Origin of the sequence: uncultured Martelella sp. (assembly GCF_963677965.2) — a bacterium.
Classification (GTDB): Bacteria; Pseudomonadota; Alphaproteobacteria; order Rhizobiales; family Rhizobiaceae; genus Martelella; species Martelella mangrovi.
Genome location: NZ_CAXXFM010000001.1, coordinates 110,135 through 162,522, shown reverse-complemented (window position 1 = coordinate 162,522; position 52,388 = coordinate 110,135). Strand labels below are relative to the sequence as shown.

70 protein-coding genes, 2 tRNA genes and 1 pseudogene (2 of these 73 running past the window's edge) are annotated in these 52,388 nt (G+C 60.8%); 47 read left to right on the top strand and 26 right to left on the bottom strand.

What is annotated here, in order from left to right:
• Positions 1-470, bottom strand: partial view of a pyrimidine 5'-nucleotidase gene (locus ACHZCU_RS00935; RefSeq protein WP_319517291.1) — the 5' portion only. Its footprint begins 268 nt before the window's first position; only the first 470 of its 738 coding nucleotides appear in the window; the start codon lies at positions 468-470; its stop codon lies beyond the left edge, outside the window.
• A 262-nt stretch (positions 471-732) separates the two neighbouring features.
• Between ACHZCU_RS00935 and ACHZCU_RS00930 the strand changes: the two genes are divergently transcribed.
• From ACHZCU_RS00930 to ACHZCU_RS00920, 3 genes are all read left to right on the top strand, one after another.
• A complete protein-coding gene (locus tag ACHZCU_RS00930) occupies positions 733-1,647 on the top strand; it encodes an EamA family transporter (RefSeq protein WP_106311676.1) in 915 nt (304 codons plus the stop codon).
• 173 nt (positions 1,648-1,820) lie between these two features.
• Positions 1,821-3,308, top strand: coding sequence for an MFS transporter (locus tag ACHZCU_RS00925; RefSeq protein ID WP_319517290.1), 1,488 nt, complete (start codon positions 1,821-1,823; stop codon positions 3,306-3,308).
• 78 nt (positions 3,309-3,386) lie between these two features.
• Complete coding sequence (locus ACHZCU_RS00920) at positions 3,387-4,889, top strand: MFS transporter (protein WP_319517289.1); 1,503 nt, start codon at positions 3,387-3,389, stop codon at positions 4,887-4,889.
• A gap of 43 nt (positions 4,890-4,932) precedes the next feature.
• On the opposite strand, the gene argB is transcribed toward ACHZCU_RS00920, so the two are convergent.
• The 5 genes from argB to rpmH form a co-directional block, all read right to left on the bottom strand.
• Entirely contained in the window at positions 4,933-5,820 is an 888-nt protein-coding gene (gene argB / locus ACHZCU_RS00915) for an acetylglutamate kinase (protein WP_106311671.1), read from the bottom strand.
• 88 nt (positions 5,821-5,908) lie between these two features.
• Positions 5,909-6,559: a ribosome biogenesis GTP-binding protein YihA/YsxC gene (yihA, locus tag ACHZCU_RS00910; RefSeq protein WP_319517288.1), complete on the bottom strand. Its 651-nt coding sequence runs from the start codon at positions 6,557-6,559 to the stop codon at positions 5,909-5,911.
• A 124-nt stretch (positions 6,560-6,683) separates the two neighbouring features.
• Entirely contained in the window at positions 6,684-8,489 is a 1,806-nt protein-coding gene (yidC, locus tag ACHZCU_RS00905; protein WP_319517287.1) for a membrane protein insertase YidC, read from the bottom strand.
• Position 8,490: 1 nt separating this feature from the next.
• Positions 8,491-8,886: a ribonuclease P protein component gene (gene rnpA, locus ACHZCU_RS00900; protein ID WP_106311653.1), complete on the bottom strand. Its 396-nt coding sequence runs from the start codon at positions 8,884-8,886 to the stop codon at positions 8,491-8,493.
• Between the two features lie 15 nt (positions 8,887-8,901).
• Positions 8,902-9,042, bottom strand: coding sequence for a 50S ribosomal protein L34 (rpmH, locus tag ACHZCU_RS00895; RefSeq protein WP_106311648.1), 141 nt, complete (start codon positions 9,040-9,042; stop codon positions 8,902-8,904).
• Positions 9,043-9,295: 253 nt separating this feature from the next.
• Here rpmH and ACHZCU_RS00890 point away from each other — a divergent pair, with 253 nt between their 5' ends.
• Positions 9,296-10,792 carry a HAMP domain-containing sensor histidine kinase gene (locus ACHZCU_RS00890; RefSeq protein WP_106311645.1) on the top strand — a complete coding sequence of 499 codons (1,497 nt, stop codon included), beginning with the start codon at positions 9,296-9,298 and terminating at the stop codon, positions 10,790-10,792.
• Positions 10,793-11,054: 262 nt separating this feature from the next.
• A tRNA-Arg gene (locus tag ACHZCU_RS00885) sits at positions 11,055-11,131 on the top strand.
• Positions 11,132-11,185: 54 nt separating this feature from the next.
• Here the strand turns inward: ACHZCU_RS00885 and ACHZCU_RS00880 are convergent.
• The 19 genes from ACHZCU_RS00880 to ACHZCU_RS00790 are packed head-to-tail and all read right to left on the bottom strand — an operon-like array spanning position 11,186 to position 20,721.
• Positions 11,186-12,253, bottom strand: a complete 1,068-nt coding sequence (locus ACHZCU_RS00880; protein WP_319517286.1) for a tyrosine-type recombinase/integrase — start codon at positions 12,251-12,253, stop codon at positions 11,186-11,188.
• Between the two features lie 8 nt (positions 12,254-12,261).
• On the bottom strand, positions 12,262-12,462 hold the full coding sequence (locus ACHZCU_RS00875; RefSeq protein WP_319517285.1) for a hypothetical protein: 201 nt from the start codon (positions 12,460-12,462) through the stop codon (positions 12,262-12,264).
• Complete coding sequence (locus ACHZCU_RS00870) at positions 12,459-13,010, bottom strand: hypothetical protein (RefSeq protein WP_319517284.1); 552 nt, start codon at positions 13,008-13,010, stop codon at positions 12,459-12,461. The genes ACHZCU_RS00875 and ACHZCU_RS00870 overlap by 4 nt, the downstream gene beginning before the upstream one ends.
• Positions 13,007-13,432, bottom strand: coding sequence for a hypothetical protein (locus tag ACHZCU_RS00865; protein ID WP_319517283.1), 426 nt, complete (start codon positions 13,430-13,432; stop codon positions 13,007-13,009). The genes ACHZCU_RS00870 and ACHZCU_RS00865 overlap by 4 nt, the downstream gene beginning before the upstream one ends.
• Positions 13,433-13,612: a hypothetical protein gene (locus ACHZCU_RS00860; protein WP_319517282.1), complete on the bottom strand. Its 180-nt coding sequence runs from the start codon at positions 13,610-13,612 to the stop codon at positions 13,433-13,435.
• Positions 13,613-14,026, bottom strand: coding sequence for an ASCH domain-containing protein (locus tag ACHZCU_RS00855; protein WP_319517281.1), 414 nt, complete (start codon positions 14,024-14,026; stop codon positions 13,613-13,615). It abuts the gene before it with no gap.
• On the bottom strand, positions 14,019-15,089 hold the full coding sequence (locus ACHZCU_RS00850; RefSeq protein WP_319517280.1) for a hypothetical protein: 1,071 nt from the start codon (positions 15,087-15,089) through the stop codon (positions 14,019-14,021). Before ACHZCU_RS00850 ends, ACHZCU_RS00855 begins: the two co-directional genes overlap by 8 nt.
• A gap of 9 nt (positions 15,090-15,098) precedes the next feature.
• The gene (locus ACHZCU_RS00845) at positions 15,099-15,341 is read right to left on the bottom strand and encodes a hypothetical protein (protein ID WP_319517279.1); all 243 of its coding nucleotides are present in this window, start codon (positions 15,339-15,341) and stop codon (positions 15,099-15,101) included.
• Positions 15,338-16,144, bottom strand: a complete 807-nt coding sequence (locus ACHZCU_RS00840) for a hypothetical protein (RefSeq protein WP_319517278.1) — start codon at positions 16,142-16,144, stop codon at positions 15,338-15,340. The genes ACHZCU_RS00845 and ACHZCU_RS00840 overlap by 4 nt, the downstream gene beginning before the upstream one ends.
• Complete coding sequence (locus tag ACHZCU_RS00835; protein ID WP_319517277.1) at positions 16,141-16,395, bottom strand: hypothetical protein; 255 nt, start codon at positions 16,393-16,395, stop codon at positions 16,141-16,143. Before ACHZCU_RS00835 ends, ACHZCU_RS00840 begins: the two co-directional genes overlap by 4 nt.
• A complete protein-coding gene (locus ACHZCU_RS00830) occupies positions 16,392-16,643 on the bottom strand; it encodes a hypothetical protein (RefSeq protein ID WP_319517276.1) in 252 nt (83 codons plus the stop codon). The genes ACHZCU_RS00835 and ACHZCU_RS00830 overlap by 4 nt, the downstream gene beginning before the upstream one ends.
• Entirely contained in the window at positions 16,640-16,960 is a 321-nt protein-coding gene (locus tag ACHZCU_RS00825; RefSeq protein ID WP_319517275.1) for a hypothetical protein, read from the bottom strand. The genes ACHZCU_RS00830 and ACHZCU_RS00825 overlap by 4 nt, the downstream gene beginning before the upstream one ends.
• Positions 16,957-18,126, bottom strand: a complete 1,170-nt coding sequence (locus ACHZCU_RS00820; protein ID WP_319517274.1) for a phage Gp37/Gp68 family protein — start codon at positions 18,124-18,126, stop codon at positions 16,957-16,959. Before ACHZCU_RS00820 ends, ACHZCU_RS00825 begins: the two co-directional genes overlap by 4 nt.
• A 4-nt stretch (positions 18,127-18,130) precedes the next feature.
• Positions 18,131-18,640 carry a hypothetical protein gene (locus ACHZCU_RS00815; protein ID WP_319517273.1) on the bottom strand — a complete coding sequence of 170 codons (510 nt, stop codon included), beginning with the start codon at positions 18,638-18,640 and terminating at the stop codon, positions 18,131-18,133.
• On the bottom strand, positions 18,637-18,858 hold the full coding sequence (locus ACHZCU_RS00810) for a hypothetical protein (protein WP_319517272.1): 222 nt from the start codon (positions 18,856-18,858) through the stop codon (positions 18,637-18,639). The genes ACHZCU_RS00815 and ACHZCU_RS00810 overlap by 4 nt, the downstream gene beginning before the upstream one ends.
• Positions 18,851-19,207, bottom strand: a complete 357-nt coding sequence (locus tag ACHZCU_RS00805) for a DUF4406 domain-containing protein (RefSeq protein ID WP_319517271.1) — start codon at positions 19,205-19,207, stop codon at positions 18,851-18,853. The genes ACHZCU_RS00810 and ACHZCU_RS00805 overlap by 8 nt, the downstream gene beginning before the upstream one ends.
• Complete coding sequence (locus ACHZCU_RS00800) at positions 19,200-19,577, bottom strand: hypothetical protein (protein WP_319517270.1); 378 nt, start codon at positions 19,575-19,577, stop codon at positions 19,200-19,202. The genes ACHZCU_RS00805 and ACHZCU_RS00800 overlap by 8 nt, the downstream gene beginning before the upstream one ends.
• Positions 19,574-20,278: a hypothetical protein gene (locus ACHZCU_RS00795; RefSeq protein ID WP_319517269.1), complete on the bottom strand. Its 705-nt coding sequence runs from the start codon at positions 20,276-20,278 to the stop codon at positions 19,574-19,576. Before ACHZCU_RS00795 ends, ACHZCU_RS00800 begins: the two co-directional genes overlap by 4 nt.
• Positions 20,275-20,721, bottom strand: a complete 447-nt coding sequence (locus ACHZCU_RS00790) for a hypothetical protein (RefSeq protein WP_319517268.1) — start codon at positions 20,719-20,721, stop codon at positions 20,275-20,277. The genes ACHZCU_RS00795 and ACHZCU_RS00790 overlap by 4 nt, the downstream gene beginning before the upstream one ends.
• Positions 20,722-20,974: 253 nt before the next feature.
• On the opposite strand from ACHZCU_RS00790, the gene ACHZCU_RS00785 reads away from it, so the two are divergent.
• Together ACHZCU_RS00785 and ACHZCU_RS00780 are read left to right on the top strand one after the other, a co-directional pair.
• The gene (locus tag ACHZCU_RS00785) at positions 20,975-21,493 is read left to right on the top strand and encodes a hypothetical protein (RefSeq protein WP_319517267.1); all 519 of its coding nucleotides are present in this window, start codon (positions 20,975-20,977) and stop codon (positions 21,491-21,493) included.
• Positions 21,494-21,517: 24 nt separating this feature from the next.
• Positions 21,518-21,727 (top strand): hypothetical protein, encoded by a 210-nt coding sequence (locus ACHZCU_RS00780; protein ID WP_319517266.1) that lies wholly within the window; start codon positions 21,518-21,520, stop codon positions 21,725-21,727.
• On the opposite strand, the gene ACHZCU_RS00775 is transcribed toward ACHZCU_RS00780, so the two are convergent.
• The gene (locus ACHZCU_RS00775; RefSeq protein WP_319517265.1) at positions 21,724-22,335 is read right to left on the bottom strand and encodes a S24 family peptidase; all 612 of its coding nucleotides are present in this window, start codon (positions 22,333-22,335) and stop codon (positions 21,724-21,726) included. The two genes, ACHZCU_RS00780 and ACHZCU_RS00775, sit on opposite strands and share 4 nt — an antisense overlap.
• A gap of 171 nt (positions 22,336-22,506) precedes the next feature.
• Here ACHZCU_RS00775 and ACHZCU_RS00770 point away from each other — a divergent pair, with 171 nt between their 5' ends.
• From ACHZCU_RS00770 to ACHZCU_RS00575, 40 genes and pseudogenes are all read left to right on the top strand, one after another.
• Positions 22,507-22,770 carry a hypothetical protein gene (locus ACHZCU_RS00770; RefSeq protein WP_319517264.1) on the top strand — a complete coding sequence of 88 codons (264 nt, stop codon included), beginning with the start codon at positions 22,507-22,509 and terminating at the stop codon, positions 22,768-22,770.
• Positions 22,767-22,952 carry a hypothetical protein gene (locus ACHZCU_RS00765; protein WP_319517263.1) on the top strand — a complete coding sequence of 62 codons (186 nt, stop codon included), beginning with the start codon at positions 22,767-22,769 and terminating at the stop codon, positions 22,950-22,952. The genes ACHZCU_RS00770 and ACHZCU_RS00765 overlap by 4 nt, the downstream gene beginning before the upstream one ends.
• A gap of 30 nt (positions 22,953-22,982) precedes the next feature.
• Positions 22,983-23,111 carry a hypothetical protein gene (locus ACHZCU_RS00760; protein ID WP_319517262.1) on the top strand — a complete coding sequence of 43 codons (129 nt, stop codon included), beginning with the start codon at positions 22,983-22,985 and terminating at the stop codon, positions 23,109-23,111.
• Positions 23,112-23,542: 431 nt separating this feature from the next.
• On the top strand, positions 23,543-24,046 hold the full coding sequence (locus tag ACHZCU_RS00755) for a phage regulatory CII family protein (RefSeq protein WP_319517261.1): 504 nt from the start codon (positions 23,543-23,545) through the stop codon (positions 24,044-24,046).
• Between the two features lie 4 nt (positions 24,047-24,050).
• Positions 24,051-24,305 carry a hypothetical protein gene (locus ACHZCU_RS00750; RefSeq protein WP_319517260.1) on the top strand — a complete coding sequence of 85 codons (255 nt, stop codon included), beginning with the start codon at positions 24,051-24,053 and terminating at the stop codon, positions 24,303-24,305.
• Positions 24,302-24,649, top strand: coding sequence for a DUF2312 domain-containing protein (locus ACHZCU_RS00745; RefSeq protein ID WP_319517259.1), 348 nt, complete (start codon positions 24,302-24,304; stop codon positions 24,647-24,649). Before ACHZCU_RS00750 ends, ACHZCU_RS00745 begins: the two co-directional genes overlap by 4 nt.
• A complete protein-coding gene (locus ACHZCU_RS00740) occupies positions 24,646-25,182 on the top strand; it encodes a GcrA family cell cycle regulator (protein ID WP_319517258.1) in 537 nt (178 codons plus the stop codon). The genes ACHZCU_RS00745 and ACHZCU_RS00740 overlap by 4 nt, the downstream gene beginning before the upstream one ends.
• Positions 25,182-26,513: pseudogene (locus ACHZCU_RS00735) on the top strand (DNA-methyltransferase); the annotation flags it as partial. The gene ACHZCU_RS00740 and the pseudogene ACHZCU_RS00735, both read left to right, overlap by 1 nt.
• Before the next feature lie 619 nt (positions 26,514-27,132).
• Positions 27,133-27,408 (top strand): hypothetical protein, encoded by a 276-nt coding sequence (locus ACHZCU_RS00730; protein ID WP_319517257.1) that lies wholly within the window; start codon positions 27,133-27,135, stop codon positions 27,406-27,408.
• 159 nt (positions 27,409-27,567) lie between these two features.
• Complete coding sequence (locus ACHZCU_RS00725; RefSeq protein ID WP_319517256.1) at positions 27,568-28,269, top strand: hypothetical protein; 702 nt, start codon at positions 27,568-27,570, stop codon at positions 28,267-28,269.
• The gene (locus ACHZCU_RS00720) at positions 28,266-29,663 is read left to right on the top strand and encodes a helix-turn-helix domain-containing protein (RefSeq protein WP_319517255.1); all 1,398 of its coding nucleotides are present in this window, start codon (positions 28,266-28,268) and stop codon (positions 29,661-29,663) included. The genes ACHZCU_RS00725 and ACHZCU_RS00720 overlap by 4 nt, the downstream gene beginning before the upstream one ends.
• Positions 29,663-30,334, top strand: a complete 672-nt coding sequence (locus tag ACHZCU_RS00715; RefSeq protein ID WP_394705997.1) for a transcription termination/antitermination NusG family protein — start codon at positions 29,663-29,665, stop codon at positions 30,332-30,334. Before ACHZCU_RS00720 ends, ACHZCU_RS00715 begins: the two co-directional genes overlap by 1 nt.
• Before the next feature lie 182 nt (positions 30,335-30,516).
• A tRNA-Met gene (locus tag ACHZCU_RS00710) sits at positions 30,517-30,593 on the top strand.
• Positions 30,594-30,819: 226 nt separating this feature from the next.
• Entirely contained in the window at positions 30,820-31,392 is a 573-nt protein-coding gene (locus ACHZCU_RS00705) for a hypothetical protein (RefSeq protein WP_319517253.1), read from the top strand.
• Between the two features lie 157 nt (positions 31,393-31,549).
• The gene (locus tag ACHZCU_RS00700; protein ID WP_319517252.1) at positions 31,550-32,164 is read left to right on the top strand and encodes a hypothetical protein; all 615 of its coding nucleotides are present in this window, start codon (positions 31,550-31,552) and stop codon (positions 32,162-32,164) included.
• Complete coding sequence (locus tag ACHZCU_RS00695) at positions 32,161-34,134, top strand: terminase gpA endonuclease subunit (RefSeq protein WP_319517251.1); 1,974 nt, start codon at positions 32,161-32,163, stop codon at positions 34,132-34,134. The genes ACHZCU_RS00700 and ACHZCU_RS00695 overlap by 4 nt, the downstream gene beginning before the upstream one ends.
• Positions 34,134-35,738: a phage portal protein gene (locus tag ACHZCU_RS00690; protein ID WP_319517250.1), complete on the top strand. Its 1,605-nt coding sequence runs from the start codon at positions 34,134-34,136 to the stop codon at positions 35,736-35,738. Before ACHZCU_RS00695 ends, ACHZCU_RS00690 begins: the two co-directional genes overlap by 1 nt.
• Positions 35,716-35,985 carry a hypothetical protein gene (locus ACHZCU_RS00685; RefSeq protein WP_394705996.1) on the top strand — a complete coding sequence of 90 codons (270 nt, stop codon included), beginning with the start codon at positions 35,716-35,718 and terminating at the stop codon, positions 35,983-35,985. Before ACHZCU_RS00690 ends, ACHZCU_RS00685 begins: the two co-directional genes overlap by 23 nt.
• 14 nt (positions 35,986-35,999) lie before the next feature.
• Positions 36,000-36,920, top strand: coding sequence for a S49 family peptidase (locus ACHZCU_RS00680; protein ID WP_319517248.1), 921 nt, complete (start codon positions 36,000-36,002; stop codon positions 36,918-36,920).
• Between the two features lie 2 nt (positions 36,921-36,922).
• Entirely contained in the window at positions 36,923-37,426 is a 504-nt protein-coding gene (locus ACHZCU_RS00675; protein WP_319517247.1) for a hypothetical protein, read from the top strand.
• An 18-nt stretch (positions 37,427-37,444) separates the two neighbouring features.
• On the top strand, positions 37,445-38,155 hold the full coding sequence (locus tag ACHZCU_RS00670; protein ID WP_319517246.1) for a head decoration protein: 711 nt from the start codon (positions 37,445-37,447) through the stop codon (positions 38,153-38,155).
• A 27-nt stretch (positions 38,156-38,182) separates the two neighbouring features.
• Positions 38,183-39,229 carry a major capsid protein gene (locus ACHZCU_RS00665; protein ID WP_319517245.1) on the top strand — a complete coding sequence of 349 codons (1,047 nt, stop codon included), beginning with the start codon at positions 38,183-38,185 and terminating at the stop codon, positions 39,227-39,229.
• A 73-nt stretch (positions 39,230-39,302) separates the two neighbouring features.
• A complete protein-coding gene (locus tag ACHZCU_RS00660) occupies positions 39,303-39,686 on the top strand; it encodes a hypothetical protein (protein WP_319517244.1) in 384 nt (127 codons plus the stop codon).
• Between the two features lie 4 nt (positions 39,687-39,690).
• The gene (locus ACHZCU_RS00655; protein ID WP_319517243.1) at positions 39,691-40,413 is read left to right on the top strand and encodes a hypothetical protein; all 723 of its coding nucleotides are present in this window, start codon (positions 39,691-39,693) and stop codon (positions 40,411-40,413) included.
• A gap of 202 nt (positions 40,414-40,615) precedes the next feature.
• Positions 40,616-40,855 carry a hypothetical protein gene (locus ACHZCU_RS00650; RefSeq protein ID WP_319517242.1) on the top strand — a complete coding sequence of 80 codons (240 nt, stop codon included), beginning with the start codon at positions 40,616-40,618 and terminating at the stop codon, positions 40,853-40,855.
• On the top strand, positions 40,855-42,345 hold the full coding sequence (locus tag ACHZCU_RS00645; protein ID WP_319517241.1) for a hypothetical protein: 1,491 nt from the start codon (positions 40,855-40,857) through the stop codon (positions 42,343-42,345). Before ACHZCU_RS00650 ends, ACHZCU_RS00645 begins: the two co-directional genes overlap by 1 nt.
• A 69-nt stretch (positions 42,346-42,414) precedes the next feature.
• Positions 42,415-42,792: a hypothetical protein gene (locus tag ACHZCU_RS00640; protein ID WP_319517240.1), complete on the top strand. Its 378-nt coding sequence runs from the start codon at positions 42,415-42,417 to the stop codon at positions 42,790-42,792.
• Positions 42,793-42,794: 2 nt separating this feature from the next.
• On the top strand, positions 42,795-43,160 hold the full coding sequence (locus ACHZCU_RS00635; RefSeq protein WP_319517239.1) for a phage tail assembly protein: 366 nt from the start codon (positions 42,795-42,797) through the stop codon (positions 43,158-43,160).
• 88 nt (positions 43,161-43,248) lie between these two features.
• Positions 43,249-45,129, top strand: coding sequence for a phage tail tape measure protein (locus ACHZCU_RS00630; RefSeq protein WP_319517238.1), 1,881 nt, complete (start codon positions 43,249-43,251; stop codon positions 45,127-45,129).
• 4 nt (positions 45,130-45,133) lie between these two features.
• A complete protein-coding gene (locus ACHZCU_RS00625) occupies positions 45,134-45,595 on the top strand; it encodes a DNA circularization N-terminal domain-containing protein (protein ID WP_319517237.1) in 462 nt (153 codons plus the stop codon).
• Positions 45,596-45,599: 4 nt separating this feature from the next.
• Complete coding sequence (locus tag ACHZCU_RS00620) at positions 45,600-46,223, top strand: hypothetical protein (RefSeq protein ID WP_319517236.1); 624 nt, start codon at positions 45,600-45,602, stop codon at positions 46,221-46,223.
• A gap of 18 nt (positions 46,224-46,241) precedes the next feature.
• Entirely contained in the window at positions 46,242-47,402 is a 1,161-nt protein-coding gene (locus ACHZCU_RS00615; RefSeq protein WP_319517235.1) for a phage baseplate assembly protein, read from the top strand.
• Positions 47,399-47,869: a phage baseplate assembly protein V gene (locus tag ACHZCU_RS00610; protein ID WP_319517234.1), complete on the top strand. Its 471-nt coding sequence runs from the start codon at positions 47,399-47,401 to the stop codon at positions 47,867-47,869. The genes ACHZCU_RS00615 and ACHZCU_RS00610 overlap by 4 nt, the downstream gene beginning before the upstream one ends.
• A gap of 159 nt (positions 47,870-48,028) precedes the next feature.
• Complete coding sequence (locus ACHZCU_RS00605; RefSeq protein ID WP_319517233.1) at positions 48,029-48,550, top strand: phage GP46 family protein; 522 nt, start codon at positions 48,029-48,031, stop codon at positions 48,548-48,550.
• Between the two features lie 37 nt (positions 48,551-48,587).
• The gene (locus tag ACHZCU_RS00600; RefSeq protein ID WP_319517232.1) at positions 48,588-49,667 is read left to right on the top strand and encodes a baseplate J/gp47 family protein; all 1,080 of its coding nucleotides are present in this window, start codon (positions 48,588-48,590) and stop codon (positions 49,665-49,667) included.
• Positions 49,657-50,484, top strand: a complete 828-nt coding sequence (locus ACHZCU_RS00595) for a putative phage tail protein (protein WP_319517231.1) — start codon at positions 49,657-49,659, stop codon at positions 50,482-50,484. The genes ACHZCU_RS00600 and ACHZCU_RS00595 overlap by 11 nt, the downstream gene beginning before the upstream one ends.
• A 3-nt stretch (positions 50,485-50,487) precedes the next feature.
• Complete coding sequence (locus ACHZCU_RS00590; protein WP_319517230.1) at positions 50,488-51,123, top strand: hypothetical protein; 636 nt, start codon at positions 50,488-50,490, stop codon at positions 51,121-51,123.
• 57 nt (positions 51,124-51,180) lie between these two features.
• Entirely contained in the window at positions 51,181-51,453 is a 273-nt protein-coding gene (locus tag ACHZCU_RS00585; RefSeq protein WP_319517229.1) for a hypothetical protein, read from the top strand.
• Between the two features lie 2 nt (positions 51,454-51,455).
• A complete protein-coding gene (locus tag ACHZCU_RS00580) occupies positions 51,456-52,193 on the top strand; it encodes a hypothetical protein (protein ID WP_319517228.1) in 738 nt (245 codons plus the stop codon).
• Positions 52,194-52,207: 14 nt separating this feature from the next.
• Positions 52,208-52,388, top strand: partial view of a hypothetical protein gene (locus ACHZCU_RS00575; RefSeq protein ID WP_319517227.1) — the 5' portion only. It continues 2,456 nt past the right edge of the window; the window shows 181 of its 2,637 coding nt (coding positions 1-181); its start codon is at positions 52,208-52,210; the stop codon falls past the right edge of the window.

The window sequence follows — 52,388 nt, the reverse complement described above, 5'->3', positions numbered from 1 at the left end:
TCGGCCTCCGGCTTGGGCGTGAACCCGGCCGCAACGATATCGAAAATATCGTCGAAATGGTCGAGAATGCCGAGCGCTTCGGCGGTCTTTTGCGCGTGCGCCACGGAACCATTGGTGAAGATGAACTTGCGCCCCGGCAAAGCCTTGATCGCCGCCCCCAGAACCGGGTTCGGCTCCAGCACCGAGTAATCGATCGCATGGGCCTTTTCGAGAAAATCATTGGGGTCGATGTCATGGTTGATCATCAGCCCCTGCAAGGTCGTGCCATGGTCACGGTAATAATCTTTTTGCACCTTGCGCGCGTCCTGCTCCGGCAGGGACAGCAATTCGGCCACATAGGCCGTCATGTTGCGGTCGACCTGCGAAAACAGATCGACCTGGTGCGGATAAAGCGTGTTGTCGAGATCGAAGACCCAGTCACGGATCGTGGTGAAATCGGACGCTTCGGGGTGTGATTTCGGCTTGGTCATGATCTGCTTATGGCAGAGCCGGCGCGCGAAGGAAACTGCTTTCCGTCAGGTCCTGCTTCCGGGGCGGGGAAGACTGTGGTAGGCATGAGCCATGAATACCGGAGCGATCAGACCTTGCCATCGTGGCGCGATCATCCTGCAGGACAGAAAGCGCCTGCCGGTTCGGTTTTTCGCGACCTTTTGCAAGACAGTCTGCGGGCGGCGTGTTTCGGGCGTGAACTGAGCCCCCTCCGTCCGTCTTCACCACGCAAGGTCTTATTCCATGGAACTCTGGATCGGCATTACCTTTGCCGCAGCCTTTCTGCAGAACATGCGCTCGACGCTTCAGAAATATCTGAAGGGGCGTATGGCCACGCTCGGCGCAACCTTTACCCGTTTCGGTTTCGGCCTGCCGTTCGCCGCGCTTTATTTCGCAATTCTGATCTTCGGTCTCGGCCGGCCGGTGCCGTCGGTCAACAACGCTTTCCTGTTCTGGGCGGTGATCGGCGCTGCCGGGCAGATTGGCGCGACCTTCCTGCTGGTCTATCTGTTTTCGTTCCGCAATTTCGTGGTCGGAACCGCCTATTCGCGCACCGAACCGGCACAGGCCGCCATTCTCGCCTTTGTCTTCTTCGGTGCTACAATCTCGTTTGCCGCCATTGCCGCCATCCTGATTTCGATTGCAGGCGTCATGCTGATTTCGCTGTCGCGTAATGATGTCGGTCCCGGCGGTCTCATTCGCGGGCTTTTGACCCGCACTGCGCTGATCGGCATTGCATCGGGCACGCTGTTCGGGCTTTCGGCGGTGGCCTATCGCGCGGCCTCGCTGTCGCTGGCGGCAAGCCTGCCGCAACCGGATGCCATCATGCAGGCTTCCTTCACGCTGGTGGTGGTCATCGCCATCCAGACGCTGGCGATGCTGGTCTGGATGCTCGCATTCGACCGTGGCGAACTGGTCAAGGTGGCCAAAGCCTGGCGCCCGGCGCTTGCCGTCGGTTTCGTCGGCGCCACGGCTTCCTTCGGCTGGTTTGTGGCGATGACGCTGCAGCAGGCGGCGATCGTCAAGGCGGTGGCGCAGGTGGAAATGCTGTTTTCCTTTGCAACATCGGTGCTGGTGTTCAAGGAAAAGATGACCGGTGCGGAGGCTATAGGCTGCACGCTTGTCGTTCTCGGCGTGCTCACGCTTCTGCTCGCCTAGATCGCCTCAGGGGGAACGGTCGGTTTCCGCCAACCCGAAAGAGCGGCAAAAATTCCTTGCGGCAGAACCCTTCCAATTCACGCTGAAACGCTCTGGTTGCGATTGACTTGCATGCCGCCAGCGGCAATTGATGGTTGCGAAGACAGCAACAGGCGACGGCAGCGGGGACATGAATGACGGAAGCTTCTGAAGTGGAGGCGGCAGCCTGGCCGGGACGCTGGCTGGCGATGTCGGTGCTGATTGCCGCATCCTTCATGAACCTGCTCGATGCCACCATCGTCAATGTCGCGCTGCCCGTCATTGGCCGGGATCTCAATGCACACAGTTCCTCGCTGGAGTGGATCGTGGCCGGCTATGTCATGGTCTTCGCACTGGCGCTGATGCCCTGCGGGCGGCTTGGCGACATCATCGGCAAGAAACGGATGTTCCTTCTCGGCGTCGGCTTCTTTACCCTGGCGTCTGCCTGTTCCGGTGCTGCGCCAAACATCGGGGCACTGGTGGTCGCGCGGCTTTGTCAGGGGCTTGGCGCTGCGATCATGGCGCCGCAGGTTCTTGCGCTGGTCCAGGACATGTTTGCCTCGAAGGAACGGTCCAGCGCATTTTCCCTGTTCGGGATCGCCAGCGGCATCGCCATTGTCTCCGGCCCGCTGATCGGCGGCTGGCTGATTGCCGTCGATCTGTTCGGGCTTGAATGGCGTTCGATCTTTTATATCAACGTGCCCGTCGGGATTGCCGCCGTGATTGCCGGCCGTATTCTCATTCCCGATATCGCGGCGAGCGAGCGGCCGATGCTGGACACGACGGGCGTCATCATCATCGCGTCGGCCTTCGTGCTGCTGATCTTTCCGCTGGTCGAAGCGCGCCGATTCGGCTGGCCGTTGTGGTGTTTTGCGATGATCGCGGCGGCTTTCCCGGTGTTTGCCGCGTTTTATTTTTTCGAGCGGCGGCGCGACAGAAATGGCCTGTCGCAACTGCTTCCGGTCTCGCTGATGCGCAATCATGCCTATGCGCTCGGCGGTTTCATCGCGCTGATGTTTTATTCGACGCCGGCCGGCCTGTTCATGACCTTTGCGATTTTCCTCCAACAGGGATTTGGCTTCACGCCGCTCGAGGCGGGGCTGAGTACCATTCCGTTTCCGCTCGGGGCGTTCCTGTCGGCCTTTACCAACAGCCGCCTTTCCGACCGGTTTCTCAAGGGGCGCATCCTTGCCGCATCGGCTGTCATGGCCGTCGGTTATCTGGCACTCTTCATTGTCGTTCAACACGCTGACCGGGACCTGGCGATCATCGACTTCGCGCTGCCGCTGTTCATCTGCGGCTTCTCTCTGGGCATGACGGCTTCGCCGCTGTTCCAGATCATCCTGTCCGATGTGCCGGCACGCGATGCCGGATCGGCCTCCGGCGCATTGCAGGCTATTCAGCAGGCCGGCAGCGCTCTCGGGATTGCCATTGCCAGCGCACTGTTCTTCTCTATGATCGCGCAACGGCAACAGGCGGGAGCTGAAATGGCGAATGCCTATGTCGCGGGGTTTTCCGCCAGCATCGGCTATATGATCCTGGCCATGGTCACGGTCTTTGTCGCGGCAATCTTCATGCCCGCGCCTGCGCTCAGGGCATCCGGCGTGAAGGCCGAACCCGGCGGCATGATGCCGGGCTTGTAGAAGAGAGCGGGTGCCGTTGACTTTTGGACGCACCTTGCCCAACTCGTGACCGCATTCAACACGCAATCGGAGACCCTATTGGCTTCCAGTTCAACGGAAACCGCGCCGGCAGGCGCAGACACCGAGCAACATCCAGGTCGCTGGACGGCGTTTGCCGTTTTGCTTTCGGCGGTGTTCATGAACATGCTGGATGTGACCATCGTCAATGTGGCTCTGCCATCGATCCAGCAAGGCCTGAATGCCTCGAATTCGGCCATCGAGTGGATCGTTGCCGGCTATGTTTTGATGTTCGCGCTGGCGCTGCTGCCCTTCGGGCGGCTCGGTGATCTTGTCGGAAAGAAAAACATGTTCATTGTCGGTGTCGGCTGCTTTACGCTCGGTTCCGCACTTTGCGGCCTGTCGCATACCACGCCGCTGTTGATCTTCGCCCGCCTGTTTCAGGGCTTTTCGGCGGCGATGATGACGCCGCAGGTGCTGGCGCTGGCCACGGTGATGTTTTCGCCGCATGAACGCGCCCGGGCCTTCAGCTATTTCGGCATGATGGCGGGGATCGCGACTGTCAGCGGACCGATCATCGGCGGTTTTCTGGTCGAGCACAGCCTGTTTGGCCTTGGCTGGCGGGCAATCTTTCTGATCAATCTGCCGATCGGGCTGTTTGCCGTGATCGCCGGTGCGAAACTGGTGCCGTCCACGCCGCGCCGCAGCGATACCCGCAATGACTATGCCGGTATTCTGCTGATCGCGGTGGCCATGTTCCTGCTGATCTTTCCGCTGGTTGAAGGCCGCACCTTCGATTGGCCGCTGTGGTGTTTTGCGATGATGGCTGCAGCGTTGCCGGTGCTTACTGCCTTCGTGTTCTGGGAGCGCCGCCAGAATGCCCGCAACAGGCCGCAGCTTCTGTCCTTCGGGCTGATGAAGACCCGCAATTTCATGGTCGGCGGCTCGATGGCGCTGTTCTTCTTTTCCACGATCCCGGGTTTCTTTCTCTGTCTGGCGATTTTCCTGCAGGTCGGATTCGGCTTCGCGCCGCTGAAATCCGGACTGACGACGATCCCGTTTTCCGTCGGCGTGTTTGCTGCCTCGCTGATCAGCGGGCGGCTCGGTCACCATTTTCTGAAAGTTCGGGTCATTCTCGGCATTGTATTGCTTGGCGTCGGCATGTTCTGGCTCAGGCTTTATGTGCTGAGCATCGGCGACGCGGTGTCGCGCTGGGCCCTGTTCATGCCGCTGATTATCTCCGGGCTTGGCCTCGGTGTCTCTATCGCATCAATCTTTCAACTGGTGCTGGCGGGTGTGCCCCAGGAGGAGGCGGGGTCTGCCTCCGGCGCGCTGCAGGCCGTCCAGCAGCTTGGCGGCGCCTTCGGCATCGCGATCATCAGCGGCATCTTCTTTGCCCGCCTCGGTGAGATGATGCAGTCGGGTGCGGCAAGCCATGCCGCCTATGTGGGCGCCTTTGCCCTGTCGCTGATCTACAACCTTGCCGCCTATGCGGTGGTGATCGTGCTGACCCTGCTTCTGTCTTCGGACCGCAGGCCCGCTCAGCCGGAAGCGACAAAGGAAAACGCCCCGCATATCGCCTGAACGGCTGCGGGGCGCTTGAAGGATGATGGCCGGTTTCGGCGGTTTACGGGACGAGCAGCGTGCCGGCGCCGCCCTTGGTCAGGATTTCCAGCAGGACGGAATGCTTGACCTTGCCGTTGAGGATGACCACGCCTTCGACACCCGCCTCGATCGCTTCGATGCAGGTTTCGACCTTGGGGATCATGCCGCCGGAAATCGTGCCGTCGAGGATCAGCTTGCGGGCTTCGGCAACCGACAGTTCCTTGACCAGTTCGCCGTTCTTGTCGAGCACGCCCGGCACGTCGGTCAGGAACAGAAGGCGGGTTGCGCGTAACGCCCCGGCAATTGCGCCTGCAAAAGTGTCGGCGTTGATATTGTAGGTGTGGCCGTCATTTCCGGGGGCGACAGGAGCGATCACCGGGATCATCTCTGATTTGGCGAGCAGATCGAGCAGCGTGGTGTCCACGGTGTCGACTTCGCCGACGAAACCGAGATCGAGGATCCGCTCGATGTTGGAATCCGGATCGATCACAGTTTTCTTGGCCTTTTCGGCAAACACCATATTGCCGTCCTTGCCGCACAGGCCGATGGCCCATTCGCCGGTCTGGTTGATCAGCGCGACGATTTCCTTGTTGATCGAACCGGCAAGCACCATTTCGACGATCTCGACGGTCGCCTCGTCGGTCACCCGAAGCCCGCCTTCGAACTTGGATTCGATGCCCATCCGCTTCAGCATGCTGCCGATCTGCGGACCGCCGCCATGGACCACGATCGGGTTTACGCCCGACTGCTTCAAAAGCGCGATGTCGCTGGCGAAGGCCTGGCCGAGTTCGGAATCGCCCATGGCGTGGCCGCCATATTTCACGACGATGGTCTTGTTCTCGTATTTCTGCATATAAGGCAGCGCCTGCACCAGCAGACGTGCCTGAACTTCGCTTTCCGACAATGACATGAATTACCCCGGGTGCTTTGGTCCTCGCGGCCTTTTAGCGCATCCGTGCGCCTTAGTGAATATTGCCGGTGGAAGTATTGCGCCTGTGTCAGCCGGCGACAGTTTCCTGGATTGCCTGTCTGAGCAGATCGAGGCCGGCATTTTTTTCCGATGAGGTTGCGATAATGCCGGGGAAGGCGGCCGGGCGTTTGCGGAGCTTTTCCGCAGTGGCGGCCAGCAGCTTCTCGATCGCCGGCGGCTTGATCTTGTCGGTTTTGGTCAGCACGATCTGATAGGAGACGGCGGCCTTGTCGAGCAGGTTCAGCACGTCCTCGTCATTCTTCTTGATGCCGTGGCGGGCATCGATCAGCACATAGACGCGTTTCAGCGTGGCGCGGCCGCGCAGATAGTCGAACACCAGCTTGGTCCACTGGTCGACCTGCTGCTTCGGGGCCTGGGCGTAGCCATAGCCCGGCATGTCGACGAGCGCCATCGGCGGCAAGTCCTCGCCCTGGCCGGAATAGCCATCGGGGACAAAATAGTTGAGTTCCTGGGTTCGGCCGGGCGTGTTGGAGGTCCGCGCCAAACCCTTCTGGGTCAGGAGCGCATTGATCAGCGACGATTTGCCGACATTGGAGCGGCCGGCAAAAGCAACCTCCGGCGGGCCTTCCGGCGGCAGAAACTTCATCGACGGTACGCCGCGAATGAAAATCCACGGGCGGGCGAACAGGGCGGCGTCTTGATCGATGGGCTGGGTCATGTCCGTTTCTTATCATAAAGAAAAAGCCCGGCAATACTGCCGGGCGGGGCACTGCCGGTTCGAAGCCGGCAATGCGGATATCCATAAGGCCGGTCCCGGAAAGGGACGGAACCGCGCCTTGCGCCTATTCCGAAGGGGCCGGTTTCTTGCGGCGGAACGTGCCCTTCAGGTTGTCGAACAGCTCGATCTTGACGCCGTGGCGCTTCATGATGATCGACTGCTGCAGGATCGAAAGCGAGTTGTTCCAGGCATAGTAGATCACCAGACCGGCCGGGAACTGCGCCAGCATGTAGGTGAAGACCACCGGCATCCAGTTGAAGATCATCGCCTGCGTCTTGTCCGGCGGCGTCGGGTTCATGCGCATCTGCAGCCACATGGTGAAGCCCATGATCAGCGGCCATGCACCGATCATCAGCATCGCCGGCGGCGACCAGGGCAAGAGGCCGAACAGGTTGAAAAGGCTGGTCGGGTCAGGCGCCGAAAGGTCCTGGATCCATCCGAAGAACGGCGCATGACGCATTTCGATGGTGACGTAGAGCACCTTGTAGAGCGAGAAGAAGATGGGGATCTGCAACAGCACCGGCCAACAGCCGGCCACCGGATTGATCTTCTCCTTCTTGTAAAGCTCCATCATCGCCTTCTGCAGGCCCATGCGGTCGTCGCCATACTGTTCCTTCAGCTCGGTCATCTTCGGCTGCATGCGCTTCATGTTGGCCATGGAGGCATACTGCTTGGAGGCGAGCGGGAAGAACAGAAGCTTGATGATGACTGTGGTGATCAGGATGGCGACACCGAAATTGCCGACATGGTGATAGATGAAGTCCATCAGCTGGAACAGCGGCTTGGTGAGGAACCACAGCCAGCCCCAGTCGATCATGCGGTCGAACAGCGGAATATTGTACTGATCCTGATACTGGGTTAGGATATTGGTGACCTTGGCGCCGGCAAACACCTTGGTCTGCAGCTCGGCGGACTGCCCGGCGGCAATCGTCAGCGGCTGATTGTCGGAGTAATCCGCCTGATAACGCTCCCGGCCGTCATTGAAGTGCGAGAAGCGGACGTCGTAGTTCATGGTGGACTGCGGAATGATCGCAGCACCCCAGTACTTGTCGGTCACGCCGAACCAGCCGCCGTTCGAATTCGCGTAAGTCTCGTTTTCGTCGGCAACATTCTTGTAGGTGTCTTCGGTGATGCCGCCGTCGGGCGTCATTACGCCGAGGAAGCCTTCATGCAGAACCCAGGCGGACGGCTCGTCAGGCAGACTGAAGCGGGTGAGGCGGCCGTAAGGATTGACGGTCACCTGCTTGTCGGAACTGTTGGTCACCGTGTCGTCCATCGTGATCATGTAGTCATCATCGATGGAAATGGTGCGGTGGAAGGTCAGGCCGGAATCATTGGTGTAGGACAGCGTAACCGGGGTCGTGGGCGTCAGCGTGTCGCCCTTTTCCAGCGTCCACACGGTCTGCGGTCCGGGAACCGTGCCGGAATTTTCGCCCTGAACGAAGCCGAGTTCGGCGAAATAGCCGTTCTCGTTGTTGGCCGGGCTGAACAGCGTGACGATCGGGCTCGTGGGGTCCACGGTGACGTGGTAGTCCTTCAGCTTGATATCGTCGATGCGGGCTCCGGCAAGGTTGATCGAGCCGGCAAGCGCGGGCGTGTCGATCTTGACCCGCGGCGCGGTTTCCTGCTGGGCGCCTGCCTGGGAGAATACGGCGTCGCCACTGGCGGTATTTGCCGTTCCGCCCGAAGCGCTGGAAGCGGCATTGTCGTTGGTCGTGGCGGTCTGTTCCTGGGCCGCCTGCTGCTGCGCTGCCTGCTCCTGTGCGGCGCGCTGCTCTTCCAGGCGCGGGCCCATATACAAGAATTGCCAGGCCAGAACGACCAGGACCGTGAGCGCGATCGCAATGATAGAATTGCGGTTATTTTCCATCTTATCTTCCTGGTGCGGACGCCTTCCGGCTCCGTCCGGTTCGAGGCGATTTTGAAATCCGTGATTCCAGCTCATCTGCGAGCGCTGCAAAGGAGGCGCCAAGCACCTCCCGACGGCCCACAACGACATAATCGCAACCGGGTTGCATTGCAAATGCGCCCTTGAGACGCACAGCCTCTTTCAACCGGCGGCGCATCCTGTTGCGCTCGACGGCGTTTCCCTGCCTTTTGGTCACAGTAAAACCGACGCGGGGCCCTGAGGAGGGATCGCGCCGGTCAAGTACTTCCAGCAGAAACAGCGGGCCCTTCCGCCGTTCGCCCTTTTGAACGGCCAGAAATTGCGGGCGGGTCTTCAGCCGCCCGACAACCGTTTCGGTTTGTTCTTCCGGCCCGGACATCAGGGCTGAAAGCCCTTAAGCCGAAAGACGCTTGCGACCGCGGGCGCGGCGGGCTGCAAGAACCTTGCGGCCGCCCTTCGTGGCCATGCGGGAGCGGAAGCCGTGACGGCGTTTGCGAACAAGCTTGGAAGGCTGATAGGTACGCTTGGTAGACATTTGTTTAAATACCGCGGTGTGCGGCCCTTCTTGATGGACTGCCGAAGCAGTTTAAGCGTGTGGATGATGTTACCGGCATTGATCCTGCCTTTCAGCAGGAAAGGGCACGGAAACTGCGCGGCTTATAAGGGAAAGCGCCGCAAATTGTCAATCATGCCGGGCGCATGCGTTTGCAAGTGCCTCAAACATGGCGGTTTTGTCTTGCGAACGATTGGTCTATGATCGTTCGACATCTTGAATTCGGAGGCAAGCGATGCGTTGGGGAAAACCCCGGGATGGGCAGAATGCGTCTGCCGGCAAGGTTGCCGTGCCCGGTTTTCTTTCAGGCCTTTCCGGGCGGATTCTGGCGCTGACCGTGGCGATCATCATGTTTGCCGAGGTGGTGTTCTTCGTCCCCTCGCTTGCCAGCATGCGGCTGAGATGGCTCGACGACCGGCTGAGCACGGCTGCAGCGGCGGCGACCGTCATTGACGGCCTGCAGCCGCAGGTTCTGCCGCGCGCGCTGCAGGACGACACGCTGATGGCGACCGGCACCAAGGCGATCGTGCTGAGGAAGGACGGAACCTCCCAGCTCCTCGCCATCGCCGACATGCCGCCGGAAATCAGCAATACCTACGATCTGACGGATGTCGGCCCAGTGGAAGCGGTCGTTGACGCCTTTGACGAGCTTCTGTTCGGCGGTGGCCGGGCGATCCGTGTTTTCGGCTATATCGGCGACAGCGATGCGATCATCGAACTTGTTATCTCCGATGATGAACTACATCAGGCGCTGTGGGGCTATGCCCGCAACATTTTCCTGCTGAGCATTCTGCTTTCGACGTTCACGGCGATGCTGATCTTTTTCCGGCTGAATTCGATGCTGGTGCGGCCGTTGCGGCGCCAGATTGCCAATATGCAGGCCTTTTCGGAAAAACCCGATCTTCCGGAGAACGTCTTCCATCCTGCCGCAACCACGGATGAGCTTGGCATCGCCGGGCGTCATCTCGCCACCATGCAGGTCGAGCTGCAGCGAACGCTGCGCCAGCAGAAACGTCTTGCCGAGCTCGGGCTGGCTGTTTCCAAGATCAACCACGACATGCGCAATATTCTGGCCTCCGCACAGCTGATGTCCGACAGGATCGCCGGCATCGACGATCCGGTGGTCGGCCGGGTGGCGCCGAAGCTGTTGCGCGCCATCGACCGCGCGGCGGCCTATTCGCGTTCGGTGCTGAGCTACGGCCAGGTTTCCGAAGCCGAGCCCAAGCGCCAGATGGTCAGTCTGTGTGATCTGATCAACGATGTGCATGATTATCTGGATCTGTCGGCGGATGTGCCCATCGAATGGATCAACCGTGTTCCCGAAGACCTGAAGGTCGATGCCGATCCCGAACAGTTCTTCCGCGTGGTCTTCAACCTGTGCCGCAACAGTGTCCAGGCGCTGACCCAGCAGGCCGGCGAGCGGCGCGATTCGCTCAACTGTCTGATCGTTTCGGCACAGCGCCACGGCAGCGTGGTTTCGCTCTCGGTCGATGATACCGGTCCCGGAATGCCGCAAAAGGCGCGTGAAAACCTGTTCGCCGCTTTCAGGGGCGGCGTGCGCAGCGGCGGAACGGGCCTTGGTCTGGCAATCGCCCGTGAACTGGTGCTGGCCCATGGCGGCACGATCGCGCTTGTGGAAAAGGCCGGGCAGGGCACGCTGTTCCGCATCGAAGTGCCCGACCGGCCCGTCGCGTTCGAAAGCTGGCGCGGCGAGACCGAGACCGGCGCCTGAGGCATCCGCACTATAGCGAAAGCGCCGTCGGGTGCACTCATCCACGATCTGCGAACCTTGCGCTACCGTCATGAAATCTATCGCTAAATGATCCACGATCACGCTTCATCCGATGTTATCCACACCGCTGGCAGAAGGCAAAATCCGGGGTGTTTCAGAAAAATGACAGGTTTTTTCCGAAATCCGCTTGCATTCCAAATCGCAAGGCTCTAGAAGCCCTCTCGCACGCCGCAGACAACTGCGGTGCTTCGCAAAAAGGCAAGCGCTCGTAGCTCAGCTGGATAGAGCACCAGACTACGAATCTGGGGGTCGGGAGTTCGAATCTTCCCGAGCGCGCCATTTCTGATATAAAAATCAATAAAAACATATACTTACGGGTTAATGTGCCCCACGTTAGAACCATGTATGGGGCACGTTGAGGCGGTGCATGGCATCGGTGGCGAGTTTCCAGCGGTCGGCGCGGCGGGTGTAGACCTCGCTTGTTTTGGCTTCCGAGTGCCCGAGGATTGCCATCAGCCCGTACTGGCTCACGCCGAGTTCCACCAGCAGTTCCGCAAGGCCTTTGCGCACGCCATGGGCCGACAGCTGCGGCAGGCCGGCGTCAACGCACCAGCGCTTGAACATGGCCGACATGCTGTCGCCGCTGGCAAACGGCTTTCCGCCGCGCCCGAGTACATAGGTTGTGCCCTCGACCTTCGCGGCGCGGGTTGCGGCTTTCAATGGCGGCAACAGTGGAATTGAGACCTCAGTCGATCCCTTTTTCAGCGGCTTCCAGCGCAAGGCTTCCACGCCCTCGATCGTGCACTCGTGCGCCCGTCCGAGAATCGTCAGATCCTCGATCCGGCAGCCCGTCCACAGCAGCACGGATAGTGCGATATGGGCCTTGCTGCCGGGCTTATGATGCGCGAAAAATACCTTGATATCGTCGAGTTTCCACGGCGTTGCGCCGCCGCCCTTTGCATAGACCTTTTCAATGCCGCGCGCCGGGTTCTGGCCGATCAGCTTACGTTTGATGGCCCAGTCATACATAACGGCGACGGCCTCGATAAAGGCGTGGGCCTGGGCCGGCGTTGCCGCCATTTTATCCTGCATGGCGATCAGCTTTTCCTGGGGGATCAGCATCACCCTGTCCGGCGTTGCGAGAAGGCGAGCCAGCAGGTTCTTCTTTTTCTTCAGCGTTTTTGTGCTGGCGGCGCCAGCCTCGACGCGCTTTTCAAGATGTTCGAGATAGAGGTTGACCAGCCATGCGATGGAACGCGGCTTTGCGTAATCCGATGCCTGGCGCAACGGTTCCGGCTTTTCGCCGCGGCGAGCGGCGAGGTATTGCCGATGGAAGTCCGCATCGTCCGGGCCGCAATGAAGGGTGATTTTGACCGTTCTGCGGCCTTCGGGACGCACGCGCCAGCGGGTCTTTCCAGATGGCAGCGTTTCGCGCATCAACCCCGGCATATGAATTTTCATGTTGGCCTCTACCATTGTTCGAGGCCTTCATCCTTTGCTGCAGGCTTTTTGTTTCCAATGCCGGCGAAATGGATTTCATATTGTCCACCGGTTATGCACAGCCTTTCCACAGCCAGACCTTCCTCGCGCGCTGCGCGCAGGGCCTTGCGCAGGGCGGCCTCGCTCGCGCGGGTCTGGCGGGGTTTTGGTGTGTTGGTGGCGTTGGTCATGTTCTGCGCCTCCATTGTTCGAAGTCCTGCACCATGGCGCGCCAGCGGGAGGCGGCAGGGGCGTTTTCGTTCAGGTCCTTGCGGCTGTTCAGCGCCAGAACGAATTTGACGCGGGTGGCGGTCTTGTCCTTGTCCGTCGGCAGTTTCAGGTCGTGGCGTTCGGCCATGAAGTGCTGGAAGGCGGTCTCGGCGCATTTCATGGCGCATTCGGCGGCATAGTCCTTTGCCGGTCTTCCGCCCTTGTTCTCGATTGCCTGGCGCAGGCGCTGCACTTCGGCGCGCTCGGCCCGCAACGCCTTGCCGGTCGCCTCCAGCATGGCAATCAGATCGGCCGAGATGTCGATATGATGCAGGATCAGTTCGCGGTTTGCCGTCGGGCAGGCATGGGGCAGGGTGCATATGCGCTCCGGCTCGCCCGGGTCCATCCCGTCGACCTCAAGGTGCATGCCGTCCGCATCCGCGAAGACGTCGCGAATCCGAACCGCGGCGGCAATCAGCGCGCGGTAGGATTCGAGGCGGTCTTGCGCGGAGGGGCGGGTGTTGGTCATGAGGCACCTGATCCTGCCAGACGCACGCGGGCCTGCGCCTGAAACTTTTTGAATGTCAGGTCTTGGTCGATACCGGAGGCATCAAGATATGCTGCATAGCGCGCCTTTCCGGCGCTTGTTGAAACCACAGTAGTGCTCATGCCCAGCCAGGTGATTTGGTAAAGGCGGTTTTGATCGCCGATTGCTTTCAGGTGATCGCGCAAAGCCTCGCGGCCAGCCCGCGTGACGTGGAAAACGTCGATGTCGTTATCGCGGCAAGATTTTTGCCAATAGGGCGAGGCGGCCATTTCGCGGGCGATATCGCCATTGGCATTTGCGGCAAAATAGTTCCGGTATGTTTCGCCCATGGGATCGACCGGGCGGCCAAGCGCGTGGTCGATGTGGTCGAAATGCTTATCCTTGAGGTAACGCTTGACCTGCATCTAAACCGCCTCCGGGTCGAATTCGTCCGGTGCGCCGCAGGCGCGGCAGTTGCGGTCCTCAAGTTCCTTTTCGAATTCGTCCCATTCGTCATCGTTGTCGAAGTGGAAATCAGGTTTCAGGCAGTCTCCGCAGAAATTGCACCAGAAGCCGTGCTCGTTTCGGGTCCACCAGATAAACATTCAGGCCTCCATCCTTTTCCGCCAGTCGAAGAACCCCAGCGCGCCCTTGACCGGCACAAATGATACGGGCTGCGGATTGCGCAGCACGAAACCGAAGCGGCCGAAGAACCACGGGCTTTCGCTTGTCGTCACGCAATCGACGATCTCGACCGTGCCGATGATGCCGCCGCGCGTGATGGTGCCGTAGCCGGGCACGATCGGCGGCTCGGCAAAGGGGCGGTGGGCATGCACATGGCGGATCGTTTCCATGGCTTCGTCGTATTCGTCGCGCGTCATGCCCTTGGCCGCATGCAGGCAGATGCGGCCGCGCAGGTTTGTGTGCCAGTTGCGGTTTTCGATATCCTTGCCCAGGTGCATGATGCAGTGGGCCCATGGCTGGCGGATCGACAGGGCGAGCTTGGGGAGGTTATCCATTGCCCCGCTCCCCGGTCGGCCATGCCTGCGGCAGTGCAGACCCGGTGGGTTTGGCAGCCTGTTTGGCGCGGATTTGCTCGACCTTTGTCCAAACGCGGGCCAGTTCGGTTTCGCCGGCGTCGTGCATGTCGAGGCCGTGGGCAAGGCAGAAGGCGGCAAGCGTCACCATCGTGCCGCCGGCCTCTTGCGGGGGGTCGCCGGGCGGTCTCGACCAGACGTAGGAGGATAGAGCGGCGATACGCTCGCGCGGGTAGCCGACGGATTGCAGCAGCTCGAGCACTTCCTCAATCAGGCGATCGCCGCGTTCCAGCCGATCGGCGCTGATCTCGGTCCCGAAGCAGGCCTGCATCCACGGATCGACCCGCTTTTGAAACGGCGACGGCCCGAAATCCTTCAGCGCAAAGCCGCGCATTTCCTGCCGGTCGTAGTCATAGGCCTCAAGGATCCATTGCGGTTCCCGGTGCCATGATGTGCTCGTGAACTTTACGCCGAGGGGGCGGATGCGGCGGATGGCGGTTTCGCCGCGCCAGTTGGTATAGGGCAGCACCAGCGGCGGCTCCGGCAGGCGGTCGAGCCTTGCCGCGCCCTCCTCGATGACCACGCGGAAGGTGGTGGTGTTGCCCCAGAACCACGCGCTGACCGTGGTCTCGAGAGGCGGGGTGAAGGCTTCGGGGTCGTTTTTCCGGCCGTCGGCGATGACCTCTTGCAGGGTGTTGCAGAGATCGTCGGCGTCATCATAAGCGAAATGGGTGGCGTCTGCCGGAAAGTCTTCCGATAGCGTGTAGCTGCCATCCTCCGCCACCTTGATCGTGCTGCTGCCATAATGGCGGTTACTGTAAAAGTCGATCAGATCGCCATGGCTGACGGCGATGCAGAAGGAGCCGGCGTCTTCGAAATCATCTTCGTGCGGCACCAGAAACCATTTGCCATCCCTGGATTTCAAAAAGGCGTTCGGGTCTGCCTGTGGCAGCGGGGTGTATTCGTCGACCCATTCCCGCGGCAGATATCGAGTGACGACCGTATCCTTGCTGTCGTCTTCCGGCGTGTTGAAAAAATTATTCATGGCGTGACCTCAATGGCATTTGACGTGGTTGTCGATTGGCATTTCGATGGCCTCAATGGCGTTTTGAACGCAGGCCAGCGGATCGTCGTTTTCGGTTTCCATGACGGGAAATTCGTCGCCGGGCTCATAGATCATCAGCGCGTAAAGCGGTTCGGCCGGCGTGCTGCGGCCCTTGCCGAAAATCCAGTAGTAGCCGTCAAGGTTTGTGTGCAGCAGCGAGACGGCCTGCTGAAGCTTTATTTCATCGCTCATACCGCTTCCTCCCTGAAATGGGCGGCAAGCTCTGGCTCGTCCGCCGCCTGCTCGGTGAACATGGCAATCGCGTCCGCAAAGCCCTCAACCTGCATCAGGACGGGGCCTTTTTTTGTGGGCGACAGCCTGTATGTGGTTTTCGGCCACTTCTGCAGCCGCAGGGCTATTTCCTTGATGAGCGGTTTCATCAGGGCAAAGATATCCGGCCCGCACGCGAAGCCTGCCCGCGCGGCAGGCTCATTTTGCAACGCCATGGCCAGATGGATGCGCCAGTTTATGATAGCGCCTTCGGTCACCTTGTAGCTTTCGCCGACGACGATGTCCTGATGGTCATGGGCGATGGAGGTTGAATAGAGCGCGGGCGTTTCGAGGGGCAATTCCTCTGGCCAGTCCGCGGCAAAGCGCGGCGGGATCATGCGCGGCGTGATGAAGGCGAAATGTTCGGCACAGAAGATATCGCCGGGCTGCATCCATTCCGGCGCTTCAAACTCATGCCGTTCGGCGCAATATCTCATCGCAATGCGCTCCCGGCGCCTGGCTGCCTCATAGGCGGCATCGGGAAACATGATCGTCATCGGCCCGGTTGCGCGGCCATCGGGGTCGTGCACCACCGCTACGCCATGGCGGCAGGCGGCCGCGATATAAACCCCGCCCGCCGGCGCCGGTTCGATAATGATATTGCCCCTGTGGGTCAGGGCGTGGGTGCAGTAGGGGTCCTGACGGCGCTGATGGCGCGAAAATTCGTGCATGGCGGCAAGCCAGCGGCTGTCAAAACGGGCAAAGGGTTTGATGTCGTCGCTCATAGCAATCTGTCCTGTCTTGTGATGTCGCCGGCGCGGCGGCGGGCGCATGCGGGGCAATAGTGCTGCCAGCTGCCCGCGGTGCGGCGGATGATCCAGCCGCACGCCCTGGCATTGGCGGAAACGCGCTGGCGGGCGAGGCGAAACAGGTCGTTTCGCACGGGCGCGGGTTCGAGTATGGCCCGGTCAAGATTGGCCGCGCCGCAGCTGTCGCAGGTGATGTTCAACTGGTCGGCGGAGGGGGCGATGGTCAATGCAGCCTCCTTCCGGTCTCCGTCGGTTCGTCGCTGCCGTCCTGATCGGCTTCGAGGATCAAGCGGCTGAGGTCTAAAACGGCCTCGCCAATCGCGCCTTCATCGCGATCGATGCGGATCACGATCCAGCACAGGCCGGCCAGCACGGTGAGCGCGTCGTCTTCCGTGAGGTTGTGGCGTTCCAGTTCCTCGACAAGCGTGTCGGCGGTGCTGTTTGCCAGGCGGGCGATGATGTCTTCCCGGGTCATGGGTGAGGCTCCTCGGTGGTCGTATTGCCGAGCCGCTTATGTGCCTGCACGGCAAGGGCGCTGGCGGTAAGTATTCCGCTCAGTTCGACAGCCGGAAAAACGGGAGACGAACCCTCCGCCGCCAGATATCCCTTGGCTGTGGCATCGTAGGTCAGACGACCGGGAAACAATGCATGGAAGCGCTTCATATCCAGCGCCGCCTGCGCATTGGAGATGTCGAACGCCGCGCAGATATGCCTGCGTCGCAGTGGGTCCACATTGGTCTGCACGAAAGCGTCGATCCACATCAGGCGCATTGTTTGAAAGAGTGTGGTCATGACCGTACCTCCGGAAAGGCGTCATGCAGCGCGCCGTCGAGCAGGCGTCCGGCAGCTTTCTTTCCCACCTTGCGCATCATTGTTCCGCGATCGAAAGGGGCTTCGCGATGTTCAGCGGCCAGTGCGTCCAAGGCTGGCTCAAGAGTGCGACCATCGAGCGTGACGACCTTGGCGTCCAGTGCAAAATCAGATCCGTGTTTCCATTCGCCCCACTGCTTGAAATTGAACGGCACGCCGGCGGCTTTGCACTGGTCGCGCAGCGAGCGGATCCAGTCCGGGTGCATGGGGCGGGCATCGGGGCCGCTTTCGCCGCCGGCGACGATCCAGTCGAGTGTTGGTAATTCGTCTGCCATGATCGATCTTTGGCAGTGCGCACAATAGACATCGGAGTCGTCGCCGAAGCTATCGACGCCGCAAAGCTCGGAAGACCCGGTCCAACCGCAGTACTCACAGCGCGTCATGAAATACATGCTTGCAAAGAATGCGGTTCCGTCAAGGCGACGGTCTGTTCTTCCGGTCGGCAGCCATCGCCGCCAGTCAATCGGCCCCAGCAGCGGCTCGGCAGAAATCCAGCGCAGGGCAGCTGGCGTGTCGAGCAGCGCCGGAATGCGCGCTTCGGCGCGCTTCTGGTCCTCGACACTGACGCCAAGCCAGACGTTGGGGAGAGGCCAATTATCGTCGGCAATCCAAGGCTCGTGATCGGCAAATTTCCAAATGCCGTCGGGCTCCATGTTGTCTACGACGTCTTGGATGCGAAGCGCCAACGCATCCACGTCCCTCAGATAGTCCCGCATCCGCTCCGGCCGTTTCGTCAGCACCTGAAACGTGTGCTGCGGGCAAAGGGCCATGACGGCGAAAATACGGTCCAGCCATTCATCCTCCACGCCTTCGGCGAACAGGTCGCCATGGGCGCAGACGAATATGCGGCGCGGGCGCTTCCAGGTGAGCGGCTGGGTCAGCCACTGTTCGTTGAAGCGTACATCGCCCGTCCACACCGGGCCGGACTTACTGTTGCGTGTGAGGCCCTTGCGGCTTTCGTGGTGCTTCAGGCGGGTGCCTGCCAGTTTCATGGCGTAGCAGTTTGTGCAGCCGGGCGAGACCACGGAACAGCCGGTGACGATATTCCAGGTGGCGTCCGTCCATTCGATTTTTGTGTTGTCGGCCATCGGTCTATCCTCCCATCTTCATGCGGCGGCGGCGTTCGAGGTGTTCGTTGTGCTGCCTGCGCTGTTCATCGCTGGCTGCGGGCGGCTTGGGTGCGACCTCGGTGCTTTTGGCGACAAAGACCCAGCGCGGCATGGCGATCTCGATTGTGCCGTCTTCAAACCGCCGCCAGTGGGTGGGGCAGGCCTTTTCGGCGCGGTTGACGAACTGCTGGATGTGTCCGCATTCGAATTCCACGGTGACGCGCATGTTGCTGCTGCGCCCGCGCTTGCGGTTTCTTCCGGTCAGGTCGCCGCTCTGGTGCGGCACCATGCGGATCAGGCCCTTGTGCTCGCCGTCTCCGATTTCGAGGTAAAAGCACTGATCGGCGGTGAGGCCGGCTGCTTCGAACGCGGCCTTGTCGAAGATGATGCGCAGTTTGGCCGGCTGCTGGCTCAGCTTGTAGAGCGAGACGCGGCAGCCTGTTTCCGTGGCGGGGGCTTTGGCCTCCTGGATGATCACGCGGGTAAAACTCATCGGGCCTTTTCCTTTCCGTCGGGGTGAACGGCCTTTGCGGTTGTGGGCAGGCGGCGGGCCTTGCCGGACTTGCGGCTGAAAAGCCGGAAGACCAGAAGCGTGACGGCGATGGCGGCCGCGATGTAGAGCGCGCCAAGCGCAAAGCCCGCCACCATGGCAGAGGTGGACCGTGCAAAAGCGGACAGCGCGGCGGTGAGGGCAAGTATGGTCTCAGCCATGGGCCTTGCCCTCCGCCGCCGGCTGGATCAACGGGCGGTGCAGCTGCTGGTAGATCGTGAGGCCCAGATAGTCGGCGAGGCGATATTCGATCTGCGCGCCGCGGGAAGACTGCCAGCCGCGCAGCATGAAAATTGCGTTGGCCTCCAGGCAAAGGAACCGGCAATAGTCGGAAAAGGCCTGCCTGATCGGAAAAGCCTCGGCCGGGCCGTCATGCGGGTATTCAGCCGGGTTGTAGACCATGTGCCCCATGGCCCGCAGCCGCGCCGCCTCGGCGTGAAAGGCGGGGTAATTCATATCTGGCAGCCCGGTCATCGGGCCGGAAAGATAGATTTTCAGGGCATCAGCCATGGGGGCCTCCAAGCCATGCTTCCAGCCGCAGCCAGAAGAAAGCGGTGGTTGCGAGGATGGCGATGTAGAGCAAAAGACCGGTCAAAAAGCCCGGTCGGGTTGCGAGCGCGAAAAAGGCGCATGCGGCGCGGCCGCGCAGGGTGAGCCGCGAAAACTGTGCATAGGCTTCACGCCGCCGGCCGTGGCCGCAACAGGCGTTTGCAACGCCGGGCAAGGTGCCAAGGCAGGCGTCGTGGCCCTCGACCGTGTTATGGCGTCCGCAATGGCCGCAAGGGCGCTTGCGCCATGTCCCGGCCGTGGGCTCGCCCGTGTCGCAAAAGGTCCAAACACCCTGCCGCAATTCGATGGCGTGTCCGCGAAGGTGGCTCATGCCGCCCCGCCTTTTGCTGCGCGGTCACGGCGCTCGATATCTGCGAGAAGAAGGGCCGCGGCTTTTACTAGATTGCGGCGGTCTGTTGTGGGCTTAAACCAGCCCTTGTCCCAGGTTTTGGGGAACAGGGTTAGCGCGTCAGGTCCACTATTTTCTGCGTCACAACAGTAAAAAGCATAGGCTGCTGCTGCTTGTGCTAATTCGCCATTTCTGTGCGAGTCATCATGCTCCGTCGTCCAGCCTTCAACGCTGATCTGTCGATACCGCTCGTTGATCACATCCATCAGCGCGCGGAGTGTTCCGTCGCCTTCTTTCTCGGCAAGAGCCTGTATCGTCCCAGTGTCTGCCGGTTCGAGAGCTTGCGCATCCTTTCCGATTTCCTTGAACGGGTCGGTGAGCGCGTAAAGCGGGATCGAGAAATATTCCTCGTTATTGTCGAACGGATCGTTTTCAAGTTCCCAATTCTCCTCACCCAGCGCTCGGTGTCCGTTCAACCAGCCATGCGGACCGTGCAACTCCTGCCCCTCTGTGGTCTGTGGAGCGCGGGTGTTCCACCTGTCGGTATCCTCTACCGGCCAAGCGTAGACCGAAATCGGGCACCGTTTAGGGACTTTGCCTTGATCAAGATGCTGAAGCGTTCCGCCTCGATCTGTCATTTCGTCTCCGCAAAACGGGCAAGGTTTGAATTCCGTACTATTCATGCCGCACCGCCTTTCCATGTGGCCGGGATCCATGGTTGGCCGCTGTGACGGACTTCCACGGTGATGTTGGCGTCGTGGCTCCAGCGGCGGGTGAAGGCTTCGAGGGCGGCGTGGTCGCCGCTTGCTTCATCGATCACGTCGGCGTTTCGGCGGCTGCGGGCGCGAAAGCGCATGATGGGCCGATCCGTCAGCCCGGCCAGTGCGTGGTCGGGCAGGGGGCTGAGTGCGGCCTGCCAGTCGCCCGTAAGCCATGCGCGGATTGCGCTGCGCAGCAGGGCGTTATCCTCGACTTCCTGCAACAGCGCGGTGACAAAGGCCTCCATGCTGCAGGGGCGTCCGTCATCGGCGGTGATCAGTATGCGGTGCGTCGCGCCGGCGCCATTGCCGGCCAGTTCAACGCCGGGCGGGATCGTGATCGATCCTCTGCAAACAAAATCGTGCATTGCTGTCCCTTCCCTTGATGCCGCCGCCGGGTGGCGCTTTGCGCCTGTGGCGGTTCCGGCGGCGGCGGTGGTCAGGCCTGGGGACGGCCTGATGGGAGGGAACGATAAAGCGGAATGTATTCCGCGTCAATAGATAAAGCGGAAAGTGTTCCGCATAAGGCCGTAAAGGCGGAAAGGTAGTAGGTTCGTCGCGACTTGCCGCAAAAGCTGTGCAGCGCTATCGTGTTCAGGCATCAAGAGTGAGGGAGGGGCTATGTCTCGTAAAAATATCGCGCTTGCGGCGGCTGTGTTTGTTGCCGCAACGGTGAATGCAGCGCATGCCGATTACCTGAGATGGTCGGTGGAGATCGAAGAGGACCCTTTTGATAACAAGGGGCGCTTGATCATGAACTATTACGACAGCGCCGATCAAGGACTCCTGCTGTTATGTGAGCAGGAAAGCGATACTGTCATCTTTCGCGTCGCGACGACCTATCCGACCGCCGACGGGGTTACCGATCGTCCCATCAATTTTGGCATCATTGTCGACAAGTTTGAGTCGCATCTGGGCTTTGCGCGTGCCGGGGTTCTCGGCGATGATCTGGTCGGAATTGACTTCGAGCTGAACGATGAATCGGCGCGCCGTTTGCTCGATGAGATGAAGGCGGGACAGAACAAAATTTATATCAAGCTGTTTGACGGGGACCCCATCGCGGCGCCGCTGACAGGCTCAACAAGGGCAGCGACGCAGGCGATCGAATATTGTTTGACATCGGCAAGCCTGCCGGATTGAAAAGTTGTTTTTGCGGGGTAGGGGATGACCAGGGTTATTCTGATATTGGTAGGATTGCTGACCGTTCTGGCTGGGATTGTCGTTTCCACGACGGCGCCAACGAGCATTCAGGAAATTGCCGGCATTATTCTGTTTGTCGGAGGCATGCTGATGATCGGCATGGGGGCGATGATCGACGGCCTGATCGGCCTCAAGAGGAAGCTCGACGACATCGAAAAGAAATTGCAGAGCTAGGCCCCGAAAATCTCATTGATTGTAAGCACTTTGTGGCGCGCCTTGATGTGTTTTTTGGGAATGGCGATATCCGTGCCCTCGGGCCGTTGCGGGTCCCGCTTTTTCAAGTAAACCGTGTCGCCGTTTTCGCCGGTATAGATGCCGAGTGAGCGCTGCGGTCCGGTTCCGTGGTCGGTCACGATCACGACGCAATCGCCCTTCCTGGCCGGTCGTGCCGGGTTCAGGAATATCAGGTCTCCCGGAAAATATTGCGGCTCCATCGATGTGCCATCGACATAAAGCGCATAGATACCCTTGATGTGCGCCAGTGTGGGCGGGGTCTGTATCGCCCCAATCACCGCATCATCGGCGCCGGCTTCACCGCTCACATAGGCTGCGGCGACAGAGCCTTTTATCGGTATGCCCGCCGCCTGATCTGCTTTTGTCGGCGGGTTCTCGGTTGCTTCCTGTCTGGGGGTAGCGTCTCCATCGAACAGCGGCGTGTCGCTGCCGCCATGCAGCAGCCACTGCACGCTGACCCCATAAGCCTTGTTCAGGCCCTCCAGCATTTCCGCCGATGGTTTTGATGTGGGCTTTGCAAGCAGCTTTCGAAGCGCGTCACGACTCATCCCGGCGTCCAGGCTGGCACGCTGGGGCTTTACTCCGAGATGCTGTAGCAGGATCTCGATGCGTTTTTGAACCGTGTCTTTCATGTGCGGAAATTTATCCGCAATGCGCCGGATTGGATAGGCGGAACGAATTCCGTTGACAAAGCGGAAAGTGTTCCGCATTGTGCGCACATGACAACCTTGCGTGAAAATCTGGTTTTGGTGGCCGATGCATTCTGTGCCGCCAAAGGTTTCGGCCGGAAACGGCTTTCGACGATCGTGCTCAATCGCGGTAGCACGCTCGACCGGCTGGCCACGGGCGATGCCGATATCACCACCGGCACATATGAGCGCGCCATGGCCGAACTTTCACAGCAATGGCCCGAAGGGGCGGAATGGCCGGCGGATGTGCCGCGGCCGTCACCCGCGCCGCTGACAGGGGAGGCTGCGGAATGACCCGCTGGATGATGAGCATTCTTGCCGGCGCGTTTGTCGCCGCTTTTTCGGCGCTGCCGCCGATCCTCGGTTTCGTGCTCGGGGTTTCCGCCGTTTGGGTGGTGATCCTGTTCCATGAAGGGGATCGCATGGCTGCCGAGGATTTTTCCGGTGACGGACAGGATGAATGGGAGGGTTATTGATGGCCTTGCCGGTTTTTCGGGAGATGAATGATGGATATGCAAGCGCAGATACTGGATCTTCAGCAACAGGTTTCCAGTTTGCAAGTCGGCAATGCTTTTCAAACCTTCGCCGTTATTGCTTTGGTGGCCTGGCTTCTGCTTCTGAACTTTGGGCGCTGAGCTCGCGGCTTTTCCTTTCAGGTTCCCCTCATGCGCGTTTTTTCGATTGTTTGGCGCGCATGCACCTTGCCCCGCTTCCGGCCGCAGGTACTGCGTTGGCCGGGGCGGGGTCTTTTGTTTTTGTTCGCGCGCGGAAGGGGTTCTTGCTGCCTCCTGGGCACCGCGCGCGGCGCAGCGCCGGCTTTTACCTCCCGGCCGGGCTGTGCAGCCGGGGCGGCGTCTTCCTTCCGCCGCCCCGGCCTTCCCGTTCATTCGATCGTTCATCATCGGTTTCATTGTCTTCATTCCGGCGGCGCCTGCGCCCGCCCTAGTCATGCTGCGTTGCAGCAAGACCTAAGCCGTTGATTGTTTTCCCGCCATGGGAAACGCCGCCGGGTTTTCCCGGCGCGGGAATTTTTTTGTGCTTTCGCCAGACGAAACGGGAGTGAGACATGCAGATTTCAGAGGCCTTTCACCACCGCATCAAGGCGGCGCAGCGCGACCTGATCGAGCGTTGCGGCGGTATCGAGCGGACGGCCAGCAAGGTGGATTTTTCCAAGAGCCAGGTGGGCCGGTGGAACAGCCCGGCCGATGGCGAACACATGCCGGTTGCGGCGATTGTGACGCTTGAGGCCGATTGCGGCCTGCCGCTGGTGACCGCCGTGCTGGCGGAAGCAAACGGCAGGCGGCTTTCCGACCCGGAAGCCGAACGGGCGGCGGAAGCCTCGATCATGAAGGCCAATGCCGAGGTGATGCGCGCGGCCTCCGAATTCGCCAATTCCATGGCGCTGGCCATTGCCGACGGCAAGGTGACGCCGAGCGAGGCGCAGACCTGCGACCGGCAGGCGGCGGCCATGGAAAAGGTACTTTCGGAAATGCGCCGGGCGCTGGCCATGGTCAAGGCGCATGGCGGCGAAAAGGCAGAGCTGCGCGTCGTTTCCGATGGCGAGGCGTGACGCCATGACCACGCAAGATTTTCCCCCGCGCGCCGATTGCAAGCTCACCTCGGTGGCCGGGTTTACCAGCTGCGGCTGCGGCTGGAGCGACCACCCGCTGAACGCGATGCCCTGCGAAGCCGCCCATGACGCGGCGCAGGATGAAGCCATCCGCAAGGCCATTGAAGGCGCGGAAGACTGGCGGCCTGCCGAGCGATTGAAGAAGGGCGGTGCGCCAGCGCGGTTTTCCACGACAGCACGACCGGAGACAAACTTATGAGTGATTTTGACCCGATGGCCATTGGCGGCCGCACGGATGAAAACCGGGAGACGCGCGCCAGGGTGCGCGCCGGCGGGCCGGCTGTGGCGCGCGATCAGCTGCGTTCGATCGTCGAGCGGATCGAGCGGCTGGAGGAAGAGAAAAAGACCATCGGCGATGACATCAAGGATGTCTATGCCGAGGCAAAGGCCACCGGTTTTGACACAAAGGCGCTGCGGCGGATTATCGCCCGGCGCAAGAAGGACCAGCAAGAGGTGATGGAAGAGGATGCCGTGTTCGAGACCTATCTGGTCGCGCTCGGCATGCAGCTTCCGCTGCCGCTTGACCGGGAGGGCGACCAATGACCGGCAAACCCTGGACGGAAACCGACATCGACCGCATGGCCGCGCTTTATGGCGATGGCATGAGCTATGCCGAAATTGCCGATGTGATGGGCTGCGGGCGCAGCGCCGTGGCCGGCATTGCCAACCGCCATCGCGACCGGTTTCGCAAGCGCAACAGCGATGAGCAATATATGGCGCGGCGGATGGCGAACGAGGCCGAACGGCAGCGCAAGGCTGAGGAGAAAAAAGCCGAACGGGCGGCAGAAGCGCGCAGGCGCGCCGCCGATCTGGCCGAGGCGGAAAAGGCGAAAGCGCTGGCGGATGCCGATGCCGGCAGGAAGGCGGGCGATTTTGCCGGGCTTGGCATTCCCGGTTCCGCGCCGGTCATCCTGTCCGCGCTGGGCACGTTTGATTGCCGGCTGATCCTGACGGATGTCGACGACCCGCCGCTGGCCGATCCGCCCTGCTGCGGACGTCCGGTCAAGGAGGGCAAGTCCTTTTGCGCGGCGCATTGCGCGCTGCTCTATCAACCGCGTGAAAAGAGGGCGGCGTGATGGCAGATTTCACCACGTTTCTCGATGGCCGGGTGCGGCTTTTTGCTGGCGATTGCATCGAAATGATGAACCGGATGGAGCCGGACAGCGTGGATTGCGTGGTGACCTCGCCGCCCTATTGGGGCCTGCGCGATTACGGTGTGGAAGGCCAGATCGGGCTGGAACCGACGCTTGCCGAGCATCTGGAGGTCATGGTTGCCGTGTTCGAGGCCGTGCGCCGGGTGCTGAAGCCCACGGGCACGCTGTGGCTGAACTATGGCGATTGCTATGCCACTGCGCCGAACGGGCGCAGTGCAGCGGCAACGAAGCTTGCTGCGAGTGACGACCGGACGTTTCGCGACAAGCCGTTTTCGACGGTCGGGCCGATCTATCAGCCAATCAAGAACCCGCGCGGCGAATTCACCGTGGGGGATCGGCAGTCCATGCGCGAAAATGCGGGACGGATCGGGGCGGGCGGATATCTGAAGCCGAAAGACCTGTGCATGATCCCGAACCGGCTGGCGATCGCGTTGCAGGATGCCGGGTGGTGGGTGCGCTCGGAAATCATCTGGGGCAAGTCCAACCCGATGCCGGACAGTTCCGGCGCTTATCGCCCGGCAACGGCGCATGAGAAGATTTTCATGCTGACGAAGTCCGGCGACGGCGATGTGTGGCGCGCGCGCGACACGGGCGAGATTTCGTTTTTCCCAGACCTTTCGGAAATGTGTGCGCTGGTGACCGATGCCGACCGGCAAGGGCCGCGCTGGTCGCGTATCGGTGCGCATTATGATGCCGGGGCGGTTCGGATCGGCCGGGCAGGGGATGAGGACGCGAACGGGTTTCGCGGCGGCTCCTATGTCGGCGGCAAGCCAGGCGCGCGGGCCGCCAAGGGCAATCGCCGCGTGAAAATGCCCGATGGCTGGGATACCGGCCCCGGTGGGTATGGATCGCATCACAGGAACGGGCGCGAGAAGGGCAAGGTGCTGGACAAGCAGCGCGGGCATTCGCGCCGGCATTCGCGCCGGCATGCCGGGTTTAACGACCGCTGGGACGCGATGGAAAAGGCGGAACAGCAGGCCAATGGCCGCTATCTGCGCAATTACGAGCCCGCGCAACTGACCGTTTGGCACATGGCGACACAGGCCTTCAAGGAAGCCCATTTCGCCACCTTTCCGCCCGAGCTTGCCGAGCGCTGCATTCTGGCCGGCTGCCCCAAGGGCGGGCTGGTGCTGGATCCGTTCGGCGGCGCGGGCACCACCGCGCTGGTGGCGCTGCGCCATGGCCGCAAGGCCGATCTCATCGAACTCAATCCCGAATACGCAGCGATTGCGCAGCGGCGCATAGAGGCTCAGACTGGAAGGTTGTCCGGCGTCTGCCGAAAGAGCCGAACGCATCGCCGCTGGCCTTGTTTGGAGGTGCGCTGTGACCGGAATGACCACAATGGCAAAAACCATGATGCCCGCCGGGGTGAGCGGGCCGGATGCGCTGGAGGCGCATTATGCCGCAATTCGGCGGCGGTTTTTGAAGCAGCCACGCGCGCAAGTGGCCTTGCCAGCGCCGGTAAAAAACGAACGGCGGCGGCTGGTGTTTTTGCAGCCGCCGGCGGAACCGGCGGGCAGCGGCGGGGTTTATCACGCCCCACGCCGCGCCGCTTGCCCGCCGGATGCGCTGGAAAGCTTTCTGCTGCAGCGCTGCGCGGCCTGCGGGCTGGACATTGCCGAAATCCGCTCGGAGCGTCAGGACACAGCGCTGAAAGTCTGGCGGCGCCATCTGGTTTTCGAAATGCGGCAGCGCTTTCCCGATGCTGCCTTGACCGAAATCGGCCGTGCTTTCGGCCGCTGCGGCAGCGCGATATCGACAATGCTGGCGAGGATCGAGCGCCGGCGCGCGGCGGGCATGGACATGACGCCGCCCGCACGGCCGCAACCGGCTGGGCAGAACGCTGCCGCTAAGGCGCGGCCCGGCGAAACCATGCACGCCTATATGCGCCGCCGCGCGCGGGCCATGGGCTTTTCCCCGTCAGCGCTGACCGCCAGCCGGGGAACGGCCGACCAGACGCTGGCAAAGCACCTGATTGCCTGGGAACTGCGCCTGAATTTCCCGGCCGCCAGCAACCCACAGATTGCCCGCGTGCTGGGCTATGGCGACCACACCACGGTGTTGTACGCGCTGCGCAAAATGAATGCGCTGGCGGCAAAGGGTTTTCCCGGTTTTCAGCATCTGCTGGAGGGCAATCGTGATGATTGATGGCGCCAGACGACACGAAAACCCGCGCGGGCAACGACTGCGCGCGCGCATTGGCGAACTTTGGGACACAGGCCGGCACTCGACCTACGAGATAGCGGCGCTCTGCCACCTCGACGAGGCGGACGTCTGCCGGATTTTGCGGGAATTGGAGGGGGTGGGATGCGTATCCTGATCGGTTGCGAGACATCCGGCGTCGTTCGGCGGGCCATGGCCGCGCGCGGACATGATGTCTGGTCGTGCGATCTGTTGCCTGCCGAAGATGGCAGCAACCGCCATATCGTCTGCGATATCCGCGATATTCTTGGCGATGGCTGGGACATGCTGGCCGTCATGCATCCGCCTTGCACGCGGCTTTGCAACAGCGGCGTGCGCTGGCTTTTCGGGCCACCTAAGAACCCGCCGGCAGAGGCGCGCGGGCAAGAGCGGGCGGCATGGGCAGAGATGCCGGAAGAACAGCGCCTTTTGATCATGTGGCGGCTCCTGGATGAAGGTGCGGCGCTGTTTTCTGCCTGCTGGAATGCCCCGATCGCGCGCGTTGCGATTGAAAACCCGGTGATGCACCGCCACGCCAAGGAACGGATCGTCAATTATAGGAAACCGGACCAGACCGTGCAGCCGTGGTGGTTTGGCGATGCTGCCTTCAAGGCGACCTCGTTTTATCTTCGCGGCCTGCCGAAACTGCAGCCGACGAACCGGCTTCAGCCGCCGAAGGCTGGCACAGATGCGCACAAGCGCTGGTCAATCGTGCACCGGGCCTCGCCAGGGTCGGAGCGCTGGCGGCTGCGTTCGCGGACCTATCAGGGCATTGCCGAGGCAATGGCCGCACAGTGGCCTGCAGCCGCGATGGAGGTGGCAGCATGAGTATCGAAGTGCAGCAAAAGGTGCGCAAAGCTGTCTTCGGAAGCCCGAACCGAAAGGCTGTTGCAATCCGCCTGTCGGATGCCGCCAGCGATGACGGCAGTGGTATCTGGATGGCCGTTGAAACGATTGCCACGGAAACGGAACTGTCGGAGCGGACCGTGCAGCGCATTCTTCATCAGTTTGTCGATGAGGGCATTCTTGTTCTCGTTCGTGAGGCGTCCGGCGTCGTCGGTATTGGCAACCACTACGATATGAACCTTCAGGCGATTGCAAAACTGCCGCAAATTCCACCGCGCGGGCGGCGCAACAGGCCGGCAAAAGATGGCGGTTCCGATGCTGCCACGGGTGACACGGTGTCACCCGTGGGGCCAATTGTCACGGGTGACACTGACGACATGACGGGTGACACGGTGTCACCCCACGGGTGTCACGGTGACACCCGAACCGTTATAGAACCATCAATAGAACCATCAAGAGAGAGAGAGGGTGCGCGCGAGCGCGATCGATCTTTCGATCGGAAAGAAGGCCAGACCGCAGAGACCGGACCGGATGAAACGCCGAAAGGGCTTGAAAAGCGGTTTCGTGTGCTGGAGTTTGGCAGCGGCGGCAAGTCGATCCCGTGGCCGAATGCTGCCGGTTCGTCCAGCGCATGGGGGCTGAAACAGTTTGTTGCCCTTTCGCCGGAAGACCGGCGGAAGGCCGAAGAACTGCGGGATGCCTATCTGGCGATTTGCCCGAAATATTCCTCCGGGCCGAACAAGGGCAAGCCCAGGCCGGTGGCGCTGGGCGTCTACCTGCGGGACCGCAAGTTTTTGCTGGTCGAGGCGATGCCCAAGAAGGCGGAAAGCACCGACAGCAAGGCGGACCGGGCGCCGCCATTCGGCCCGGCATGGGGCGCGAAACGCATGGCGCTGCTGCTGGAAGGGCCGGCTGAACTGCCGGCGCGCAGCCAGTTGCGGGAGCTGTTTGAAAACCGCTTTGGCGTCTATCGCCGCACCGACCTCGGCATGGCGCTGCGCTTTGCCGAACGCTGCGGCGTGACGGTCAGCAGGGACAACGATCTGGCCTTTCCCGATGATTTCGAGGAGCGCGAACTGGCGCGGCGCACGCTGGAAGGTTTTCCCGGCGTCAACGCGCTCGACCGGGCCGCGCGCGACCGTCAGTTCGAGCCGGTGGAGGCGGGTTTTGTGGCGCTGGCCGAGGCGATGGAGCCGGTGCCTGTGGGCACGGACATGTGGCGGCGCTGGGAAGACTGGCACGCCGACAACCACCTGCCATTCGTGCCGGAGACCGGCAACCAGCGCGTGGTCTATTTCCCCAAAGGCGGCCCGGACGGGCTTGAAGCATTCAAACGCGCCGCGCAGGCGGCAACCAACCAGGAGGCAGCGGAATGATGACGGCACGGATCGACGACCTTTCGAAGCGTGAACAGGCAGCACTGGCCCGCTGGGCTGAGATGCGGGCGATGTCCGTGCACTTCATCGACGCAGCCGCGCGGCGGCACTGGCAGAATTGCCCGGAGCGGGCGCGGTGGGTGGTGCTTCGGGTGCGCCCGCGCTGCGAATCACGCGTTGCCGAATGGCTGGAAGAACGCGGCATAGAGACCTTTTTGCCGGTGCGGAAAGAGAAATATATCAATCGAAGGCGGCGTGAGGCTTTGGAAAAGGAACGGGCCGTTTTGCCCGGATACCTGTTCGTTCGCTGCATGGTGGGCGCGGCGGCAATCAGCGGTCTGGACGGACTGAAGCGCGAAGGGGGTATCTATCCCCACGCCGGAGACGTTCATGGGATTATGATCAGCACCGATGGATTTGCCCATCAGGTGTCGCCCGAAAGAATGAATAAATTCATCGATATGTGCTCCGTTGTTGAGAAAGTGCAAGATGCGCCTGAAGTGCGGTTCAGGCGCGGGGACAACGTGTTGGTCGGCTTCGGTCCCTTCGAGGGGATGAGTGGTTTCGTGCGCAAGATTATCCGTCGCCAGCCGCGCGTGGTCGTCGAACTGCGCGGTTTCGAAAATGCGCCTGAGATCGATTTTCCTGTTGCAATGCTCGAAAAGTTGTGAGCGATATAGGGACGGACGATGTGGTTTGTTTATGCGAGATCGTTGCGCTCAAGAGCGCGACTTGGGGCGGATGCCCGACCATTCTTCGCCGGCCACACCCAGCCCTGACGACAGCCGATATGGCGACGCGATTCAGGGCCAGTGCGTAAGCTATGCGCAAATCATGACACGACAGGAATTCAGGCAGGGTGGAGCAGCCCGGTAGCTCATCAGGCTCATAACCTGAAGGCCGCAGGTTCGAATCCTGCCCCTGCAACCAGAATCCTTGACGAAAGCGCGTGTTGAAGCAATGCCGACGCGGCAAAGTGGAGCGGGTGAGTAGGCGGCACGGCGCGGCTCCGTGATGGCACTCCGGAAAGATACGGAGACAGGTGGATGACGGGAAACCGGTGCATTGAGCTTTGCTGAAGCCGACGTTTGTGAAGGGCGGATCGTGAAAGCGGTCCGCCTTTCGTGCGTCTTAGGGTAAGAGAAGGATTTGCCGCATGGTCGCTGATATCCGCATTGATGCATCTGATGTTGAGCAGCTTGCCAGAGCCATTCGCAACCTTCCCGGCGACATCAAGACAAAGGCCATGGTCCGCGCCATGCGCCGTATGCGTGATATGGCGCGCACGCGGGTCGTCAAGCGAAATGCCAAGCACGTTAAAATACCGCAAAAGGTTATTCGCGAACTCACCACCGCTCATTTCAACGCCGGTGGCAACACGATTGAGGTCATCGAGAAGTCGGGCTGGATACCGCTGTACGATCTCCGGCACAGATCGACAAAGCGTGGCGTTCTGGTTAGCGGGCGTGGTTCGTATAGACACGCATGGGTCGGTAAGGTCTATGCAGGCAAGAACAGAGTAGAACATCTTGGTATTTGGCGGCGAGAACCTGGCTCTCGTATGCAGTCAAATCCGAAAAAAGAGAAGATCCGCGAAATGTTCGGGCCAAATCCGGCTCACGCGATCACCAACAATCCGGAAGAGTACCTCGAAGTGATGGCGGAACTCATCCAGGAGCACCTTGCCCCGCGCTTCATGCACGAACTCGACCGCATCCTCCCCCGATAGGGATGATGTGGCGTTTCTGCCACACCCCCCGGGGTTTAGGGACCGTACAAACGCACCCCCAACCGCGGGCCGGGGCGACCCCGGATTTCCGGCAGAAAATGGGTTCAGATTTTTGGGTTTACGGGGTTTACGGGGTTTACACTGAGAGGTTTACACGGTGACGGACGCAACGCTGATCATGTGGTCGATCTCCGAGATCGCCGCGCGCGACAGCGTGTCCAAGATGGCGATATCGAAGCAGGTCAAAAAACTGATTGCCGCGAAACCGGACACGCCTGCCGAGCGTGACGGGCAGGGGCGGGTGATGAAGGTATCGCTTGCCCACTACGATGAATTCCGCTCGCGACATGTCAATCCGGCCAAGGCCTCGGCGCCATTGCGAACGACGGACGAACCGATTGCAGCGGAACGCGGCAAGGGATCGAACGTCCCGCAGCCAGAGAGTTTTGAGGAAGCGCGACGGCAGTCTGAATGGCTGAAGGTCGGCCGCGAACGCATCAGGCACCAGGAGGCAGTCGGCGCTCTGGTTCGAGCCGACAGGACGGAAGATGCACTGCGGCAGGCCGGTCGGGATATCCAGGCAATGATGCGCCGGCTGCAGAACCGGGCCGATGATATTGCACTGGCCGTTTCGAAGGAAGGCGTTCACGGTGCGCGGGTGGCTTTGCGCAGGATTGCCGATGATGTCGGCAACGATATTGCCGATCGTCTGGCCGCGATTGCGAGCGAAGCGCCGGAGGTCGACGAACCGATAGAGGGTGATGACGCGTGAACGCTCATCCCGGCGCGCTGCGCCTTGTCATGTCATCGCTTGCGGAGACGATCCGCCCGGTTCCACCCGTGCCCTTCCAGGAGTGGATCGGCAAGAACATCGTTCTGGTCGACGGCAATCGTAAGGGTGAATTCTGGTCAGCCGACGATGCGCCGTATCTGAGCGAGATTGCCGAATGCCTTAGCCAAGAGCACCCGTGCAATCTGGTGACCGTACGCAAAGGCCAGCAGACCGGCGTCTCCATCCTAGCCATGTCGTGGATGCTCTACATCGCGGAGATGTGTCCAGACAACGCGCTCTATGTCGCGCCAGGCATCGACCTGTTGCAGGATCTGAACAGCGGCAAGTTCAACCCGCTGATCGAGGCCTGGCAGGAAAAGACAGAAAAGGACGTTGTCGATCTTGCCAATTCGTCGACCTACACGAAAAAAATAGGTTCCGACACGTTCATCTACCTCGGTAACGCCAACACGAAAAAGGACCTGTCGGGAAAGACCTGCCGGTATGGCGTGAAAGACGAGCTTTCGAAATGGGAATATTTCATTGACGGCTCGGACCCGGAAACGCTGTTCTTCGGTCGCTTCACCGCCTTCCGGCGCCTCCGCAATTACAAGATACTCGAGCTTTCAACGCCCGAACTCGACAGCGGCGATCCGCTGGGTGACGGGCCGGGGCACTGCCGGATAGACAGGTCTTTCCGGCGATCGGATCAGAGGTTCTGGCACATCAAGTGCCCGGAATGCGGCGCGGAGCAGGTTCAGAAAGACAAGAACCTGATCGTTGACCGCGATCATCCCCACAAGTCCCGTATGCGCTGCACGTCATGCACGCATGAGATTTCGGAGATGGAGCGCGTCATAGCGGTCAAGGAGGGCCGGTTCATTCCGAGCGAGACGGGGCCGGACAGGCATCCCGGCTTTCACGTCGATGCGTTCATGTCGCTGATGATGTCCTATGAGGCGATTGCCGAAGACAGACTATCATCCGAAGGCAAGGGCGAGACCGGGGCAAAGGACTATCACAATCTGGTTCTGGCACTGCCGTACCAGATGAAGGGCAACGCTCCCGATCATGTCCGGTTGATGGAGCGCAGTGAGAACTATCCGCCGGAGACGATCCCGCCCGGCGGGCTTCTGCTGGCCGGCGGGGCGGACGTGCAGGGCCACGGCATCTATCTGGAGATCGTTGCCTTCGGGCAGGATCGGCAGAGTTGGTGTGTTGCGGCTGAGTATTTTCCCGGCGCGACGGATAATCCGGGCGAGGGCGCATGGCCGGCACTGGCCGCCTTCGTCTCAAAAGAGTTTCCGGACGCGCAGGGCGTTCTTCGCACGATCGATGCTCTTGCCGTTGACGCCGGATACAACACCAATGCTGTGCTCGAATGGTGCCGTCGGCACCCAAACACCTATGCGGTTAAGGGTGAACCCGGACGAAACCGACCGGCGATATCGCAGCCGAAGCGTCAATCTGTCACCAAGCGCGGCAAGCGGAAGCGTTTCGGTTCCACAATGCAATGGCCCGTTGGCACATGGTCGCTGAAAGCCGAGTTCTACGGGAATCTTCACAAGGCCGGTCTTGCCGCCGGCGAGGCCTGCGACCCGCCCGGATATTGTCATTTCCATAATGAACTCGGGCAGGAATATTTTCAGCAGATCACGGCGGAATACTACGTTCGCGCGATTGTGCGGGGAAAGCTGCACGAGGAGTGGCGACCGCGCCGCCCTGACAACCACTGGCTTGACTGCCGCGTCTACGCGATGGCGATGGCCGAGCATCTTGGACTTTCCCGCATGTCTCCGGCCGAATGGGCCGCGCTTCGCGAGAAGTATGAAGGCGAGGCCGCGGCGGATCTGTTTTCGCCCGCGCCTGTTGCTGTCGCCCAGAAAGAAAAGTCTGCCACGCCTCCCTCGACTGAGGCGCCGGCAGCAAAACCGAAAAAAGAAAATCGATGGCGGAATCGGAAACTGTAGTGAAGGCATCTCCTGCGAAACCGCGCGTTCGCGTGCTGGCTGGCAGAGCGATGGGCAGCTATATGCGGGACACGCAGAGCGGCGTTATCGCTTCGCGCCCGGCCTCGCTGCGCGAGCACCGCGACGAGGTGCGCCGGGTATGGACGCGGGCGGCCGGTCTTGCCATGGACATGCTGCAAAATTCGGGTCGGTTGCGCGGTGCGGCAGACCAGATCATTGCTGATACGGTTGGCGTCGAGTTGCAGCTCAACCCGAAGCCTGACCTGAAGGCGTTCGGTTATGACGACAAGGAAGCGGTCGATTTCGTTCGGCTGATCAAGACCCGGTTCAAGGTCTGGGCATGGAAGCCGGCGGAATGCGACTATCGCGCCAAGTTCACGCTGCCGCAGCTCACAGACACGGGCATCCGCAACTGGCTTGCCTTTGGCGAGAGCGTTGGCGTGGTGCAATATCTGCCGCGCTCACAGCGCCTGCCTGGCACGAAGACGGGCACGAAATTCCTGCTATTTTCTCCGCAGAAGCTTGTCCAGGACACCAGCGAATTCGAAGGGATGTTTCAGGGGGTCATCCACGATGCGTTCGGGCGTCCGGTCGCCTATCGCTTTCAGGAGAAGCGTGACGGCATGCTTGGAAAATATGACTATCCGGCGCGTGACCGCGAAGGCCGCCAGATGGTTATGCATGCTTTCGATCCCTTCGGACCGGAAGATGTGCGCGGGGTTTCCGTGCTGGTGCCGACCTTCCGTAAGTATCTGATGGCGGAAAACGTCGACGATGCGACCGCGCAGGTGTTTTTCCTGCAGACGCTGTATGCCGCGATCCTGACCAGCGACAAACCATCTGCCGAAGCCTTCGAAGCGCTGGAGGCATTGAAGGAAACCGGCGCTGATAATGCTGCCGATATCGCGCAGGACTTTGCGCAGTATTTTGGTGCACAGCTTGAGCGCGCGGCAGAGAGCGAAATCAAGCTTGGCGCCGGGGCTGGCATCTCTCAGCTTGCGCCCGGCGAAAGCCTCGACTTCAAGTCAATCTCCGTTCCGGGTACCCACCATGAGCCTTTCATGGCTGCGATGCATCGCGAAACGGCACGTGCACTCGGCATGTCCTACGGCGGTTACACGCTGGACTATACTCGGGCCACCTACGCCTCGACGATGATGGAGAATTCGGCACTTTGGCCGATCGCGCAGCGGCGCACGGACAGGATCGCGGCTCCGCATATGCTGGTGCCGTATGAATCGTGGCTCGATGAACAGATCGAAGAAGGCCTAATTCCGTTCAAGGGTGGCCCGGAAGTCTATCGTATTAACCGCGATGCAATCTTGTGGGCGCTTTGCCTCGGGCCCTCGAAGCCAACTGCTGATGATCTGAAGCGCTCCAAGGCGGCGACTGAACGCATGGCTAATGGCACTTCGACAAAAGAGGCCGAATGCGCCGAGATCGGACAGGATCCGGAAGAGGTGTTTGAAAGCAACCTGCGTTGGCACAAGCGCTACAAGGATGCCGGCATGCCTTCGCCGTTCGAACGCAATACCGGGACGCCGAAGTCAGACGCACCAACGAGTGATCAGGAGGCCGATGGTGGTAACGCCAGTCAAGATTAACGGCGCGACGGTCGACCTCGACGATCCCTGTGCCATGGCGACTGCGCTGCGGGCGGTGCGCATGAAGCGCATTGCGGGCGAGGCGGTCGAGGAATCGGAAATCCAGTCTCCCGTGATGAAACAGCGGGTCAAACTGGCCAGCACCTCTCTGACCGATCTCGATCAGGAAATCGAGCGGCTCGACCGGGCCTGTGCGGCCAAGAGCGGCGTTTGCCGCACCGGCCGGCGCTGGTCGCTGCACTACTGAAACCGGAGACGTCCATGTCTTTTTCCTACGGACATATCGCCCAGCGGGTGTTCAACACGCCGCTGGCCTATGACGAACGCAAGGCGGAGGCCTTTGTGCTTGGCCTCGGCGGGCGGATCGCCGGCAGCGATATTGTTGTTGTCAATGGCGGAAAGGCGGTCGACCACACCGCGTTTGCAAACGGGCGTCCGTCGGCGGGAAGGCTGGGGGATTCCTTTGCGCAGCAGAAGGCTGCTTGGAATGGCGCCAAGCTATTTGTCGAAGGTAACGTGGCTGTGATCCCGGTAGAAGGTACATTGGTGCACAAGGGCACCTTCATCGGGCAATCGTCCGGGGTAACCTCCTATGAGGGGCTTCAAACCCAAATCGGCATAGCTACACGCGACGCTCGCGTTAAGGGCGTTGTCGTCGAAATCGACAGTTTCGGCGGTGAAGTGGCCGGTTGCTTCGAGACCGCCCGGATGCTGGCCGCGCTGTCGAAGATCAAACCGACAGTCGCCATTCTGACCGACCACGCCTTTTCAGCCGCGTATGCGCTTGCCAGTCAGTGCCGTTCGATCATCGCGCCGCCCTTTGGCGGGGCCGGTTCCGTCGGCGTGATCATGTTGCATGCCGACTATTCAGGGTGGCTGGAGAAGGAAGGAATCAAGGTCACTATTGTCAAGGCCGGCGCCAAGAAGGCGAACGGCAACCCTTACGAGGCCTTGCCCGAAGAAACGCTGGAAAAATGGGAGGCGCAGGCCAACGCCATGCGCGAAACCTTTGCCGATCTCGTCGCCCGTGGCCGCAAGGGCAGCACCACAAAGGCAAAGGTGATGGCGACAGAGGCCGAAGCTTTTACGGCGCAGGAAGCGCTGGAACACGGACTGATCGACGCGATCGGCGATCCGTCGGCCGCATTCGATGCATTCGTCAAGGCAATCAACAAGGTCTGATCATGACAAGCTTTCTTGCTGCGATCCACCGGGCTGTGAAGCCCGGCGCGGATGATGATTCCCTCATCGAGGGAGAGCCGGGCGCGGATGCGTCCAATGTTGAACCGGCGGACGAGGCGTCCGCCACCGAAGAGGACCATCAAATGTCCGAAGAGAAGAAGACGCCCGGCGCGAACGACAAGCCCGCCGGTGCTGACACCTCCGCTGTTGCAAAGGATGCTTCCGACGCCACAAAGGCACGGATCAAGGCGATCACCGGCAGTGCCAAGGCCAAGGGGCGCGAGGGGCTTGCTAGCCACCTGGCGTTCGAAACCGACATGTCGGCCGAGGCTGCTGAGGCTTTGATGGCGACTGCCCCGAAAGCCGAAGAGGGCAATAAGGAAGAGAGCTACGAGGAACGCCGTGTTTCGGCTTCCGGCCTCGCCCAGCCTTCCGCCGGCAATGGTCCGAAGAAATCCGGGCTTTCCGCCGCCGTCGATCTCCAGATCGATGCGCTGAAGAAGTAATCGAGAAAGGACGCTATCATGTCTCTCGCTGTTTATACTGCCACGAAGGCGCGGACCCTTTCCGACCTCGTCAAGTGGATGCCTGAGCGTGAATACTCGATCGCGAGTTACACGCTCCTCGCCGGCGACGGTGATACCCGCAGCATTTCGCTTGGCACGCCGCTCGGCAAGATTACCGCAGGCGGCACCAAAAGCGCTGTCTCCGCAGCGGATGCCGGCAATACCGGCAACGGCACGCTGACGCTGGCCGATCCGGCATTCACCGCCACTGCTCCGCTTGGCGAGTACACGGTTGTATGCACCACCGGCGGCGCTGACGGAACCTCCAAGTTTCGCGTCGAGAACCCGGAGGGCGTGCGTGTCGGCACGGCTACCGGCGGCGCGGCCTTCGATAAGACGATCAAGTTCACGATCGCTGGCGGCGGCACGGATTTCGTCGAGGGTGACAGCTTCATTGTCACTGTGTCGATTGCCGCCGGCGCTGACGATGGCAAGATCGTCGCATGGTCGCCGACGGCAACCAATGGCTCGCAGGTCATCTGGGGTTTTGCGGCCAATGCGATCGAAGCGGCCGATGGCGTCGACAATGTCGGCAACGGTCTCGCCGTTCGCCGTCAGGCCATCCTGCGCGATGGCGGCATTCAGTGGCCCGAAGGGCTTTCCGCAACGGACAAGGCGGCTGCCGTCGAGAATGTCGAGGAAAAGCGCGGCATCGTGGTCCGCGTCTGATCCCATCCAGGATAAGGAAAACACAACATGGAAATTCTTCTTCCCTACACGGATGTGGAACTGACGCAGGAAGTCAACCGCATCCCCAACACCTACGGCTATCTCGGTGCGCTCGGAATCGCTCCTAACGAGCCGAAGGCATCGAAGTATGTACGGATCGAATACAAGGATGGTGTCATTTACGTACTCGGCGCTGAGCCACGTGGTGGTCCTGGCGATGTGGGTCAAAATGATAGCGAGAATGCGATCATTTTGGAAATTCCTCATTTCCCGCACCTGGACTTTATCAGCCCGGATGATGCCGACAGCGTGCTTGTCGTCGTCAACGGCGTTGTTACGCCGGAGTCGATGGATCGTCAGCTTGCGATGAAACTGGCGAATATCAGACGCAAGCATTCAATCACTCGCGAGTATCTCAAACTCGGTATGCTGAAAGGCCTGATCAAGGATGGTAAGGGGCGTACCCTTTATGACATCTATAACGTTTTCGGCATCACCAAAAAGACTGTCGACTTCGCCCTGGCCACAACTGGTACGGATGTCATGGCAAAGTGCGAGGAGGTGAATGATCACATCACCACCAACCTCAAGGGCGAAACTTCTTCCGGCGTCGATGTGATCGTTGACACCACGTTCTTCAACAAGCTGATTTCGCACGAGAAGGTCGAGAAGTTTTGGGTACAGGCCCAGAATGCGGCACTTCACACCACGGTCGAGCGTCAGCGTCTGGGGGGGAACTGGGGTCGTGTCTTCGAGTTCGGTAGTCTTATGTTCCGCGAATACAAGGGCTCGATGCCGGTCAAGAGCACATCAGGCACAATTACCAGCGAACAGAACGTGGCAGCAAATAAGGGGCATGCTTTCCCAACAGGAACGCAGGGTATGTTCCGGACCTACGATGCTCCGCCGTTCCACATGTCGATGGTAAACCAGGCCCCCACACTGGATGCTGAGCCGATCTTCGTCACCACCGAAGAGTTGAAGCACGGATCTGGCATCGAGATCAAGTCGCAGTCGAACATGCTTTCGATATGCAAGCAGCCTGAGTGCCAGGTTGAACTGACCACGAACTGATTTCGGTCGGTCAAGATAAAATTGACGGTCGGAAGTGTTTCGGCCGTCTTCCTTTCTTCCGAGGTTCTGGATCATGGTTGACTGGTCGGCTGCCCGGGCGCTGCTGGAAGATAGCTGCGCGGATACGTTTGACAAAACGGCGTGCGTTCTTCAGCCGCGCAAGGGCGGGCTTGGGCCGAACCATAAGGCTGTCGATGATGACAGCCGCGTGGCTTTTCCGTTTTCCGGAACGATCGATCTTGAGGCCTCGACGGAACGCAGCGGGCGCAACAAGCCGTCCGACCCCGAGACCTCGGGCTCTGTTTCCTATGACGCCGTTCTGACGGCGCATATCGGGGCGTGGCCCTATCTGCCGGAGCGCGGCGATTTTGTCGTTGCTGACGGCGTGACCTGGAAAATCATGGCCAAGGAAAAGGATGGCAGCAGCCGTCCCGCCTGGTATTTGAACAAGGCCTGAGACGATGCTTGCAGCCGAAGCCCTGCGCCTAGCGGCCATCGAAGTGCTTTGCCCGACGGCCAGCCTTGAAGCGGGTGGACCTTTCCCGACGCTTGCGGGCAGGGCCGTTTTCGACAGCGAGCCAGCCTCACTGCAAAGCCTCGATCGCAATGCACCCGCCGGATACACGCCGGTGATTTCGCTCTATACCAGCGAGGCCGCGGCGCAGCTGATGGGCGAGGCCTCGGCGGCTGTCGATACGCAGGCCAGCGCCATGCTGGTGATTATCGCGGAACTGGCCGTTGTTGCTGAAGACAATGAGGGAGAGTTTGTCGCGCCAATGGCGGAAGACGATCCCGAAGCGCGGATGGTGCTTGCGGCGCTTTGTTCGCAGATACGCTTCAAGCTTGAGCGCAGCACCGCCGGCGGCGCATGGCGCAGGCTGGTGCGGCGGATCGAACGGGTCGACATGTCCACCTTTGCCGCGCCGGATTTCGGACTGAAGTATCAGCGCGTCATGATGCGGTTTGCGTGTTCGATCCGGGATGATGAGTTTGATGTCGAGAACGGCGGGCTGCCGGAGCCGATCAGGTCGGTCCATGCTGCGCTGCCTGCAAATTCCTATGCCAAGGCAAAGCTTGCCGCGCTGGCAGCGCATTTTGCGGCGGATCCGGCGACGGCGCTTGAGGGGGCCGGCATCGATACGGGAACGCCCGTGCAGGGCGATGTGAGTTTGAGCGATGAGTAAGCCGCCATTAACCGAACAGGAAAGCGTGGTGATGCGGTCGCTAGTTGATGCGTGGAACGGGTTTCTTGAGATTGAGCCCACGCACCCCGATCATGTTGAGCAATTTCGGCGCGGCATACACGAATGCCAGAACGTGCTGATGCATCGTGTTGTGCAGCGTGACTACCCCAAAGATTTTCCAAAACGATAGCGGAGCCTTCCCATGGCTGAGACATACCGCCCGCGTTCGGGCGTTCGCATTCCCATGCCTGGCGGGCAGGCGGACTGGCCTGCCGGGGGGCGGGCGGTGAATTTTGCCAATCCTTATGAGGCGCGGCTGGTGGCGGAAGGCTCGCTTGTGAAGGTGGAGCCGGAAGCCAATGAGGCGGCGGATGCCGCACCTGCGCCCGAACCCGCCAGGACTGAAACCGCCAAGAAGCGCAACACGAGAGGAGCCAAGTGATGGCGACCAGCAATATTCCGTCGGACCTTGTCGGTCCCATCTTTACCTTTGATGTGCAGTCGGGCGGGCAGTTCTCGGCCGAAACCCGGACGATGATCCTCGGCCACGGCCTTGCCGGCGGCTCGCTTGCCGAAGGCGGCATTGCCGTTTGCAACACGGCGACCGATGCGCGCAATCTGGCCGGCGCCGGCTCCATGCTGGAAGCCATGTTCCTCGATGCCCGCGCCAATGCGCCGACACAGGAAATCTGGATCGGGCGCGTGGCCGACAGCGGCACGGCGGAAATCCGCACGCTGACGGTGGGCACGGTTCCGTCCGCAGGCGGGCAGGGCGTTCTCCAGATCGGCGGCGAGATCGTCAGTGTCGAGATTGCCGCGGGCACCTCGGCTAATGATGTGGCAACCGCGCTTGCCGCGGCGATCAACGCCTATTTCAACCAGGCGAGCAAGCAGAGCCTGCCGTTTACGGCAACGGCTGCCACCAATGTGGTGACGCTGACGGCGCGGCACAAAGGCACCTATGCCACGGGGATCGATATCCATGTGCCGGTGCTCGACCGCGTCAATGCCTTTGCCGGTCTCTTCACCTTTGCCACCACCACGGCGGGTGCGGGCGTGCCCTCGGTCGCCAATATTCTGGCGGCGATGAATGACGATCCTTTCGAGATCATCATTTGCCCGTTCAACGACGATACGAACCTTGGCCTGATCAACGACTTCCTCGACGAGGTTTCGGGCCGCTGGTCCTATCTGCAGCAGATCTACGGCCACTGCTTCTATCCGTTCGCCGACACATCGACCGAACTGATCGCCAAGGCGGAAGCGAAAGACACCTGGCATCTGACGATGATCCCGCAGTTTACCGCGGGCGGCTTTGCCATTCCGCTCTATCGCTGGGTTTCGATGTTCACCGCACGGACTGCCTCGCTGCTGGGCGATGGCGCCGGCGGCGGGGTCTCGGTCAACCAGACGGGGCTTGTGGTCAAGGGCGCGATTGCGCCGCGCGACCGGGCTTACTGGATGGATTACACCACCCGCAACACGTTCTACAAGAACGGCGTTTCCGGCTGGAAGATCGACAAGTCCGGCAATGTGATGGTCGACAAGATCATCACGCAGTCGCAGACGATCAACGGCGCGCCGGATACAACCTTCCGGGATATCCAGCGCGTGTTCCAGCTCACTTATGCGCTGAAGCGCTTCCGCGCCGATCTGGCCTATGAGCATTCCAACAAGGCCATTGCCGACGACAATCCGGGCAACAACCCGAACATCTCGACCACGGCGGATATCAAGGCCACGCTCTATCACAGCTATCGCCGGATGGCCGACAATGGCGTGCTGGAAAATGCCGATGAGGCCCTGCAGGCGATGACGGTGACCCGCAACAGCGACAACCCGAACCGGGTGGATACCTATCTGCCGCTCGATTTCGTCAACGCGCTCGACATCTTCGCCGGCGTGGCGCGGGCCTACGCCCAGTTCGACTGATCCGCATACCCTTCAGGCCGGGGCTTTTCGCGCCGGCCGGTTTCTTTCCCTTAAATTCGGAGCACTCCCATGAGCAAGGATTTCGGCGGGCGCATGTCGCTTCGCTTTTCGAATGGCGAACTGATCGCGCTGCGCGCCACGGTCAATCTCGTGCCGACGCGGATGACGGTCACCGCCGTGACCAATCAGAACGGCTCGGTTGACCGCACCGGTGAGATGAAGCCGGGCACCTGCGAGATCAGCTTTGCCGACTACGGCCACAATTACGACCAGCTGATCTCCGGCGACCGTTTTGACGGCACGCTCGTCGAGGAGTTTTCCGGGGCGACGCATTATTTCACAAAGGCGTTTCTGTCCGGCGATCCCTCGGTGAACCGCCTGACCGGCGAGGTGACGGGTCTGACGCTCAATTATGAGCGCTACAACAAGACCGATGCAGGGGCGTGATCATGGCCGACAAGACCGTCAATCTCTCCAAATCCTACACCGTCAACGGCACAACGTTCGATACCATCGTGCTGCGGGAGCCGACCTATTCGGATGTTTTTCCGACTAATCTTGGCGAACCTTTCGATTTCCAGCCTGCCAAGGGCGGTGGCGTGGTGCGGTTGATCTACACCGATGTCGTTGATGAGTACCTGAAGCGGCTGATCACTGCGCCGGGGTACGAATTCATTCACACGCTTACGGCGGCTGATTCCCTCAAGTTGCAGGATGCGGTGTGTGGTTTTTTTACGGAAAGCGCGGAGTCGATAAAGCCGCGGACCTCCTCATCTTCCGATTCGGATGCTCATTCGACGCCGTCGAGCGAATGACGCTTTCGCAAATTGTTTGGTGGATTAACCGTGCGGCGGCGCACCAACGCCCCCGCAACGGACGCTGACAGTCTGGGATTATAATTTCATGCCAAATCGCGAATTCGAAGCGCGGCTTAAAATTTCGGCCTACGACCGAACCGGCAATGTTTTGGGTCGCGTCTCGAACAAGCTCGGTACGGTCAGCAGAAAGGCCAACCAGGCGAATGCGGCGTCTGCTCGGATGGTGGCTGCCTCGCGGGCCAGCATGGCTATGGTTGCCCGATATGCTGCGCCTGCGGTTGTGGCTGCCGGCGCCACCAAAGCAGTCAAGGATTTTGCTGCCCTGGAGCGGCAGATGAACCGGATCGGAATTACCGCCGGGGCGACAGCAGATGAAACCGAAGAAGCTCTGAAGCGGGTTCAGGCAGATACCAAAGCCGTTGCAATGCCGCTGCAGGATGGCATTGAAGCACTCGACACGCTGGTCGCTTCGGGAATGTCTCTTGAAGCGGCTCTGGATTTTTTGCCGTCCGTGCTTGCGACAGCACAGGCTACCGGTGCGGCGACCACTGACATTGCCAATACCGGACTCAAGGCCGCGGATGCGCTCGAAATAGAAGCAGAGGAAATGCAGAAGGCTTTCGACATCATGGTCGAAGGCGGCAAGGCGGGTCAGTTCGAATTGAAGGATATGGCTCAGTATATTCCGAACCTTGCTAACTCGTTTGCAACATTGGGATATAAAGGTGAGGATGGGCTCAAGAAGCTCATTGCCGTGTTGCAAACCTTGCGAGAGGATACGGGAGATGCCTCATCGGCAGCGACGCAGGCTGGAGAGGTCTTTGGTAAGATCTATTCCGAACAGACTGCGAGGGCCTTCAAGAAGATGGGGGTGGATCTGCGCAAGGGCATGGAAGAGGGAGCCGCCGCCGGGAAGGATGCGCTTGATACCTTCATTCGATTGACCGAGCTTGCCATCGACGGTGATTTGAAAAAACTGCCTCAGCTGTTTACCGACAAAGAATTCCGTTTGGCTATGCAGTCTTTGCTGACCTCTACCGACAGTCTCGAAAATTTTTATAACACCATGAATTCGGCTGAGGTTGACGGAACAGTTTTCCGGGACTTGCAGCGTATACTTGAGGACACGCAGTCAGACATTGATAACATGGCTTCGAGCTGGGACCGTATGTGGACATCGATGGGCAAGGCGATTGCGCCGCCTGCCAGCAAAGCGATGAATACAACGGCCGACTACGTTGACTACAATGATGCTGTCGACAATGCGCTTGATGCGCGTGGCATGACGCATATGCAGAAGGTCATCTGGTCGGCGACGAATATGCCGCTAGGCGGCGCCTTTAAAAATGAAGAACTTGATCGTCTGGCCTATGAAGGCGGGAATCGCAGTGATGACCTGCTGCAGAGGATGGCCGCCCGCGATCGTGAGAAGAACTTCCAGCAAGGTAACGCCCTGATGTATGTGGATTGGGGCGACCAGGCGGCGGGGCCAGGTAGCGGACAACCACCGCTCGATGATCGCCAGCAGCTCCTGAATCGCAGTAGCAGAATGAGCGAGCGTCGCATCGACAGAGCGATGCACTTGTCGGACAATTATTTTGAAATACCCGATCTCAGCAAACCCCAAGATGGCGGCGGCCTGCTGGAACAGGTGCTTAGTGTTTTCGACACCGACAAGGTCGAAGAAGGTTCGCGCGAAATGGGCCAGTCCTTTACCGACGGGGCAGAGGGAATTCGCAAGGCGAGCGACGATGCCAGGGGCAAGATGAGCGATGTGGGCCGCAATGTCGAAGCGGGCGGCGATGATATTGTCCGCGCGCTCAGCAATGTCGCCACCGCCGTCGATACCGCAGCAACGAAACTGACCGGCGCGGCCGGCCGCCTGCAGCGCCGCCAGGAGCGCGCCAATGCCAATCCCGGAAAATCCATGAAGCCGGAAGACAACGCGCCGGCAGGAGCCTATTGAAGTCATGCGCAACTGGGCAGCAACGCTTTTTCCCGGCTCCTACAAGGGCGTGCCGTTTTATGTGGAATATGATTCGGCATCGGGCGGCAAGCGGCTGGCCGTGCATGAACATGCCGGCGGCTACCAGTCCACCGTCGAGGAACTGGGTAAAGCCACAGAAGCCTTTGATGTCACGGCCTATACGATCGGCGATTTCTCCGATGTGCAGGCGCTGGCGCTGAAGGCCGTCTTGAATGCGCCGGGGCCCGGCCTTCTGACAATGCCGATCGATCCGCCGATGCTGGCGACAGCCGAGCGTTACTGGCGTACGCGTTCCAAGCGTGAGCTTGGCTATGTCGGCTTCGGCATAACCTTTGTGCCGCATCCGACCGCGCTGGGCAAAGCGCTGAACCTCGGCAATGTCAATGCCGCTGTTGCGGCCGGCGTCGGGCTTGCGGCTGCCGGCATGTCATCCTTTTTCGGGTAGTTTCATGGCTGCAGAAAAAACGGTCATTCTCGACTGGCTGTCCGGCCTTGCCGCGACGATCATTTCCGATGCCGACGATACGGCCGATTTCGCCGCGCGGGTCGAGGTTGCCGCCGCGCTCGATGCGGCTGCGTTTTCGCAGGAAGCGTTGGACTTGATGCGGATGGTCGGCGAGAGCGTCAGCGCCGAAACCGATTTCGAGGCGATCAAGGTGGACCCGACGGCCACGGGCGAAACCCTTGCGGTGATGCAGATTCTTACCGCATTCGGCGCGGCCATCGGCGGCGTGCGGGTTGCGTGGCCATCACGGCCCGCCGCGCGCAATGCCCGCCAGCGGATTGCCGAAACGGGCGAAACCGGCCTTGCTGCGGTCTCCGCACTGGGCGCAGATGGCGCGCAGCTTTTCGGCTGGCTTTCCGGCGTTGTGGCACTTTGCGTGCGCATGGTGTCCGAGATCGCGGCAACGGCAACGCCGATGGTTGCGGTGGAAACCGGCATATCCTTGCCGTCTGCCGTTCTGGCGCACCGGCTTTATGGCGATGCCACGCGCGCCAGCCAGCTTTTCGAGGAAGCCAATGCGGCAACGCCGATGCTGATGCCGACGCGATTTCAGGCGCTGGCGCGGTAGATTTGCAGGTCCACCTGAATGCTTCTGGAAAAGATTACAATCACCGGCATAGACCTGCCGATCAAGCGCACGGAAATCGAATATGGGGCCGATGAGGCCGTGCGCCAGGCGCGGTTCTCGCTGACGCCAACGCAGGATGACGGTTTGCCTGTTATCCCGGGCGATGCGGTGACGGTGAAGGCAAATGACACGCTGGTGCTGACCGGTTTTGTGCGCGACGTGATGCCGCGCCACGACCCGCAAAGCCACGAACTGGACGTGACGGTCGTTTCCAAAACGGTCGATGCCACGGAAACCTCCGTGGAGCACGCTTCCGGCGAGGTGATCAACCAGCCGCTCGACAAGGTTGCCAATGAGTTCGGTCTCTATCATGTCGACATCCTGACAGGTGAGCGCACGCCGGACGATCCGGACCTCGCCAATAGCGATTTTGCGCCGCTTGTTGCCGAGCAGAGAGCGGCAGCCGCCCTGCCGCCGGAGCCGCGCGTCAAGCTTCGGCCCGGAGAAACATCTTTCGCAGCCCTTGAGCGCGTCACGCGCGGGCGCGGCATCCTGATCTATGACACGCCGGAAGGGCGGCTGAAACTGGCGTCAAAGCCGGAAGGCACGCATGACGGAAGCCTGCGCTTTGGCGTCAATATCGAACGCGCCTCGGCCACGCTGACCGAACGCGGGCGCTACAGCCCGGTGATTGTGCGCGGCGAAACCAGCGAGGCAGCCGACATCGACGCAGAGCGGATGGAAGCGGAAGCCATTGACGACACGGTGACGCGCCGCCGCCCGATGATTATCGTCATGGAAGGGCAATCCGACCCGGACAAGCTCAAGCAGCGCGCCGCATGGGCGGTGCAGCGCAACCAGGGCGAGGCGATTTCCGTCAACCTGACGGTGACCGGCTGGCGCGACGATGCCGGCAACATCTGGCAGCGCAACTGGCTTGTGCATGTGATCGATCCATGGCTCGGCCTGGATGGCACGATGGCGATCAAGACCGTCGTGCTGCGGCAGGATGAGCAGGGCGACGGCACGGTGGCGGACCTGACACTGGTGGACCCCCGCGCGCTGGGCGGTGAAAACCCGCGCGGCAAATCGAACAAGGCTTACAAGGCCAAGAGCAAGGGCAAGCAAAAGACAATCGATTGGGTCAATACCCGCAGCGTTTGGGGTGATGAACGATGACAATCCGCCAGATCATCCTCGATGGCCGCATCACGGAAGAAAAAGGCCGCCAGTTCGTTAGCGGGCAGGGGCTTTATAATGATGGCTTCACCAAAATCCTGCGGATAGAGCCGTGGGGCTATGCCTCGGTGCCTGTTGCCGGTTCGCGCGGCATCGCCGTGCCGCTTGGCGGCAATGCCGATATGGCGGTGTTTCTCGGCGGCGAGAGCGGCGGCCATCGCCCGCCCGGTCTGCCTGCCGGCGCCTCGGCGCTTTACGATGCCAACGGCAATATCATCAAATGCGTGGGCACCGGCATCGTCATCGATGTCGCCGGCCGCACGATCGATATTACCGCCGGGCAATGGACGCTCACCGGCAACGCCACGATCACCGGCAATGTTACCATCGATGGCAATCTCACCTGCACGGGCAATGGCACCTTCGCCGGGTCCGTCACAGATGGCGATGGCGACGGCGGGGCATAACCCTCTCTTTCCGTCACCCCGGCCTTGAGCCGGGGTCCAGGGCCACATCTGCCGCCTTGCCGTTTTACGTGGATCCTCGGGTCAAGCCCGAGGATGACGCGGAAGAAGGGTGAGGATGACGCTTTGAGGAAGGCGCGGCAGTGAGCAACAGGAAACGCAATGCGCATCATCCCGATTGACGACAGCGGCGCGGAAATCTGGCGCGCGCCGGACCTGGTGTGGAACGGCGTCACCGCCGACCTCGCCGTAAACGCGCTGACGCACCCGACAGCGCCGGGTGATTTCACCGCCGAGCAGGCGCTTGCCACGCAGGTGCTGATTGCGCTGATGACCGACCGGCGCGTGGAAGAAAGCGAGCTGCCGCCCGGCGAGATGAACCGCGGCTGGATCGGCGACACCTATGACATCGGCGAACACGAAACGCCGATCGGCTCCCGCCTCTGGCTGTTGCGGCGCAAGGCGCTGACGGAAGGGATCGAACACCTTGCCGAGGCCTATGCCAAGGAAGCCCTGCAGCCGCTGATCGACCAGGAGGCCGTCGCCTCCATCACCGTTTCGGCCATGGCCAACAGGGCGGAAAACAGGCTGGAGCTTGATATCGCGCTTTATGCCCGCTCGGGCCAGTCCGTCTTTGCCGAGCGCTACGCCATCATCTGGGATCAAGTGAAGGCGCTTTCCTGATTTTTTCTCACATGCTCTTTTTCCGGAGTGATACATAATGCCATGGACCATCCGCCCGCTTGCCGACTGGTCGTCGCGCATGCGCGGCTCATTCCGGCAATATCTGCAGGGCACCGACAGCGCGCTTGCCAATAATTTCGTCACGGTCACCGCCAAGGTGGTGGCGGCCATGGCGCATGAATACGAACTGCGGCTGGGCTATCTCACGCGGCAGATGTTCCTGACCACGGCAACCGGCAAATGGCTGGCCGCGCATTGCTATGAGGTCGGCATTTTCCGCAAGCCGGCCGCGCGGGCAAGCGGCTTGATTGCAGGCATTGGCGCGGTGTCGACAACCTATCCGGCCGGCATCCGCTTCCAGTCCGGCAATATCATCTATGTCTCGACCGCGGCGGTCACATCATCGGCCAGCGGCGCTGTGGAATTTGCGGTGCGCGCACAGTCGGCAGGCCTTGCGGGAAACCGCGATGCCGGCAGCGAATTGGCGCTTGCCGATGCCGGGCTGTACCCGGCCCTTTCAGACACCTTTACGGTCGCATCCGGCGGGCTTGGCGGCGGGGCGGATACGGAACTGGACACCAGCCTCAAGGCGCGCGGACTGCAGCGCAAGCAGAACCCGCCCGGCGGCGGCACATATACCGATTACGAGCGCTATGCGCTGGAGGTGCCCGGCGTGCTGAAGGCCTGGGCCTTCCGGATGAGCACGCCCGGAAGCCTCGTTGTGCTGTTCCTGTTTGATGGTCGAGACGACTACATCCCGCTGCCTGCCGATGTGGCAGTGGTGCAGGCGGCCATCGATGCCCAGCGCCTGATCCGCGTGGACAACAGCGTCGCAGCCGCCGCGGTGGCGCGTGAGATCGATATCGAGATCGGCGGACTTTCGCAGGATACGCCGGAAATCCGCGCCACGATCGAACAGGCGATCACTGATATGTTTCTGGAAAAATGCCGCCCGGGCATTGCCGCCTCCACCTTCACCGTGTCCGTTTCGTGGATTGCCGAGGCCATTTCGCAGGCCTCCGGCGAGGAACGTCACCGGCTGATTGCCCCGCTCGCCGATATCACGCTGACAAATGGCGAATTCCCGGTTCTGGGCGAGGTCACCTATGGCGCGTGATCCGGCCTTTTCCACCATCACCACCATTGCCAGCAACTCTGCCAGCGGCGCGCCGCTGGGCTTTGATGTCGACAATGATGCAATCGAGATATGGCCGCGCGCAACCTCCCCGACCGTCGTTGTCGGCACGGTCATTCCCACCGGTTATGACGGCACTGGCGGGCAGGCGGCAAGCGCGGCCCCGTGGGATGCGCTGGCCAACCCGGTCAATGACGACCTGATCGACGCCGGGCTTGCCCTTTGGCCCACGGGCGCGGCCTGGGGCACGCCGGATGGCGAGAGCATGCCCATCGACAGCGTGCTTGCCCGCTTCACCCGCGTGCTGCTGTCACCGTTCGAATGGCTCTATGCCCGCGCTTTCAAGCTGGCACGGGAATCGACCGTGCAGGGCGTCGATGAACTGCTTGAGGAATGGGAGGCGGATTATGGCCTGCCCGGCCCCTGCGGCCCATCCGTCAGCGTGGAAGAGCGGTTGCGCGCGCTGGAAACAAAAGTGCTCGGCGGCGCGATCATCACGCCCGGCGATTTCATCGCCCTCGCTGCCCGCTATGGCTTCACCATCACCATCAAGGAACCGGCCACATTCGAATGCGGCTTTTCCGAATGCGGCGGCGGCCACCAGCTGGGCAACCCGATGACCGAGGAAACCTTCTGGATCGTGACGATCAGCGACCTTGCCGTCGATTATTTCCGCTGCGGCGAGGGCGAATGCGGCTTCACCCCGCTGTTCTCGCTGGGCGAGGCGGAACGTCTTCTTTGCATGCTCAGACAATTTGCCCCGGCCTGGACCACGCCGGTGTTGGCCTTCGAGGAGTAACAGATGAAGTATAACCCGCCCTTCGGCTCGAATGATCCGGATTCCATTTATGTCGATCGCAACACGCCCGGCGCGGTATCAGGTTCCGTGCCGCCTGCGCCTGCCATCGAGCACCCACAGCGGGAAATCGTCAATGCCATCCTGGCCGCCGGACTGACGCCTGACGGCAACGATCTTTCTCAGCTGACACAGGCGATCAGTGTTATCGCGGCCGCTGCGGTGCTGGACGACTATCTGCAAAAGGCCGGCGGCACGATGACGGGGTCGCTCATCCTTAATGCGGACCCGACAGCAGCTCTCCACGCTGCGACAAAGCAATATGTTGATGCTACATCCGCAGCGCTTTACACAGCAAAGGTCGTATGCCGTTTTGATGGCCTCACCCTTGACGTTCAGCGCGGCGAAAATGTCTCATCGGTCGTAAATGACGGAGCCGGTCTGTACACCATTAATTTCGCGACCAATTTGCCAGACACCAATTACGTCGTTGTGGGCGGTGGGTATGATTCTACGGACCCCGCCATTGACGGATTTTTGCAAGTGACAAGCCGGACGGTCAGCTCTGTTGCTATCCGCCTTAACGATCCCACGAATAATATTCGGCGTGATCTGCAAACGGTCGATGTCGTTATTTTCTAGGGGTCTGCGAATGTCAAATCCAATTGTTCATAACGCCGGCTGGCCGGGCGGTGCGCCATGACGGCAAAGGTTGAAATCATTGCCGATGCCTCCGGCCTGTTCGGCGCGGAAGGCATGGAGGTTGTCGTGGCGTCGGATGCGCCGCCCGGCATTTACGAGGTCACGCTGGGCGTTACCGTCGATCCCGGTCTGCCCGAAGCCCGGCACTATTCCACCACCGAAACATTCCGCGTGCGCGCACCGATGTTTTTCAAGAATGATGACGGCGAAATCCGGCCCGCGCGCTATACGCGCGACAGCGGCACGGACGCCATTGCCCTGAGGACCTGACGATGGCCGAAGAAGACGATATCAGCCAATGGACCGAAGCCAACGACACCACCGAAATCGATCGGGTTATCGGGCACAATCTCGATGGCAAGGCGCGCGCAATCAAGGTTGACAAGCTGGCGTCCAAGGCGGCGCTGGATGCGCTGGCCGGACGCGTGTCTGCCCTGGAAACGATAGAGATTGCCACACTCAGCGTTGATGGCGGCTCGATCTATGAAAAAGGGCTTTCCGTCACGCCGACATTGAACTGGACTATTGACGGCGCTGGCACCGTTACAGAACAGGTGATTAACGGGAACATCGTTGCTCCGGAAGCGCGAACATGGACGGCCGCTGCGGCGATCACCGCCAATACGACCTATACGCTGACAGTGACAGATGCGTCTGACCGCGATGTTTCGGATAGTGTTTCGATCTCGTTTCGCCCTCGCATCTATTGGGGCATGAGCGACGCGCTTGTAATGGACAGCGCCGGCGTTCTGGCGCTCGAAAGCGGCAGCTCGGCATTGTCAGCCAGCCGGGGCCGGACCATGACAATGGCGCCGGATGGCGAACAATATTTCTACTACGCCTATCCAACTTCGTTCGGTCAGCCCTCGTCGGTGACGGCCTATGGCTTTCCCACGGATCCGGTCGTCACCACGATTTCAATGACCACCGCCGCCGGCAATACCGAAGATTATTACCTTGTGCGACTGCCTGAACTGTTGACGCAGTCCGGCACGGTCGTCGTCAGTTGATGGAGGTCTGACCAATGGCCAATGCATTCATACCTGCTGAAATCGCCGAGGGCGGCAACGGCTTCCCGGCTGTCAGTCAGACAAGGGTCAAGGGCGGCGCATGGTCTGTCAGCGCAATCGCTGATTGGCAGAGCGAGATCGAGCCGCGCTATCGTGCGTCCGGTATGCGGATCCTCGATCGCAGCGACCGCAGCG

Coding starts and splice junctions, on each gene's coding strand:
- ACHZCU_RS00755 (WP_319517261.1), top strand. CDS start 23,543: ATGCAGATTTCAGAGGCCTTTCACCACCGCATCAAGGCGGCGCAGCGC.
- ACHZCU_RS00830 (WP_319517276.1), bottom strand. CDS start 16,643: ATGACCCGGGAAGACATCATCGCCCGCCTGGCAAACAGCACCGCCGAC.
- ACHZCU_RS00600 (WP_319517232.1), top strand. CDS start 48,588: ATGCCATGGACCATCCGCCCGCTTGCCGACTGGTCGTCGCGCATGCGC.
- ACHZCU_RS00780 (WP_319517266.1), top strand. CDS start 21,518: ATGACCAGGGTTATTCTGATATTGGTAGGATTGCTGACCGTTCTGGCT.
- ACHZCU_RS00795 (WP_319517269.1), bottom strand. CDS start 20,278: ATGAATAGTACGGAATTCAAACCTTGCCCGTTTTGCGGAGACGAAATG.
- ACHZCU_RS00635 (WP_319517239.1), top strand. CDS start 42,795: ATGGCCGACAAGACCGTCAATCTCTCCAAATCCTACACCGTCAACGGC.
- ACHZCU_RS00925 (WP_319517290.1), top strand. CDS start 1,821: ATGACGGAAGCTTCTGAAGTGGAGGCGGCAGCCTGGCCGGGACGCTGG.
- ACHZCU_RS00680 (WP_319517248.1), top strand. CDS start 36,000: ATGTCTTTTTCCTACGGACATATCGCCCAGCGGGTGTTCAACACGCCG.
- ACHZCU_RS00870 (WP_319517284.1), bottom strand. CDS start 13,010: ATGACCAACACCCGCCCCTCCGCGCAAGACCGCCTCGAATCCTACCGC.
- ACHZCU_RS00630 (WP_319517238.1), top strand. CDS start 43,249: ATGCCAAATCGCGAATTCGAAGCGCGGCTTAAAATTTCGGCCTACGAC.
- ACHZCU_RS00745 (WP_319517259.1), top strand. CDS start 24,302: ATGAGTGATTTTGACCCGATGGCCATTGGCGGCCGCACGGATGAAAAC.
- ACHZCU_RS00930 (WP_106311676.1), top strand. CDS start 733: ATGGAACTCTGGATCGGCATTACCTTTGCCGCAGCCTTTCTGCAGAAC.
- rnpA (WP_106311653.1), bottom strand. CDS start 8,886: ATGTCCGGGCCGGAAGAACAAACCGAAACGGTTGTCGGGCGGCTGAAG.
- ACHZCU_RS00810 (WP_319517272.1), bottom strand. CDS start 18,858: ATGGCTGAGACCATACTTGCCCTCACCGCCGCGCTGTCCGCTTTTGCA.
- ACHZCU_RS00825 (WP_319517275.1), bottom strand. CDS start 16,960: ATGACCACACTCTTTCAAACAATGCGCCTGATGTGGATCGACGCTTTC.
- ACHZCU_RS00655 (WP_319517243.1), top strand. CDS start 39,691: ATGCTTGCAGCCGAAGCCCTGCGCCTAGCGGCCATCGAAGTGCTTTGC.
- ACHZCU_RS00720 (WP_319517255.1), top strand. CDS start 28,266: ATGAGTATCGAAGTGCAGCAAAAGGTGCGCAAAGCTGTCTTCGGAAGC.
- ACHZCU_RS00715 (WP_394705997.1), top strand. CDS start 29,663: ATGACGGCACGGATCGACGACCTTTCGAAGCGTGAACAGGCAGCACTG.
- ACHZCU_RS00845 (WP_319517279.1), bottom strand. CDS start 15,341: ATGAGCGATGAAATAAAGCTTCAGCAGGCCGTCTCGCTGCTGCACACA.
- ACHZCU_RS00850 (WP_319517280.1), bottom strand. CDS start 15,089: ATGAATAATTTTTTCAACACGCCGGAAGACGACAGCAAGGATACGGTC.
- argB (WP_106311671.1), bottom strand. CDS start 5,820: ATGTCATTGTCGGAAAGCGAAGTTCAGGCACGTCTGCTGGTGCAGGCG.
- ACHZCU_RS00775 (WP_319517265.1), bottom strand. CDS start 22,335: ATGAGTCGTGACGCGCTTCGAAAGCTGCTTGCAAAGCCCACATCAAAA.
- ACHZCU_RS00585 (WP_319517229.1), top strand. CDS start 51,181: ATGACGGCAAAGGTTGAAATCATTGCCGATGCCTCCGGCCTGTTCGGC.
- ACHZCU_RS00725 (WP_319517256.1), top strand. CDS start 27,568: ATGCGTATCCTGATCGGTTGCGAGACATCCGGCGTCGTTCGGCGGGCC.
- yihA (WP_319517288.1), bottom strand. CDS start 6,559: ATGACCCAGCCCATCGATCAAGACGCCGCCCTGTTCGCCCGCCCGTGG.
- ACHZCU_RS00750 (WP_319517260.1), top strand. CDS start 24,051: ATGACCACGCAAGATTTTCCCCCGCGCGCCGATTGCAAGCTCACCTCG.
- ACHZCU_RS00645 (WP_319517241.1), top strand. CDS start 40,855: ATGGCGACCAGCAATATTCCGTCGGACCTTGTCGGTCCCATCTTTACC.
- rpmH (WP_106311648.1), bottom strand. CDS start 9,042: ATGTCTACCAAGCGTACCTATCAGCCTTCCAAGCTTGTTCGCAAACGC.
- ACHZCU_RS00770 (WP_319517264.1), top strand. CDS start 22,507: ATGACAACCTTGCGTGAAAATCTGGTTTTGGTGGCCGATGCATTCTGT.
- ACHZCU_RS00670 (WP_319517246.1), top strand. CDS start 37,445: ATGTCTCTCGCTGTTTATACTGCCACGAAGGCGCGGACCCTTTCCGAC.
- ACHZCU_RS00805 (WP_319517271.1), bottom strand. CDS start 19,207: ATGGCTGATGCCCTGAAAATCTATCTTTCCGGCCCGATGACCGGGCTG.
- ACHZCU_RS00625 (WP_319517237.1), top strand. CDS start 45,134: ATGCGCAACTGGGCAGCAACGCTTTTTCCCGGCTCCTACAAGGGCGTG.
- ACHZCU_RS00595 (WP_319517231.1), top strand. CDS start 49,657: ATGGCGCGTGATCCGGCCTTTTCCACCATCACCACCATTGCCAGCAAC.
- ACHZCU_RS00615 (WP_319517235.1), top strand. CDS start 46,242: ATGCTTCTGGAAAAGATTACAATCACCGGCATAGACCTGCCGATCAAG.
- ACHZCU_RS00765 (WP_319517263.1), top strand. CDS start 22,767: ATGACCCGCTGGATGATGAGCATTCTTGCCGGCGCGTTTGTCGCCGCT.
- ACHZCU_RS00590 (WP_319517230.1), top strand. CDS start 50,488: ATGAAGTATAACCCGCCCTTCGGCTCGAATGATCCGGATTCCATTTAT.
- ACHZCU_RS00730 (WP_319517257.1), top strand. CDS start 27,133: ATGCACGCCTATATGCGCCGCCGCGCGCGGGCCATGGGCTTTTCCCCG.
- ACHZCU_RS00840 (WP_319517278.1), bottom strand. CDS start 16,144: ATGAGCGACGACATCAAACCCTTTGCCCGTTTTGACAGCCGCTGGCTT.
- ACHZCU_RS00785 (WP_319517267.1), top strand. CDS start 20,975: ATGTCTCGTAAAAATATCGCGCTTGCGGCGGCTGTGTTTGTTGCCGCA.
- ACHZCU_RS00760 (WP_319517262.1), top strand. CDS start 22,983: ATGGATATGCAAGCGCAGATACTGGATCTTCAGCAACAGGTTTCCAGT.
- ACHZCU_RS00580 (WP_319517228.1), top strand. CDS start 51,456: ATGGCCGAAGAAGACGATATCAGCCAATGGACCGAAGCCAACGACACC.
- ACHZCU_RS00740 (WP_319517258.1), top strand. CDS start 24,646: ATGACCGGCAAACCCTGGACGGAAACCGACATCGACCGCATGGCCGCG.
- ACHZCU_RS00675 (WP_319517247.1), top strand. CDS start 36,923: ATGACAAGCTTTCTTGCTGCGATCCACCGGGCTGTGAAGCCCGGCGCG.
- ACHZCU_RS00855 (WP_319517281.1), bottom strand. CDS start 14,026: ATGGATAACCTCCCCAAGCTCGCCCTGTCGATCCGCCAGCCATGGGCC.
- ACHZCU_RS00890 (WP_106311645.1), top strand. CDS start 9,296: ATGCGTTGGGGAAAACCCCGGGATGGGCAGAATGCGTCTGCCGGCAAG.
- ACHZCU_RS00620 (WP_319517236.1), top strand. CDS start 45,600: ATGGCTGCAGAAAAAACGGTCATTCTCGACTGGCTGTCCGGCCTTGCC.
- ACHZCU_RS00610 (WP_319517234.1), top strand. CDS start 47,399: ATGACAATCCGCCAGATCATCCTCGATGGCCGCATCACGGAAGAAAAA.
- ACHZCU_RS00650 (WP_319517242.1), top strand. CDS start 40,616: ATGGCTGAGACATACCGCCCGCGTTCGGGCGTTCGCATTCCCATGCCT.
- ACHZCU_RS00820 (WP_319517274.1), bottom strand. CDS start 18,126: ATGGCCGACAACACAAAAATCGAATGGACGGACGCCACCTGGAATATC.
- ACHZCU_RS00815 (WP_319517273.1), bottom strand. CDS start 18,640: ATGAGTTTTACCCGCGTGATCATCCAGGAGGCCAAAGCCCCCGCCACG.
- ACHZCU_RS00605 (WP_319517233.1), top strand. CDS start 48,029: ATGCGCATCATCCCGATTGACGACAGCGGCGCGGAAATCTGGCGCGCG.
- ACHZCU_RS00875 (WP_319517285.1), bottom strand. CDS start 12,462: ATGACCAACGCCACCAACACACCAAAACCCCGCCAGACCCGCGCGAGC.
- ACHZCU_RS00660 (WP_319517244.1), top strand. CDS start 39,303: ATGGTTGACTGGTCGGCTGCCCGGGCGCTGCTGGAAGATAGCTGCGCG.
- ACHZCU_RS00860 (WP_319517282.1), bottom strand. CDS start 13,612: ATGTTTATCTGGTGGACCCGAAACGAGCACGGCTTCTGGTGCAATTTC.
- ACHZCU_RS00640 (WP_319517240.1), top strand. CDS start 42,415: ATGAGCAAGGATTTCGGCGGGCGCATGTCGCTTCGCTTTTCGAATGGC.
- ACHZCU_RS00665 (WP_319517245.1), top strand. CDS start 38,183: ATGGAAATTCTTCTTCCCTACACGGATGTGGAACTGACGCAGGAAGTC.
- ACHZCU_RS00790 (WP_319517268.1), bottom strand. CDS start 20,721: ATGCACGATTTTGTTTGCAGAGGATCGATCACGATCCCGCCCGGCGTT.
- ACHZCU_RS00880 (WP_319517286.1), bottom strand. CDS start 12,253: ATGAAAATTCATATGCCGGGGTTGATGCGCGAAACGCTGCCATCTGGA.
- yidC (WP_319517287.1), bottom strand. CDS start 8,489: ATGGAAAATAACCGCAATTCTATCATTGCGATCGCGCTCACGGTCCTG.
- ACHZCU_RS00800 (WP_319517270.1), bottom strand. CDS start 19,577: ATGAGCCACCTTCGCGGACACGCCATCGAATTGCGGCAGGGTGTTTGG.
- ACHZCU_RS00865 (WP_319517283.1), bottom strand. CDS start 13,432: ATGCAGGTCAAGCGTTACCTCAAGGATAAGCATTTCGACCACATCGAC.
- ACHZCU_RS00705 (WP_319517253.1), top strand. CDS start 30,820: ATGGTCGCTGATATCCGCATTGATGCATCTGATGTTGAGCAGCTTGCC.